Origin of the sequence: Psychrobacter phenylpyruvicus DSM 7000 = NBRC 102152 (assembly GCF_000685805.1) — a bacterium.
GTDB lineage: Bacteria > Pseudomonadota > Gammaproteobacteria > Pseudomonadales > Moraxellaceae > Psychrobacter > Psychrobacter phenylpyruvicus.
In genome coordinates, this window is record NZ_JMKP01000025.1 from 1 (window position 1) to 40,437 (window position 40,437).

The window sequence follows — 40,437 nt, forward strand, 5'->3', positions numbered from 1 at the left end:
TATTTTAAGTTTTTTTAAAATAAAGCTTGCTTAAAGGTAATAAGGTCCCTATACTACATTCCTGCTTAAGAGAAACCCGCAGCAAATCATTACCTCGTAGTATTAGCATTAATCCTCCGTTTTAAGATTTACCGTAGTTGCTCAAGCGTTACCCGACCAAATAGGTCATTATGTTTTAAAATTAGGAAGATGAATATGTCAGATACTATCAAAGGTACAGTAAAGTGGTTTAACGAAGCTAAAGGTTTTGGCTTTATTGCTCCAGAAACTGGTCCAGACGTTTTTGCTCATTACAGCGAAATCGCAAGCTCAGGTTTCAAGACCTTAGCTGAAGGCCAAGAAGTTGAGTTCACAGTAACTCAAGGTGCTAAAGGCCCACAAGCCCACGGTATCACAGCTATCTAAATAGCGATGATGATTTAAAGTGATGATAATTTAAAAACATTACTTTAAATGAATCAAAAAAACGAGCCATTGGCTCGTTTTTTTTCGTCTGTACTTTCTCAAAGGTATTTACAGCTATTAAACTAGAAGTTATTCGCATTTCAATCGAGTAATGTAGGGGTTGTTTGTATTATAAATACACAAACTAATAGTCCAGGCTGTTATTATAGACACTATGGTTATATTATATAAAATTCGATGAATTCCCCAGTGTTTTAATCTAAGTGGCAGTATGTCTATAAACCTATTAAAAAAATTCCTCAATCCCAAAGTAGTTTTGGTACGTGGCACACTGTTTTTGTTGGCGCTATTTATATTTCTTCTCGCTATAAAAACGCTTTATACCATCACCCACACCATCAAGTTATCCGATGTTTTGGCAGCCATAGATCAGATTCCTAATGTAGATATCTTTTTAGCCTTACTCGTAGTAGCCTTTGGATATTTGGTTCTGACCCTATACGACAAGATTGCATTGAAGCACATGCATATTGATTTGCCCTTTAAAAAGGTAGCTTTTACTTCTTTCACCGCTTACGCCATTGGGCATACTATTGGGTTGGCTATTTTATCTGCCTCTGGAGTGCGCTTTAGAATGTATGGGGTAAATAAGGTAAAGGCGGAGAACATTGCCAATGTGGTTTGGTTGGTATCTATGGCTTTTACTTTTGGTATTACCACCTTGGTAGCCCTGTCGTTGACTTTACACCCTGAAGCGACAGTAACTATGATGGGACAGCTGGATATGCAGTTGTCTGAGCTGTCGATAGATATCCCAAATCTATTGCACAGTGCCTCAGTGATACGTGGCCTTGGTATTAGTCTACTGGCTATAGTAGTAGGTTTACTGGTTTGGTCGGGTAGGCAAGGTCGGCATATTCAAATACGCGGTTGGCGCTTTGATTTGCCTCCTGCAGCGATGATTATTAAACAAATTATCATCTCAATTATTGACTTGGCAAGTGTGGCATTTGTGCTATATCTATTGTTACCCCATGATGCTGGAATAGGTTATTTTACTGTCTTCTCAGCTTTTGTTCAGTCAATGATACTGGCAATTTTGAGTCATGTTCCAGGCGGATTAGGCGTCTTTGAGTTGACGATGATGGCATCATTGCCCACAGTAGATAAGACTTATTTGTTGGCAGTATTATTGGTGTTTAGACTGTTATATTATTTATTGCCATTCTTCTTAGCCCTGGTGTTTTTCTTTGGCCATGAGATTTGGCTGCGTTGGTTAAGAAAACCGTAATGCCCGTTTAATCTAATAGCTAGTGACTTATATCTAGTAAAAAACAAAAACAGGCAGCTTAATTTAAGCTGCCTGTTTTATTATGTCTGTTTTTATAGCGTTATTATTGCTTAGTCCCAAGCGGTCATCACTTACTCAGCTAAAGTGTTGGTACTATGATTGCCTTGGTCAGATGCATTTTTTACTGGGATGGCGGGACTAAACTGCTCTGAGGTTGGAGTAACTCCCTTTGCAGCATGCTCTTCTTTTAACGAGGCCGCCACTTCAGGTGGCATGTAGTTTTCATCATGCTTAGCAAGAACTTCACTGGCCACAAATACATCACCTTGCATTTTTCCGGTAGCAACAACCCCAGAGTTCTCAGCGAATAAGTCAGGCAAGATGCCTTGATAGCTGACGGGTACAGAGGCGTTGAAGTCAGTAATGGCAAACTGAACTTTTAAGTCATCGTTAGGATCACGACGCACACTGTCTTTTACCACCATGCCTCCAGCACGGATGCGTTTATTTTGCGGCGCTTCACCAGCGGCAATAGCGGATGGATCAAAGTAATAGTCGGTTTGTTGGCCAATGGCATAGATAACCAACAAAACTGCGATGATGGCACCTGCCAAAGTGGCAGCGACCCAAATTAGTTTTTTACGACGCACAGCATTCATAAAGTTGCCTTTGATTTTTAAATCCCAAAAAGTAATGAGATCATTATAAAAAGTTTAAAACGCTTGTCACTTAAATCCAGTAAATTAATTTAAGCCAGCAAATAACAGCGTAGCAGCTCACTAAGTTTGGTTGAGCAGCTTAGTTGCGTTTGCTTCTTTGTTTACGCTGCTGCTGACGGGCATGTTGGATTTTTAGCTCTTTAATTAGACGACGGCGTTGATTGAGGCTATAAAGGATAAAGCCGATGATAGCAAGCACAGTAATACCCCATGTACTCCACACATAAGGCCCATGTTCGCCCATGGCTATAAATTCTTGGAAGCTATAAAAATAGGGTTGCACAATGGCTCTCCTTTATTGGCTAATGACGAGGCTTGGCTTGATACTATGAGCTTGGTACTATTTAGAAGTACGCACATACTCTTTGACCCAAGCTTTGTTTTGGTCACGGCGTAGGATTAGGGTGTTAGTACGATATATGGCTAAGGCACCGACCATAAAATAAGTCCCCAAGATCATCAGTAATAAAGGCGCTAACATATCGATAGACATCTTAGGGGCCTCGGTGATGGTCAGAGTTGTACCTTGGTGTAAAGTGTTCCACCAGTTTACCGAATATTTAATAATAGGCAGGTTTACAGCACCGACAATAGATAAGATGGCTGCAGCCTTTCCTCGGTTTGGGGTGTGTTCAAAAGCGGCAAATAAAGCCATTACTCCCGCGTATAAGAATGCCAAGATAAGCATCGAGGTTAAACGAGCGTCCCATACCCAGAAGGTCCCCCAGGTGGGTTTGGCCCAAATAGATCCGGTGAATAAGCTGATAACACAAAGCAAGAAACCAATGGGTGCAATGGCTTGGGCTACCAAGTTTGCAGTCTTGATACGCCACACTAAGAAGATTACCCCCAATACTGCCAAGGCGAAATAAATCGACAAGGCGATACTAGCGGCTGGCACATGGATAAAGATAATGCGATAGCTGTTACCTTGCAGATAATCCGGAGGGGCAAAACCGAGGCCCCAGATACTGCCTATCGCAATCATAGTAATCGCTATACCAGCAAGCCACTTAACCCAAGGAGAGAAAATTCTAAAGAACTCTCGAGTCCCGACAGTGGCCAAAAATCCTTGCCACAGACGAGAAAAGAAGCCAGGGGTTTGAGGTGATGAATTAGCATTTGGCATAATAAAACGACCTTGTAAGCCACGGTGTGAGCAAAAAAGTGCTTATATAAATGTCAAAGCACGCGGAACAATAAGGCTGCGTAAAGCAATAGAGCAACCCATTAAATAACTACCAAAGGCTCAGGATTTGTAACTGAGCCTAATAAATCTTATGGCGTTTAATCTTAACAGCCGCTTAGTGAATAACAGAAAGTGGAAGCAAAAATATTTTATAACCAATAGTAGGTAATAGCCGAGACTATTATAACAAATATTGGCCTTAGTTAAGCCAAGCCATTTTCAAAGTCATGGCGATGGCCCAAGGCATAACCAGTACAGAAACAATACTGCCAGCTGCTAAAAGAGCCAATATAGGCAATCCATTAAGACCAGTAGCATATAAGTCTACTGCACCAGTGGCAAATATAAGCACAGGTAATTGCATCGGTAGAGCAATTAACGGCACCAATACCGCCCCATTTTTTAGAGATAGAGTTAAGCTACTAGCTATTGCGGAGAGCATTAATAACATAGGGCTGCCTACTAGTATTGATGCCAATAGCGCACCGGCCTCTCCCCAAGATAGACCAAATAAGGGCACCGCTAATAAGCTAAGCAAAGCCACCAAACCACTGCTAAATATCCAATGAATGGTAAGGCGAATCAGTACCCAAAGGGGTAAGGAGGTCCTTGAGACCACCAGCTGGGCTAAAGTACCATTGTCCATTGCCGGTTTAAACAGCCCATCTACGCCCATCACCAATGATAATAAAGCCGCTATCCACACCGCCGGCACGCCCAAGCGATGTAATAGCTGTGGTTCACTGCCCACAGCCAGTGGGAATAGAGTAATAATCACCAAAAATAAAACCAGCGGATACAACCATTGAACCGCACCCTGCTGCTTTACTTGCCATTCTCGCTGCCAAAGCTCTTTACCAGCTATGCCAATAGGAGCAGTTATATTGGCTGACGGCTTAGGAGTGGATGCTGTCATTACAGTACTCCCTTATTCTCAGATTGCGAGTCATCATAGTCCGTTAAAGCCCCTTTATCCAAATCATCTAAGTCATCTAAATTATCTAAGCCCTCTATATAATCCAGCTCTTCTGACGAATAGTGCGGCAAATAATCAGATAAGTTTAATGATTTAGTGGCTACCTCCACGCTTTGATGACTGGTCATCAGTACTGCTCCGCCATTGTTCGCAAAGTCTTGTAGTCGTTTTTGCAGCCGCGCTACCATACTGACATCAAGTGCAGTAAAAGGCTCGTCTAACAGCCACAGTGGGGTTTGTTGGGTGGTCATCAAGTATAATCTGGCCAAAGTGACTCGGCGAGTTTGTCCGGCAGAGAGTTGGTTACTGCCCATGTTCTCAAAGCCTGATAAATCTACCCAGTCCAAAGCTGTCTCAATTTGTGCTGCGGAAGGCCGGATGCCATAGAGATTTAGTAAAAAGGTTAGGTTTTGTTTTACCGTTAAATTGGGATGAATGCCCAGTTGGTGTGAGACATATAGCGGTGCAACTGGTAAAGTAGGCTGACCTTGATACAAAACCTGCCCTTCTAGTAAAGGCAAGAGTCCTGCTAATTGCATTAGCAGCGTAGTTTTACCGGTACCATTGGCACCCACAAGATGACAAATCTCACCACTCGATAAGGTGAGTCCCACCCTTTCACACAAGGGAAAATCCCCCCGCTGAATGGTAATGTCTTGTAAGGACAATATCGCAGGAGTAGTAGGGGAGGATTGAGAGTTAGGGTAGCTGTTGGAGTGCATAATGACCTAATTTATAAAGGGTAATATAAGGCAGCTTTTATTAATTTGTTTCTTGAACCTGCATTTGCCTTAAAGCTATTGCAATAAGCACAGTTCACCGTCATATATAATTAATGTTTTAATATAACATAGTATATCAAACCTCAGCCCACAACTAACGTATTGTCCCTATTATGAGCTCACAAAAAAAACCGTCTTTTTGGCAACGACTAAAGTACTTATTAACTGCTGAAGAATATACCATTAACAGTCCAGTTGATAACGATCAGCCTCAGCCGCTACAACAAAAGCGTGAGATTGATAATTTCAATAAAAGCCAAAGACAACAGCCTGGAAGTGGTGAAAACTTGAAACCATCGACTGACAGTGCTCAGTCAACCACTCACGGTACAGAAAAAAAGAAATCAGAGAGTGCCTCTGAGGCAGCTTCAGTAAAGCTCATTAGTTGGGCTAACTTAGATGAAGCAGACAATATGCAGCTACGCACCACCTCGGTACAAAACTCTGAAAATCCAATAACCGATAGTATTTTAGACTTTTTAGAAGCCAGTGACCTTAGTTATTATTATCACGAGCCTACAGCTGAAAGTGATTTTAACGATCCTGAGCAAGACCCCGCTGATGTGCCCTCTGGTAACCAAACTCAGAAGTACCAAGGCAGTATCAGTAAAAGAAATGTACATCATATTTCGATGGCGATGCGTTACTATCAGGAAGGGGCGGCAAACGATACTACTGATACCGATGCGGACTCATCAGTTGATACCCAATCAGCGATAGAAAAAGGTGAGGTAGAATGGGGCTGTGTTATTCGAGTTCATGAGCATACTCAATTGGTGGCCTTCTATGGGGTATTGCCCTTTCAGCTGCCTGAATCTCATTTACAGGCAGGAATGACACTGGCTACTCAGCTTAACTATGACATGATGCTGGGCTGTGTCGAGATTGATATTCGAGATGGTGAGATAAGATTTAAGAACTCTTTAGATCTCGAGCCTATCATTAATGCCAACGGTGGATCTGTGCCACCTACGGTAATTAGCTACCTACTAAAAGGGGTAATGGCGATGACGGCCTCATTCGCTCCTTTATTCAGTGATCTTCTTGCCAGTGACCCGCAAGATTTTGAACTAGATAGTTTGTTGGATCAGTTAAATCAGGCTCAGATGGATAGGACTTTCTTTTTGGCGACTAGGATGGTTCAGTGACAATAAAGGTTAATAGTCCACTCAAATAATTATTCGGAATAAGTTAAAGGTATTATGCTAAAAGTCGCATTCTCTCCCATTTTTCTTTACCAAGTCCCAGAAAAGCATCGTTTTCCCATGCAGAAGTATCGGCTAATACCGGAGCGATTGATAGAAGAAGGCACTTTGAATGAAGCTAATTTCTTCGCTCCAAAGAAGTTGAGCGAAGAAGAAATTCTAACCACGCATACCGCCGAGTATTGGGAGAAGCTAAAGACTCAGACCCTATCGCGTAAAGAAGGTCGAGCCATAGGCTTTGAGATGACTCCTGAACTGGTCGAGCGGGGGCGATATATCGCTCATGCCACCTATGAGTGCGCCTTGTATGCCAAGCAATACGGAGTGTCGTTGAATGTAGCAGGAGGTACCCATCATTCCTTCGCCAATCATGGGGAAGGGTTTTGTGTGTTCAATGATGTGTGTATAGCGAGCAATTTGCTATTAAATAGAGGCGAGGCACAGCGAATACTCATTGTTGATTTGGATGTGCATCAAGGCAATGGTAATGCCAGTATTATGGCGGATGAGCCGAGGGTCTTTGTGTTTAGTATGCATGGTGAGAAAAACTATCCATTTCGAAAGCAAGTATCTGATTTAGACATAGAGCTGCCCAATGATACTGATGATGAGAGCTATCTGTCAGAGCTGAGAGCGGCTTTACCGAAGATAATAGCTGAGCATAAACCAGACCTGATATTTTATCAGTCGGCAGTGGACGTTTTGGCTACAGATAAGCTGGGTAAGCTGTCTTTGACACCAGAGGGCTGTAAACAACGCGACGACTTTGTATTACGTCAAGCCAGAGATAATAACATCCCCATTGCAGTCGTGATGGGTGGAGGCTACTCTGAGGATGTTGAAGAGGTGGTAGAAGCCCACTGCAATACCTTTAGACTGGCCAAGCAGCTGTTTTTTGCTTAGTTGTTTTTTAATTTAACAGCAGCTTAGTTTGTTTATTAGGTCATTTATTTAGGTTATTTATGAAAAGCTAGGCTTCTCTACCGGCACCTTGTCATTGACGGGCAGTAATACAATAAAGCGGGTCCGACCATTATAGGTATCGGTACGGATACGACCATTGTGAGCCTCAACAATTTGCGATACTAAAGACAATCCTAGTCCAGACCCTTTTCTTTGCTGCTGTAAGCGGACAAAAGGACTGAAAATCTCATCGCGCTTGTCCAAAGGAATGCCCTTGCCTTGGTCAATAACGGCCAGCACTGCAAAATTAGGCTCAATAACTGGCTCGGATTTTGGTCGACGTAGGCGCTTAGTAAAGCCGATATCATTAGGCTTTGAGGAGTCGGCTTTTGCTTTGTTGTTTTTGTCCTTTTGCTTAGTAGCGTCTGGTGTTTGACTCAAGTCTGACTGCTCCGCAGCTTTTGGAGCTATAGCTTCTATACCAATAGAATCAGTGGTTTCATTCTCCGTGTCAGGGGCCTGCTCCATCTCAGCAAAAGTCTCAGTCACAGTTTCTTGCTCATTTGCCGAGCCATCCTCTAAAGTTAAAAGCTGCTCCTCGTCGGCATGCTCTTCTGACTTAGCCATTGCAATTTGATCTAATAACTGCTTAGGCGGATATAACGCTTCTTCTTGTTCAACCACGCCATATAGATGTACTTCAATTGGCGGCTCACCATGAATTAAGGCATTGTTTAATAGGTTTCGAATTAAGTGAATCAATAACTTAGGCTGACCCTCAATGATTAAGGGTTTGCCGTACAAAGTGGCTTCAGGGTAGTGCTGACACTCTTGGCTAATTAGCTCGTAAAAATCAAAACGCTCATTAGTCTGTGCAGCATGACCTGCATCGAGGCGACTGACCAATAAGATACTCTCCACCAAGTCATTTAAGCCGGTTAAGTCACGATTGACTGCTTGAGCTCTTTTGTGGAATTTAGCTCGAGTTTCCTCCGACATTTCATTGGCTAGCATCTCCATCATCTCAATTTGCAGCCGAATTCGGGTAATGGGGGTGCGAAGTTCATGTGAGGCATGGGCCAGTAATAAACTGTTGGCATCGATAAGCTGCTCAATCTTCTGCGCTGCTTGGTTGAAGCCTCGAGCTAGGCTGGCAATTTCATCGGTACCTTTGGCAGGTACACGAACACTAAAGTTACCTTCACCCAGTTGAGCCATTTGCTTGCTCATCTGGTTTATGCGCCAGGTCATCGAATGGGCAATCCATCCTAGAACGATTGACATAAGGGTAAGAAGCGCAAGGGTACCAGTGAAGATATTTAATACTGCCCATACCTCTGAGCGCTTGGGAGGGTTGCGTGGTTCATACAATAAAGTATAGCCACGATCACTCATCGCTTGGACGTTGACCTGATCTGAAGAAAAAAACGCCGGCAATAGACGCGAGATTAGTGATGGGTCATCTGGAAGTTGCTTGGGTAAATCACTGTCATCGGTTTGAATCAGTAAGTTGCCATTACGATCATAAAGCCCCATCTTCGCTTGTAGAGACTCATCAAAGACATCAAAGCTTTTTTTGATAACAGCCAACATAAATCTAGCTTGTAGAAGCTCGTTCATGGTGGTGGCATTATCTAGCTCATCCACAAAGGGATCAATTTGGCTAACAATTTGTTTAGCAAGCACTTCCCAGCGAGCGTCGGCTGAGTTGTTGTGCACTAGGTTCATTAGAGTAACCATGCCAGCAGCAAACAGCACCAGAGTCAGCACCACACTGAAAAAAAGCTTACTAAAGACGGAGGAAGAAAAGTTAAATCGAGGACGACGAGTCATAGAAGTGTCTAATATAAATTGAGCCTACTAATAATAAGATAGCGATTCAACTTGATAATTAAATTGAATCGCTAAGTGTTTAATGCAGTAAGCCCGTATCGTTATACTTGGTCGGTAGCAAACTGATATCCCACACCACGAACGGTAATAATGCGTTTTGGTTGGCGAGGGTTGTCTTCGATTAAAGCTCTTAGACGAGAAATATGTACATCTATGGCACGATCAATATTGTCTGAGCTGTCATCGTTAGGCATAGCTTGCCACAATTGCTCACGATTTAATACTTTGCCAGCGTGCGTAGCGAAGTAATGCAACAATTGGAATTGATGCGTGGTTAAACGCACTGGCTTATCATCAATGGTCACTTCATGGCTGTCTGGGAAGACACTTAGACGACCAAAGGTCAAGCTGTCTGATTGACTGTCGGCTTGATTTGGCTGCTCATGGCGGCGCAAAACGGCGCGAATACGTGCCAGTAGCTCACGGGGCTCAAAGGGCTTGGATATATAGTCATCGGCACCCATCTCTAAGCCCAACACGCGGTCTGTAGTATCGCCTTTAGCGGTTAGCATCACAATAGGCACTTTATTAGTTTGACTGTTTTTGCTACCGCGAATCTTCTGACAGACTTGCATACCATCCATGTCAGGTAGCATTAAGTCTAAGATAATCAAGTCAATGGCGCGCTCTTTGGCATCCAGGATATCCAGACCTTCTTGGCCAGTGGAAGCATGATGAACTTCATAATAGTTCATCGTTAAATAATCACTAATCAGTTCAGCTAAATCTGGATCATCTTCAATTATTAGTATTTGTTTGCTCATAATAATCCTTAAAATATTCAATAATTTATTTAATAAATGGTTTTATCTGCTTAACTTAGCCATGAGTGGGGTAGTCATTAATAATTGTTACCAGTAATTTAATTGTTATTTTACTGGTCCGTTACTGTATTGAGTCCTACTAGTGAGCAATAGCTTTATTAAAGTAGAGAGGCCTACCATACTCAAGCTTACTTTAAGCAATATTATAACTATATTCACCAACCCCTGCCTATCTTAACGATACACAGTTTGTTACTTTTAATCTCTATTGTTACACAGCCCCTTGCTCTGACTATAAATCTACTGAGAAATGGGTCGACTACAACTAACAGTAGTCAGTCTTAATAAATTATGCTAAAAAAGCAACAGGCCCTAATTTATAATACAAATATGCAGGCTCTTGTTATAGCAATAAACAGTTTATCATTAAAACTTAATGGCTATAGCTATGTATATGTTGATAATAGTTAGGTGTTTTGCTAGTTATGTTTGCATACTGTGCACAAATGCATAGGGCTGAATCGATTGATAGCCGCGCTCCGCCTGAGGTAGCCAAGCACTCGTGAACAGTTAATACTTAATACAGGCTGTCTATGTATCACCCTTATTCCCACAGCTGATGCCTTAATAAAAAGGCAGTATTTACACAAAGTAATGACTCGTTGCTATGATAATGGGCTATTATTTATTTCTAATAATTTAAAGTGGATAGGTAAGTTATGTCTATGGCACCAAATAACCATCGCTCTAATACTGTGACAGCCGTGAAACCTAATAAATGGTCTTCTGCGGTAAAGATTTTCCATTGGGGCAGCGTACTGCTACTTATTGTGGTCTGGGGGATGATAACTCTACATAAGGGCTCATCAGCAGGGGATACCTATTTAGATTTACACCGGGCCTTTGGGGTCAGCCTATTGTTCTGGATGATTGCTAGGGTAATCAGTCGTGTTATTAGCCCAACGCCTGCTAGCGTACCTATGCCAAAGTGGCAAACTGCAGTGTCGCATCTGACCCATTTACTACTGTATGTATTGTTATTTGCTATGCCGTTATCTGGTATTTTAATGACATGGTATGGGGGAAGAGCTATTGATATGTTTGGTGTGTTTCAGTTGCCTAGCATCTTGGCTACTGACCGAGGTCAGGCAAGGTTTTTTAATAACCTGCATACCGATGTGATCTGGCCAATGCTGTTGGTATTTACTGCATTACATATTTTAGGAGCGTTACAGCATCAATTTATCAAAAAAGACAATATTATGTCGCGGATTAAATAGCCTTTTATATAGACATCTATGTTTATTAATACGTGCTACTTATTGATACTTAGTATAAGCATAAAAAAATCGCCCATTGGCGATTTTTTTATTATAAGTGGTGCGAAGGCTTACTTAGCATCAGGTAGGTTGATGTTCATCTCTAACACGTCAAGGTTGTCTTCATGACGGTGGTTGATATTCACATCATTAATCTGTACGCCGTTGACGTACTTATTCACCACTTCAAGAATTTCACGCTTCATTTTCTCGATACGGTCAGCGGTAAGACGAGAGTTTAAACGGTTTTCACTGGCGACAATAACCTTAAGTCGCTCAGTAGCTGTGTTGGCACTACCAGAGGTTTTAGTCTCTGTGCCAAACAAGCTGCTCCAAAATCCTTTTTTTCTAGACATATTTAACCCCCAAACCAGCGTTGTAAGAAACTTTTCTTCTTAACGTCAATATGACGTAACGGTCTTTCTTCGCCTAAGAAGCGTGCAACGATATCATCGTAGCACTGACCAGCTACTGAATCTTGATAGTGAATAACAGGTTCACCATGGTTAGAAGCTTCAAGGACGCTATTACTTTCTGGAACTACCCCAAGTAAAGGAACTTTCAAAATGTCGTTAGAAATGGTATCGATATCCATCATTTCTTTTGCAGCAGCGCGTTCAGGGTTATAACGGTTAATAACCAAGTGTTCGCGGACGGTGCCAGTACCTTCTTCTACTTTTTTAGTACGGCTTTGTAGCACGCCAATAATGCGGTCAGAGTCACGTACTGAAGAGATTTCAGGGTTGGTAACGATGATGGCTTCATCTGCATGATACATTGCAAGCTGCGCACCACGCTCAATACCCGCTGGCGAGTCACAAATAATGTAGTCAAATTGCTTTGATAGCTCTTCCATAACCTCAGCAACCCCTTCATCAGTTAGGGCATCTTTATCTCTGGTTTGACTGGCAGGAAGAATGTATAGATTCTCTAACTGTTTGTCTTTAACCAAAGCTTGCTGTAAGCGGGCGTTTCCTGAGATTACGTCAACGAAATCATAAACGATACGGTTTTCACAGCCCATAAGCAAGTCAAGGTTACGCAAACCCACATCAAAGTCGATGACCACTGTTTTGTAACCACGTAATGCTAAGCCTGCGGCAAAAGAAGCACTGGTCGTCGTCTTGCCGACACCGCCTTTACCTGAGGTAATTACAACGATTTTTGCCACTACGGCATACTCCTATAAATTTGAAAGTGGGCGATAATTTGCCCATAACTAAAATAAAATTGGCTATATTGTATGGTGAAATCTTCAGCTTCTTATATTGCAGAAGCCTGTACAGCACAACTCAGCCAAAAAAGTCAAATTTTGTGTCATTAGATTATCACAGATAACATTGAAGTAACAGCATTCGCTTGATTATAAAGGGGTAAGCAGGGTTATGTGTGTGAATTTAATGCAAGTTTTTATTTCTATTTCCTTACTGAATACGCCTGCTTACTTTAATCTAACTGTATGTGTCGGTTATTTATGAAGCGCTTAGTTGTCTTTTATGATTTCAAATACTAAGCCTTCACCTTCCACAAATCTAACCTGAACTGGCTTATCAATCACCTCTGTAGGAATACTGTCATGCAAACAGTAGGTGCCTGCAACAGAGACTAGTGAAGGGTTAAAGCGTTGACAGAAAATTCTAGCGTCTTTATCGCCTGTGGCACCAGCTACTAAGCGACCTTGTGCTCGTCCATAGATATGCAGGCTATTATCGGTAATGGCTTCAGCACCATTATTGACACTATCGGTTAATACCAAATCTCCTCCGACGTGGTTAATGCTTTGTCCTGAACGCAGCATTTGATCATAAAATAACGTGGTCATGGTCTCAGCATCAGCTAAGTTTGGCTCGTCAGGGGATACTGCTGTTTCATTAACAGGGCTTTGTGCCTGGGCGGGGCTAACCGTTTTACTGCCTTCTTCATTATCCGTAGTTACAGTGGCATTAACCGTAGCCTGAGGGGTGGTAGCGGCAGACGTTTGTTTTTTGGCAGGTCTGAGCAGCTCAATACGTTTCCCATCTCCAGGGAAGATAGCCAAGCGTAAAGATTTGGCTGCTTCGTCAAGGATACCGGTGACCACCCCGATAGGCTGTAGTCCCCATGACCAAAAAAGGTCCACCAAGGCGTCCAAGTCTTGCTCCACATCACTATCAATAATGATTGGAATTTGGCTATTTCTATTGCTTAAGTTAGCGGCTAAATAGGCATCAATTTCGCTAAGATCGGCTGTTTCAAGCTTGATGCGAGTGAAGGTCAGCATCTTGCCGTACATTTTCAATGACGGAGTAACCTCTGTAGGGGCTGTCATAACAAATCCTTAAAGAAAAAATAGCAAAGTTTTTAATAAGTTGTGAGTCTAATACAGGAGTGATTAGTAAGTTTTTTTATGGTGGTGTTGTTAGTATTGATTATTATAATAATACGCTATAGATGCAAGTACTCTTGGTGTTTCCACTGTTGAACTTTGACTTGGTTTTCAAAGGCGCTCAGAGCATCCTCTATTATACTGTTCACGAAGGCATCTAGCTCTGGATTTTGTAAGTCGATATTGGCCACTGCCTTTGCGACCTCATCCATGATGGCATCTGTAATGTGACTTTGAGTTAGGTGTGAAAATAAGGTTTGGGTGATATTCTCACCGATATTTTGGCTAATGCTATGTAATTGGCTTTCAATTAGGCCTCCTGCTATGGGAATCATGCGAAGATAGCGTCTTAATTCAGGCGTGTGGTTTAGGGCTTCTTGAACGGCGACTCCGACCTGTATTGATAACTCATGCGTAGCTTGGCTTTGTGCCATCTGCCTAAGCTGGGGTCCAAGCTCTTGTTTTAGTATAGACGATAACATAGCTTGAATTTGCGGGCGATTTTTATTAAAAGTTTCATCAATAAAACGCTGATTGGCCTGCTCATCGGCGAACTGTTGACGCAAGTTATCTGTGGCGGTCAAAATAACGCGGTCCGACAACTCTTCAAATATCAGGTCGTAATAAAACTTGCCACGCTCGATCCATTTTTGAGGCAGAACTTGATAGCCCAGCTGATACAGCTTACGCCCAATAAAAAATGCCCGTAATAATCTTAAGGCGCGAAACTGTGGAAAACAGCCCAGCACTTCATACCAATGGGCGAAAGGGAAGAAGAACCATCGGCTGTAGCGCTGGCCTAATATTGATAAGCACCAACGCAGTACCAGTTCTGCAATCAAGAATATAGTAAAGAAGCCGCCCATTACCCGTAGAGGGTGATGAATGTTTTCTGCATAAAATTGTACGTGCTGTGACAGGTTCAGCCATTCAGCCACTTGGCCTATGAACTTACTCATTAATAGTAAATCAAGGCTGATGAGGCTTAGGTCAATCACGATGACTAGCAGCATTATCATGTCATACCACAACGCCAATTTTGCCGCAGTTTTGCTTCTCAAAGGGTTGTCTGGTTGGCCTTGATTATTGTTAGGGTTACTATCAGAGCTGCCTGTGAGTGCGTTGCTATTGGTATTGTCCGGGTCTGTCATCTGCTGCTATGCCTGTAGATTAAAAGGGCCGTAAGCCTTTAGTAGATAATGAGTAAGGGTTGAACACAGTTTATCAAACCAAGATTGCAAAGCTATAAATCATTATAAATAATTGAGTCTATAAAGATTTAGGCGAGTTTTCGAAATCGGCTTTGATGCGTGAGATTTGCTCATCCTTATTTTTCCAAATTTCATCCAACCAAGCATACATAGTTTGCTTCATTGCCTCATCATTATTGTAGTCACCCTCTTCAATAGCGGTAAATAGCTCTTGCGGGATATCAATACGCTGCACATGTACCCCTAAGCGTTTGACATTGCCTTTCCATAAGTCAGTATAAGATGGACTGCCATCTGGATAGACGATGGTCATGTCCAAGATGCCGTCGATTTGAGGCCCTAAAGCTTGAATGGCCAATGAGATACCACCAGCTTTTGGCTTTAATAGGTTTTTATAAGGGGAGTTTTGAGCGTCACGCTTTTTGGGCGTAAAGCGCGTGCCTTCTAAGTAGTTGAGCAAAGCAAAAGGTTTGTCCTTAAGCAGTTCGCAAGCTCGCTTAGCCTCCAATATGTCTCTATCTTTTAGTCTAGGGTTTTTGGCAATTTCTGCTTTAGAATGGCGCTTCATCATAGGGAAGTCTAAGAAGTAGAAAGCTTGACCAATAAAGGGAATATAAATCAGATTGTATTTAGTGAAAAAGCGGGTCAGTGGCAGGCGATCTTGGCTGATATATTGCACGATACTAGTATCGACCCAAGACAAGTGATTGCTGATTAACAGATATTGTTTATCTTCTTCGAGATCATCAGGCAGTTCGATACGCCAGTCTCGTTCAGGCAGAATATTATCTATAAGTAAGTTATTGGTTTTAATCCAATGTTTGGTAATTCTGATGACGTTTTCATCAGCAACGCTAGACCCGGTCGCTACTTTGGTAGCGCCAAGCAACCATAAAGGGATACCATAAGTTAGGGTGTTGGTGCCAATTACCCCAGCTGCAGTAGCAAAAGATGCAGCTTTACCGACAATAGGCGCTTTGTTATGCAGGTTTTGATATATATTTTTTATTTTGTTTTTCATAAAAAAGACCGTGTAGATTGTTCAAAAGCATAATGGACGATAGCTCACTCACCCAGATTACCTGTATAGGCTTAAGTTAATAAATAAGCTAAGCATAGTGGTACTCATGGCTTTAAAGCAAATGGATATATGAAATAGCATTAAATTTCTAGCAAATACAGTTTACGATTGTAAACCACGCTTGACCCTGATAACAATGGTCTTTGCTAACATAAAGTGGATTCATTACCGAACAGGGGTAAGAAAGTCCCAATAACCCTGTATATTTCTAAGGCAAATACCGAACCAAAAATAAAACTCAATGCTAATAAGCGAGTAATAAATATTTATTAATGAATTTATTTATTGGTTCTTTTATTTATGACTGATTGAAAGTGGCCTCAATACAACATAGAAAATATCTTTATAATGCCGTTATACGGTAGTAGCGTTATGTTATATAGTGTATAGATGTCATACATCAAAACCACAAAATATTACATAGTATAAGGTAGAAAACGGCATAATATCTTATGAAACATTTGCTAACTTTATTAAGTAAATCTTTCTACTTATAATGAAAGTTATACAATTATCCAACCAATTTTATTGCTTCTCTGAAGGCTTACCCTAAATATAGATACTATCATGAGTCAGAGTTCTCAGATCTTAAGGTCTCTAAGTTAGGTTAGGATATAATTGGTAACAACGGACTTTCTATCAGTAGATAGATTTAGCAAATAGCCAATTAACAAATTAAATTTTAAGGATTGAATATGAATAATAAATTAATGATTGCTGCACTAGCTTCATCTCTAGCTTTAGCAGGTTGTGCTACTGATCCTGTAACCGGTCAACAGACTGTTCATAAAGGCGCTCTAGGTGCTTTAGGTGGTGCTGCGGCAGGTGCTGGTATCTCTAAAGTTACTGGTGGTAGCAAAACAGGCCGTGATGCTGCAATTGGTGCAGTTCTAGGTGGTGCTATCGGTACTTACATGGAAAACCAACAAAGACAGCTTGAAAGAGAAATGGCAGGTACTGGGGTAGAAGTCAAGCATGATGGTCAAGGTAACATTGACTTAATTATGCCTGGTAACATTACTTTTGCTCATGACAGCACTAGCATCAATCCATCTTTCTACAATACGCTAGACAAGCTGGCTTCTACTATGAATCAGTATGACCAAACTACAGTTACTGTAATGGGTCACACTGATAGCGTTGGTAACCCAACTTATAACCAAGGCTTGTCACAGCGCCGTGCTCAGTCAGTAGCTGGTTATCTAGTAAATCGTGGTGTTTCTAGCTACCGTATCCAAACTTTAGGTTATGGTCAGAGCCAACCTATTGCTGACAACAGCACTGAACAAGGCAGAATGCAAAACCGCCGCGTTGAAATTAAATTGAATGCGCCACAAAACTTAAGATAATTGCTGATTTAAGATAATTATTGATTAAGCACTAATTATATTGATAATTAGCTTCTAGCATTATGGCTATGGATTTAACATAGCCAACAAGATAAGCCGACCTAGTGTCGGCTTATTTTTTTGTCTGTTTTTTAATGACCGTTAGGAAAGCTAGTAGGGGAAGGGTATAAATATCTAATGTGGAAGAAATATTGTGTTAATTTTTTATTGATAATGGTTATCAATACTACTATAATTATTTTCAACAGCTAGTTATTAGCTTAATTCTAACCAGACAACTCTGAGAAAACCTTATGGCTTCAGCAAAGACTCGCCTCTCGATTAGACCCAAATTAAACACGGTTTTGATATCAGCATTTATAGCGACGCTAGCCTTATCAGGATGTTCAAAAGAAAAACAAGATACCGCTCAAAATAGCAATGAAGTGGCCACAGACGATCAGCAGCAAGCAAATGATGCAACAATAAAAGCATCGGAAGATTCTATTAACCAATTACTTACCAACTATGCAGATATAGCACAGGCAACCTACGAGGACTCTTTAGCAGAAGCCAAAAAGTTGCAACAAGCTGTAGATGTATTTTTGGCAGAGCCAACGCAGGCCAATTTAGAAGCGGCTAGAGCTGCTTATAAAGTGGCTCGTCAACCGTATTCACAAACAGAAATTTTTCGATTTGATGAAGGGTTTGTGACCGCCAATGATAAGCGGGCTTTAGGTAGTGTCGATGGCTGGGAAGGACAGGTAAACGCTTGGCCACTGGATGAGGCTTTAATTGACTATGTCTCTGAAGGCTATGCTGGAGAATATAACAGTAAAGACAATATTATTAATTCAGACAGTATTACCGTTGGCAGTCTTCAACAAGATACCAAGAATATTACCCCTGAGCTGTTAGCTGAAATGAATGAAATTGGCGGTAGTGAAGCTAACGTCACTACTGGTTACCATGCTATTGAGTTTTTATTATGGGGCCAAGATACCAATGGTACTGCAGCAGGAGCTGGTAATCGCCCTGCTACGGATTATATGACAGATAAAAACTGTACCAGTGGTGAAGGCAATGCGGTTGATGCCGCTGTTTGTGCTAAGCGCGGTCAGTATCTAAAAGCTGTAACTCAGCTATTGGTCAATGACTTGACGGATATGGTGGCTGAATGGCAACCAAATTCAGAAAACACTTTGCGCAGTGATCTAATGGCTCGTAGCTCAGACAATGCAGTACGCCAGTTATTCTATCAAATGGGCAGCCTGGCCTTAGGTGAGTTGGCATCAGAGCGGATGCAGGTGGCTTTCGTAACCGGCTCAACCGAAGATGAACACGAATGCTTTAGTGACCTGACTCATTTGAGCTATACCAACAATGCTCGTGGTATTCAGAATTTATTTGAAGGTGAATATAAAACAGTTGCAGGTAATACAGTTGGTGGCTATGGGATTAAGCACTTCTTAAATGACGCCGGACATCAAGAAGCTGCTGATAAGTTACAAGCAGAATTTGATAAGGTTGAGAATAGTTTTAATACCATCGTTGAGCAAGGTGAGAAAAACGGCATTAAAGTGGATCAAATGATTGCTACCGTAGGCCAAGCGACTAAGCATGGTATTTCGGCAGAAGAGCAGAATAAGCGCCGAGGCTGGGTAGAGTCTGCTATTAATGACTTAAAATCTTTGACAGATGCCATTGAATACTCAGCAAAAAGCTTGGGTATTGAAAACCTAGATGCCGATAGTGGTTCACAGTTTTAAGCCTCTGACTGTCATGAAAATTGATAGTAAAAATATTGATTAGTAATAGACACGGTGTCGACACAAAGTTGGCAGCGTGTTTTTGTTTTAGCAGCTTATATTTATTTTTTATTTGTAAGCTGCTTAGCTATTAGTCCAGTCTTTCGTAGTTTTAAAGATTGGGAAAACGACTTGTTTCTCTGCAAGTTTTTATTCTAAAGCCACTTAAGTTGACGCCTATGTTCTTTCCCTCCCCAAACAGATGCACCTTCGCTACGGTAGCCATGTTATCGGTATTGGCTTTGAGTGGGTGTCAAGACTCATCAGAAAATGTCGAAGACGCACAAAACTCTACTATTAGAACTCAAGTTATTGAGGATCTAGCAGGAGTTCCTTACAAGCAACTGATTACTTTTGACCCTCAAGAGATTAAGCAAGGGGGAGAGACTGGTATTGCAATTACCTCCAGTGAGAGTTACTCAAAGCCTGCCTCTAATATTTCTGCGTCTCGAAAAGGCAGTTTCTTTATTGGTAATGCCTTTTTTAAACAGCCGTGGGTCGTTGCTCCTGCTAGCACTGATAGTAGAGATGGATTAGGAGCTTTGTTTAATGTTGCGGCTTGTCAGTCTTGTCATATCAAGGATGGCCGAGGACACGCTCCTTTGCACGCTGAAGACGATGCAGATAGCCTGCTGATTCGATTGGCGATGCCAGCGGCGACCGAAGAGCAGCGTAAAGCTTTAAGTCAGTCGCAAATGGAGAAGGTCGCACATCCTGTCTATGGAGGGCAACTACAAGATAGAGGGATACAAGGGGTGCCCGCTGAAGCCAGAATTAAAGTGACTTGGACGCAAGTGCCGGTAACCTTTGAAGATGGTCATGTAATCAATTTACGTCGTCCTAATTTTCAGCTAGAAAATCCAGGCTACGGACCTTTTGATCCAGAGCTAATGATATCTCCTCGAGTGGCTCTACCCATGATCGGATTGGGCCTGCTAGAATATATTCCAGAGCAAGCCATTAAACGTCAAGCGGATATTGAGGATAAGGACCAGGATGGCATTAGCGGTAAATATAATTGGGTTATAGACCCAGAAACAGGTAAGCAAGCACTAGGAAAATTTGGTTGGAAAGCAGGACAAACCCGTCTTATTACCCAAAATATGAGTGCCTTTAATGAGGATATGGGCCTGACCTCCCGTATTCGACCTGTGGAGTCTTGTACCAAAAATCAACCTGAGTGTTTAAATACCCCTACCGGAGCTGATGATCAGGGCGATGGCAAGTCGCCAGTTGAAGTAAGTGATGAAGTGGCGAGATTCGTTGAGTTCTACACCCAAAATCTAGCGGTTCCTGATCGCCGTAACGCCGATGATAAAGTAGTGTTAGCGGGTAAAAAACGCTTTTATGATATAGGCTGTCAAAACTGCCATACTCCCCGTTATCAGCTTCCTAAGGGCAATGATAATAACCTAGAGCAGCACGGTCAGGTTATCTATCCTTATACAGATTTATTGTTGCATGATATGGGGGAGGATTTAGCAGACCGTACTATCGCTGGCAAACTGCCTAGTAAAGAGGCACAAGTTGAATTCTTAGCTACTTCTTATGAGTGGAGAACCCCTGCACTATGGGGGATTGGTTTGGCACAAACGGTAGATCCGCAGGCCACCTTCCTACATGATGGGCGGGCACGTACCTTAATGGAGGCGGTGCTTTGGCACGGAGGGGAGGCACAGTCACAAAAACAAAAAGTATTGAAACTGGATAAAAAAGGCCGTGAAGAGTTACAAGCTTTCTTAAACTCGCTGTAACTCAATCTAGTGCACTTAATTTTTTATATCTTGACAAAAAAAGATCTAAAGCTAGATCAGCTATTCACCACAAAGAGACCCTTATGAAAAAACACCAACTTGCCGCTATGATCTTGTCTGCATTGAGCGCTAGTGTTTTGATCAGCTGCACTAAACCCAATGACAGCAGTAAAGACACCGCTGAAAAGCAAGAGACTGAATCAAAAGTATCCTCAGCTCAATCGGGTGCTAACAATCAAAAAAACCAAGCTAATAAAGCCATTGATATTGCCCCAGCCACAGCAGAAAGCTACTTAACACAAGTGGCTAACAATCAAATATTAACCGCCTATCAAAATGCTGTTAAGCAAAGCACTAGCTTGCAGGCACTCGCCACTCAGAGTTGTCAGGCTGGAGGTCTTGTCAGTAATGATGAATTAGAAGCATTACGTACGCAGTGGCTTGAGCTGGCAAAAGCATGGGCGCAAGCGGAAGTGGTTGGCTTTGGCCCGGCCATGGGCAGTATGAGTAACTTATACATCAATTATTATCCTGATGAGCGTGGTTTGGTACATCAAGGTGTTATCGATTTAATCGAAGCCAATCCGAAGCTTACAGCCGAGCAGCTTTCTTCTGAAAGCGCTATTGTTCAAGGCATACCCGGCTTAGAAGAGGTGCTTTTTAGCAATGACAGCTTAACTGCTGAGCAGTGTCAATATGTCATAAGCGCCAGTCAGGCTCTAAGTGAACGGTTGACTCAGGTTGAGCAAGCTTGGGAGAACTCTCCTGAGAAGCTGTTAGGTATTGGGGGAGATGAAAATAAAACTGGGCTTAATCGCTGGATGAATTCGATACTTTCGTTAGTGGAAACGACTAAGAGTACTTCTTTAGACCAGCCATTAGGCATTACAGGGAACAAGAAAGGACACTTGCCAGCCGCTACTGCTGGACATAGCCGTGACATAATTACTGCAAAAGTTGCTGCCTTAAATAAGGCGTTGACCGATCCAGCTTTGGTAGCTATTTTATCTGAAAGTGGCAATGATACTGTAGCAGATGAGATGTCGACTTTACTGGCGGAAACCTCAACGTTACTAGCACAATTGCCGCAAGATTTGGCTCAAGCCACACCAGAGCAACAAAAGTCGCTTTATGAAAAATTGACCCAGCTGACACAAATAATTAAACACCAGTTAATGCCGACGCTTGGGGTTCAAGTGGGCTTTAATAGTACGGACGGCGACTAAATGCTTGGTTCCAATCATAAGCCAATAGCTAGCTTATCTGAGACGACATCAATGAGATCATTAAAGTCGGGGATATATGATACAGCCAAAACTTTAGGGTTAACCGCTTTAGGCACCGCTGCCTTGGTGGGAGCACATCATTTAGGACGTAAGCAGTATGATGCCAATGCCCGCCTAAGTGATTATGTGTATGGGCTTGGTCAAGCTATTACTAAGATTGGTGCCAATAATAAACAGCGATTAAGGAGTTGGCCACAGTTAGGCACGCTTGTTAAGCAGCAGACAACAGCTGCAAAGGATACCAAGACCCAAAATCTAATAACGACCGTAAATTGGGTTAGTGGGGTAGCCGACTTAAAGGCCAATGAGTTTGCTGTCGTTGGTATTGATCGTGACCGTCAAATTTGCTGGCAAACACCGATGCCGGAGCGGGTACACGATATTTTGATTCAGCCGCATAGCCTCACTCATCGTGAAGACAATGGTCTCAACACAGATACCCATGTGGCTGTCATGGGGCGACGTCCTAGTGAGCATTTTTGGATTTTAGACGCTCACAGTGGCGACTTATTACACAGTATAAAGGCAGAGCCTAACCGACATTTTTATGGTCATGCTTGTTATAGTCTTGAAGGTGACTTGTTGTATGTGACCGAAAATAATACCTTGGATTTTGGTGGGCTGATTGGCATCTATGAAGTGGTTTCAGGTTATAAAAAAATAGCAGAATTCTCTACTCAAGGTATTGGTCCTCATGAGATCGTTATGCATCCCAACGGTGAGACCCTAGTCATTGCTAACGGGGGAATTAAGACCGAAAGAGCTTCCCGTGAGGAGCTGAATATCGACACTATGCAGCCTTCTTTAGTTTACTTAGATCGCCGTAACGGCAGACTAATTCAGCAGGTATTTCCTGAGCACAATCAGATGAGTGTGCGCCATTTAGCAATGCATGAAAATGGCACAGTGGTTATTGGTATTCAGTTTCAAGGCGAGCGTCATTTGAGTGTGCCACTGGTGCTAACCCATCGTTTGGGAGAAGAAGCCTTTACAGCCTTAAAAATGGTAAACTCTCAGGGCCATAATTGGCACTTATTCCATCATTATATTGCTAGTGTGGGGCTGGATTGTACTCATAACTTAGTCTGTGTTACCAGTCCTATTGGGGGCTGTGCCGCTGTGTTTGACCTAAGTACAAAGGAGTTGGTTGAAGTAGTTGAGTTAGCAGATTGTGCAGGCGTAGCTACTTATCCTAACTCAGGTTTAAAATTAGATTTAATAGACAAGGAGTCAGTCACACAGCCCGTCTTTTTAGTCAGTGACGGGCAGGGCAATCTAACCACGCTTAAAGTTAGTGGCTCTCATCCTTCATATTCTGTTAAGGTAGATAAGGTGCAGCAGCCCTATGCTTTTGACAATCATCTGAATGTTGTAGAAGCTTAATAATACTTTATGACAGGTTTAAGCTAAGGTTTAGCTGCATAACCATGCTAAGTAATAAATGTTGAGTAATGAGTGCTAAGTAATAAATGTTGAGTAATGAGTGCTAAGTGATGAATGCTGAATAACAAATACCGCATGATGCGAGCAGGATAGTTAACAGAGCTATGTTCCATAAGAGAGTACCAACCCAGTCGACAGCGAGCTTATACTCTGCGATTGAGTCCCTACTGAATGAGGCGCAGATAGAGCTGAAGATAACGCGTAAGCGGGTTAAGAATATTAACTTCCGTCTTAAGCCTTATCAGCTTTCGGTTTCCGCTCCCTATTATGCCAGTGACAAAGATTTAATCATGGCGCTAAGTAAGCGTCTCGATTGGGCCATTAATCAGCATGCGCAGTTATTAAAGCGTCAACAGCAACAAAATATACACTCTCAAGGCTCTAAATCAGACAATGCTTTACAGCCGGTTAAACTTTGGGGTAAGCCGCAGGGATTAATCATGGGTGAGGCGCAGCGAATAGATTGGTATCGCCGTGAGCTGCAGCAAGTCATGCCTGGTTTATTTGCCAAATGGCAGCCTATAGTCGGTGCTTATGCCACTGAGACCCGTATAAAAAAGATGACCACCCGATGGGGCAGCTGCAATACTCGGGCTAAGCGAGTATGGCTGTCGGTTTATTTGCCAGCTTTTCCCATTGAGTGTACCGAGTATGTGATAGTGCATGAGCTGTGTCATTTACACCATGCCAATCACAGTGCAGCCTTTTGGCAGGAAGTAAAACGTGCAATGCCAGATTACAAACGCTGGCATGATAGGCTGGCAGGCAAGTCAGGCGAAGTAGATTAAGCCTTTCTATAATTAAAATTAAAACAGTAGTTATATAATAAAAATTGCAGTAAAAAGCCCCTCTAAGGATTATTAGAGGGGCTTTTTATATGCTTCGGCAATTTAACAGGTAGCAAATAACAAGTAGCTTTGTTTATGCTTATGCATCTGATTCATAGTTCTGCTTATCTGCTTCAAGAGCAGCTTTAAAAATATTACCTAATAAATTGACATCATCAACACGTGCATAATTTAAGCGGGTAACAAAAGCAATGCGGCGGTGTGGCCCTTTTTCAGTCAGCGGAATGGTAGCTACCTCATTATTTTGACGGTGCACTTGTTCTAAAGCCATTTCTGGAATTAAAGTGGTTCCCATGCCAGCCAAAGCCATTTGAATTAAGGTGTTGAGGCTAGCCTCTGAGAAGTTGGACTTAAATTCATCACGGTCGAAGGAGCAAACCGTTAAGGCCTGATCCGTTAAACAATGACCTTCACCTAGCAGCATAAGATTGGCTTTACCAAGCTGATCTGATGATATGGTTTCAAGCTTGGCCAAAGGATTATCTGTTGGGAAAATAGCGAAGAAGTCTTCTTGCCAAAATTCAAAAGTATGCAGCCCATCTACCGCATAAGGCAGCGCAATAATGGCGGTATCAATATGACCATAACGTACCTGCTCAAGTAGGCGTTCGGTCTGCTGTTCCACGACCGTCATCCGGAAATTTGGGTACTGGGCTTTTAACTCAGGTAATACTTTGGGTAACAAATAAGGAGCAATAGTTGGGATCATGCCCACAGTCATCGGATAAGCAAGTGGGGTCTGATGGCTTTGGGCCCGAGTGGTTAAGTCATTGATTTCTGAGAAGACACGCTGAGCACGAACTAGAATCTCTTCCCCAATAGGCGTTATCAGCACCTGCTTGTTATTACGCTCAAAAATCTGAGTATCGAGTTGTTTTTCTAGCTCAGCAATACCTAAGCTTAAAGCTGATTGTGAGATATTACATTCTTCTGCCGCTCTTTTGAAATGGCGATGTTTGGCGACGGCTAATGCAAATTCTAGTTGTCTTAAAGTAATCATGAGAAATCTCTTTTGTTTTATATAAATCTAAATCGGCGGCTTACAGTTAGTAAAAGTATTTATTTAGCTACTATCTAGCTTATATGCGATATATTTTTCTATGTTAATTTATAGCTAATCTAGCTCTATTTATAATAATAACAGGTCGTAAAGAGCTTGGTCTATGTTTTATTAAATAAAACATCAAGTTATAATCTTTAAATTAGATTAATTGTGGGTGTTTGCTATACTAACAGTTGTAGATAGCAAGGAGCCAAGCTAAAAGTGTTGTAGGTAGGGGGTTAGCCAGTATATGAATATGGTTCTTTTATTAAATATTTCAACTACAGGCTACATAAAATAACCACTACTTACCATAATTACCAACGTCATAGTAATGTAACGGCGGTATGATAGCTTAAGCTTCGTTAAGAGCTAAAGTTTATTTTTAAAAATAATTGTTTAATAATTAAACAACAAGCATTTTCTTAAACCCACCAATAAAAAAGGAGCCAAAAAATGGCGTCAATTATTAATCAAGAAATCCCTGAGTTTTCAGCTGAAGCGTTCGTAAACGGTGAATTCAAAACCATCACTTCAGAAGACGTAAAAGGCAAATGGGCCATCTTCATGTTCTACCCAGCAGACTTCACATTCGTTTGCCCAACTGAACTAGAAGACATGGCAGCTCAGTACGAAGAGCTTAAAGGTCTAGGTGTAGAAGTATACTCAGTATCAACTGACACTCACTTTACACACAAAGCATGGCACGATTCTTCAGAAGCTATTGGTAAAGTAACTTTCCCAATGATCGGTGACCCAACTGGCCGTATCACTCGTGGCTTCAACGTAATGATCGAAGAAGAAGGTCTAGCTGAGCGTGGTACTTTCGTAGTAGATCCAGACGGCAAAATCCAAGTTGCTGAAATCCATGCTGGCGGTATCGGCCGTAGCGCAAAAGATCTAGTTCGTAAAGTAAAAGCAGCTCAGTACGTTCGTGAAAACGACGGTGAAGTATGTCCAGCCGCTTGGGAACAAGGTCAAGAAACACTTAAGCCAAGCCTAGACCTAGTAGGTAAAATCTAATTAACCGCTAATCTTTTAATAAATAGCTAGTTAATCTAGATAGAAAACAAAAACCCCGCTATTAATTTAGCGGGGTTTTTTTGTAGCTTGCAGATTTTAAATAATAGTCTGTTTAACAAAGTAGTCTGATTAAATCATCAAACCCTTTACTAAACGCTGTCTATTAGATATCAATATCTACGGTGTTAGAATTATTGGCTTGATTGGTGATTTTTTTGGTATCAATCTCTTTGGTGACTTCAAGCACTGTAGTCTGGTTCGCTTTATCCAAATATTTTTGTGCTTTATCTACCTCATGAGTCAATGAATCAACCGTGGTTTTCATATTATCTAGCGCTTTCACTTTGTAGTCGCTGATCATATCCATGGTTTCGTAGATATTGTTAAACGCACTTTGTAACTTATCAAGCTCGATAGTACTGTTGCTGGCCTGCTCATGAATTTCAGTAGACTGACGCTTCATCATGGCTGAAGTTGATTCAATTAAGCTGCTAGTAGTTTTGTTCAGCGCACTGATCTGATCTAATACCAGCTTTTGATTGGTCATCGCTTGAGCCACAACCACTGCGGTGCGCAAAGCAGAAACTGTGGTAGTAGTGGCGCGATCCACCCCTTTAATTAGCTCTAAGTTGTTTTTGCGGATGGTATCTAATGCCAAATAACCTTGAACGTTAACAGCCAATTGCGTTAAGAAGTCAGTGTTTTTTTGACGCACATAAAACAGCATCTCTTCTTTAATGATACGAGCCTTTTCAGGATCAGTGGCTTCCACTTCGTAGATTTTCTTTTCTAGCTCTTCATCAATTTTTTTGCCAACATAAATATACTGGCGAATGGACTGCATTAAGTTCCACATATTGACTTTTTCTTGCTCAATCATGGCATTGTCTTTGAGCAGCTCATCTTTACCATTATAAAGACTGGTCACTACCGCATTAATATGCGACTGAGCAGACTCATATTGACGGAAGTAGTCTTGGACTTTATTGCCCATTGGAATCAAGCCAAATAGCTTACGTGAACTGGTCAGCTGCTTTTTACTCGGATCTAAATCTTCCACAATACCGCGCAGTTCAGTTAAAGATTTGGCGATAGGGGAGTTGTCGAATAAGCTTTTGTCCAAGCTTTTGGCCGGCAACTCTAGCATACGGTTTGACACTTGTGCCGATTCACGGATTTCTTGATTACCCAGATTATGGATAGATTGTACATTTTGCTTAAACTCGTTACTGTGTACTGGATTATTAAGCACATGACTAACGAAAGCATCGACCTTAGCATCTAGCTCAGGAATTTGGTTAGGATCAAGTTTTACCATTTGATCCGCTTCACTGGTCGGCACTTCCTTTACCGGCTCGGGTGGAGTTAAGCTAATAGACGGGGTGCTTGCACTTTCTGGAGGCGTTAATTCTTGCATAAGAAGTCCTTGTAGTTGTTGTAGTTTGTTTTGATTAATAGATTTATTAAAGCGTTGGCTAATAAAGTAAGTGGTGCTCAATAAATAAAATATTCACTTAAAAATAAAGTAGTCAATAAACAATGTGCCTGTTAAATAGAGCACGTATTAAATATAAATAAAGCACCTATTGAATAAATAGTACAAGAAAGCTTCAGTTGATGATATTGATTATAAGTAAATAATGTTAAGTGTTAAGTGAATTTATAAATAAAAGCAAACGCTAAGCTCAGTGAAGATGAGTAAAGCATAACAATAAATCAATACACCAGCCAAAAAAAACCACCAATCTGCTGCTGCAAATTGGTGGTATCGTTTATAACTGTAATGCTAATGCTACTTTGGGAAAGAGAAGCGGATTTTAGTCCTCAACAACGCTTTCTTAAGCAGATTACTTTTTACGTGTTGGGCCAAGTAGCATACCCATCTGACGGCCTTCCATTTTTGGAGGTTGCTCGACATTTGAGATTTCAGCAGTATCTTCGATGATACGCTCAAGTTGCTGACGGCCAAGGTCTTGGTGAGCCATCTCACGACCACGGAAACGGATGGTTACTTTAACCTTGTCTTGATCTTCCAAGAAACTGATAATTTTACGCAGTTTTACTTGGTAGTCCGCTTCGTCAGTATTTGGGCGAAGTTTCATCTCTTTAAGCTGAGTTTGCTTTTGGTTTTTCTTAGCTTCTTTCGCCTTTTGTTTTTGGTCATACAAGTAGCGCTTGTAGTCCATAATCTTACAAACAGGCGGTTTAGCATCCGGTACCAATTCAACCAAATCTAGATTGTCATCACGAGCCGCTTTACGGGCAGTTTCAATATCGACAACGCCCATCTGTTCGCCATCTTCTTTCACTAAGCGAACTTCTTTTTGCTGGATCTCTTCGTTGATGTTCAAACGGTTTGACTGTTTAATAGGTATTACTCCTCATCAGTTTTTGTTGTTAGTCGCCCCTTTTGGGCAACAGCTTTCTGTATTAATTCAATAAAGTCAGCCACAGACATTACGCCTAGGTTCTCGCCTTCACGAGTCCGCACGTTAACTTGTCCTGACTCAACTTCTTTATCCCCTAATACTAGCATATAGGGGATACGTTCTAGTGTTCTTTCTCGTATCTTAAATCCAATTTTTTCATTACGCAAGTCACTAATAACACGTAGGCCTGCATTTTGTAGTTCAGCAACTACATTTTTACAAGCTTCAGCTTGTTTGTCAGTGATGTTCATCACCACCACTTGCTGCGGTGATAGCCAGACCGGCATCCAACCGGCATAGTGCTCAATAAGCATACCGATAAAGCGCTCAAATGAACCTAAGATAGCGCGGTGTAGCATGACGGGTACATCACGTTCACCTTGCTCATTAATATAGTGAGCATCCAAACGATTTGGCAAGTTGAAGTCTAGCTGTAAAGTACCACACTGCCAGACACGGCCGATAGAGTCGCGCAAACTAAATTCAATCTTCGGACCATAAAATGCACCTTCACCTTCTTGCAGCTCCCACTTAAGACCTGCGGCATCTAGAGCATCTGCTAGTGCTTTTTCAGCAGCATCCCAAAGCTCATCTGCACCGACACGTTTTTCAGGACGCGTTGATAACTTCATTTCGATATTATCAAAGCCAAAGTCTTTATAAACATCTAGGGTAAGCTTAATAAAGTCAGAGGCCTCTTTACCAATTTGTGCATTGGTACAGAAAATATGGGCGTCATCTTGGGTAAAGCCGCGGACACGCATAATACCATGTAGTGCACCCGATGGCTCATTACGGTGGCAAGAGCCAAACTCTGCTAAGCGTAGCGGTAAATCACGATATGAGCGTAAACCTTGGTTAAATACTTGCACGTGGCAAGGGCAGTTCATAGGCTTAATGGCATAGTCACGGTTTTCACTACTGGTGGTAAACATGTTTTCAGCATAGTTTTCCCAGTGCCCGGATTTTTCCCATAAGCTTCTGTCCACAATTTGTGGGGTCTTAATTTCTTTATAGCCATTATCTTGCTGAATCTTACGCATATATTGCTCAAGCACTTGATAAATGGTCCAACCATTGGGATGCCAAAATACCATGCCAGGTGCTTGCTCTTGTAAATGGAACAAGTCTAGAGCTTTACCAATTTTACGGTGGTCACGTTTTTCAGCTTCTTCGATACGCTCAATATAAGCTTTTAAGTCTTTTTTATCAGCCCAAGCCGTGCCATAAATACGTTGTAGTTGTTCATTTTTGGCATCACCACGCCAATAAGCACCACTCATTTTGGTTAGCTTAAATACTTTTAAAAAGCGAGTGTTTGGTACGTGTGGGCCACGGCACATGTCGACGTATTCTTGATGGAAATATAAGCCAAACTCTTTTTCTTCCGGCATATCGTTGATAAGCTTCAGCTTATAATCTTCATTACGCGCTTTGAAAATTTTGATGGCTTCATCGCGAGGTGTCATTTTTTTGATAACGTCATAGTTTTGCTTAATAAGCTCTGCCATACGTTTTTCAATAGCTGACATGTCATCAGGAGTGAATGGGACTTCACTAAAGATATCGTAATAAAAGCCTTCTTCGATAACCGGACCAATAACCATTTTTACGTTAGGGTAAAGTTGCTTCACAGCATGACCCAACAAATGCGCACAAGAGTGACGAATGATATCGACGCCGTCTTCATCTTTAGGGGTTACAATTTCAACCTTAGCATCATGGGTGATAGGGTCGCTTGCATCTACAAGCTTGCCGTCTACACGTCCTGCAACCGTTGCTTTAGCAAGGCCTGGGCCAATACTTTCAGCCACTTGCATAACTGTTGTCGCACCGTCGAACTCTTTTACACTGCCATCAGGTAAAGTTATTGCAACCATAATTTAAATCCAAATAATCCATAACGCAAATAAAGAAATCATCATATGATAATTGTGATGATAATAATAAATACAACCGTTAGTATAAATTCTAACAGAAAAAACCGACTAAAAAGTCGGTGTGTAGCCTGATTATAGTATCTATTATAAAGCAATTTTAGCAACTATTTATAGTCAATCATCAAACGAGGTTAAATACAAGGAACAAACAGGCTATAAATCGATTGTTATTGCTTTTGTAAGTTTGTTTAAGGAGTTTAAAGGATACTCTGCAAAGCCAGTCTTATTATTCTAGCTTTAAAATGCCTAATTTCCTATATGACTATAACTATGATTAATAAAATAATCTTATCCCGCCTAATTTAATCCAAATAGTTGTTCTAGATGTCAGCTATCACGCGTATTTTTTAGATAAGATAGATGAAAACAAATTTAAAAATATATAAATATATATTTAGTTTTATTTAATAATATATCAAATAGTGCTAAGCTAAATGAGTTTATACTTTACTCTTATAACTATCTTTAGCCTTTGGATACTAATATGGCAGCATATATCACAGTAGGTGCAAAGACTACTCATGGCGGTACAGTAGTCAGTGGTTCACCACATACGACTCACAATGGCATTCCAGTCGCTCGTAAAGGCGATAAAGTCATCTGCAAAAAGTGTAAAAAGATAGTCACCATTGCTACTGGCGATCCCTCATTTATTATTGACGGTGCACCCATTGCTAGAGCAGGTGATGTTACCACTTGTGGTTCTAAACTGATTGCAATTCAGCAGTCTTTTGCTCAATCTGATTTTGAGGTTGGTGAGATTGAGCCTATTAAGCAACCTGAGCCTTTGCAGTTTAATAGGTCTGACTCTAATCATTTGATGGAAGAAGAGGTTTATGATGATAAGTTTCAATTATTAGATGAATTGACTCAAGAACCGTTAGTAAATGTCTCTTATCAATTAAAATATGATGGTAAAGTCGTATCAGGTAACACTGACTCTCAAGGGTTTACTCAATTGATTGAAGCTGATAATCCTGCCGAGGTCAGTATTTCGTTACTTGTAGATGAGGAAGAATAATCATGGCACAACGTGAAATAAATTGTGGTAACTATCGCTTAACTAGAGCTGATAGTAGTGGTCATAAATGTGTCTCTGTTCCAACAAAAAGGGTACTAACGCCAGGTGAGATTGCTATGGCAACTAAAGTATTTGCCAACTCAATCGATTACTCAATAGTGTATATTCATAATGAAGAATATTTACCTTTCGGCTGGCAAAAAGACAACACGATTATGACTCCAGATGGAGAATTATACTATCCAAAAGGTCATTATAAGTCTGATTATTCTACAGAATCTAATAACTATAAACATTTATTTATTCACGAAATGGTCCATGTTTGGCAATATCAGCTAGGATATAACGTTAAGTGGGAAGGTGCATGTTTGCATCTCAATAACATGTTCGGTGGTTCTGACCCCTACCCTTATGTTTTGGATACTGCTAAAAAACTGTGTGATTATAATATGGAGCAACAAGGGGATATAATCGCTGATTATTTTGTATATTACTGCTTAAGTTTACCTTTGGCACAAGCTGCAGCTATCGTATCTGATTCTGGTTATAGGAATCGTAATAACAGGAATGAATATTTAGTAGTGCTCTCTGATTTTTTAAGTGACCCTAGTAATACGACTAATCTACCTAACTCCTAAGGATAGATTAGAAATCTTACAAAAGTAGCATCAGTTCATAAATACTAAACACCTTCACAGTTCTACAGTACAATGACAAAGGATTTAAACGTTATACAGTCGTCCATAAAGCTACATTCTTTGAGATGTTTGATGCTTTGAAAGAGTATGTGCAACAAAAGACCAAATGAGGAAGGCTTGAGAATATGATTATCCATTCAGGGAAGTTTGAATTACCTAACAAACTGCTTTATGGTAACTCTAATTGTTCTGACTGGATAGCTGTCGTAAATGATGCGACTAAAACGTCTATTGAACGTCCAAAAAAACCATAAAGAGTACTACAGTGGTAAAAGGAAACAACACAACCTAAAAGCTCAAGTTATAGTGTATTAGAAAACTTGTTTAATCTTAGACGTTCAAACGACGACAGGTAGCGTTTATGACTTTAAGTTTTGTAAAGATACTTGTCCTGATTGGCTGCCCGATAATACGTATTATCTAGCAGATAGTGGCTATCAAGGCATCGCTAAGTTACATGAAACAACGTTTATACTTTTTAAAGAACCTCGCAATGGTCAAACCCTTGAGATTTGTGAGAAAGCTAATAACTACTTGGCAAAGTTCCTTGTTAGAGTAGAGCATAAAATAGGTTTACTTAAACTGTTTAAAATTTTTGCAACTAAATATCGTAATCGTAATAATCGATATGATTTTAAAATAAAGTTATTTGCTAGTATCGCTAATTTTCAATTTAATTTATTACTTTTGCAAGAGGTCTAATGTGTTTAGAATATATTTGAATAGCTTGATAATAATTAGTTTATGTTTAACTACTTCCTGTGTAAATAAGAACCCTTCACACAAGTTACCTATTAGACTTGAAGTCGATTTCTTCATAAATAAAGACGATAAACTATGCTTTAAACCAGATTTCACAACTGCAAATATTGAATCTAGTCCTCACAAACTAGATGAGATTACAAATGTTTTCTTTGGTCTTGATTTAATCAGGCAAGATGAACTCATACCTATATGGGAAGATAAGTTACCTAAAGACAAATCTTATAAGGGACTACCTATATGTTCAGAAGAAAACTATAACGACTTATTAGTTGAAGATAATGAGTATGCTTTTTGTATGAGGGGGTTTGAGCCAAAAGGAAGCTTTAATGTAATCGCTTGCCCAAATTTTGTTTATGGTAAAAGTAATATAATAAGAGTGGAGTAGTGTAGTGGTCAAGTTTTTTTGACAGTATTTAAGAGGCTATTTATGGAAATAAAGTCCCTATTTTGCTACTGATGTTAGATAGTTACTAACGCTATGAGGTCTTGCACTTTGATAATTGTGCCAAATATAAGTGCTCACTGCTTTTTTCGCTTGATTAATGTGTTTATAGCCATTTCTAGTGATCCCTATAGTTCGGAATTAATACCAAGGTAATCTAGATATGAATATTCTAGGGGCTGTCCTAGATAAGTAAAATTATTTAGGGTAGTACCATGAGAAAGAGTAAACTAAGTTGGTATAAACAAAACAGACTAATCGAACTATTTGTTGCAGGCTCTACAGCCAGAACAGCAGCAAGTTTAGTCGGCGTAAACAAAACAACAGCCAGTTATTACTTTCATAGACTTCGAATACTTATTTACGAAAACTGCCAAGAGCCTGGCCTATTCGAAGGTGAGATCGAAGTAGACGAGTCATACTTTGGCGGTACTCGCAAAGGCAAAAAAGGACGAGGTGCAGGTAGTGAAGTCCCTGTATTCGGCCTGTTAAAGCGTAATGGCAATGTTTATGCCTGTATTATACCCAATGCTAAAGCAGATACCTTGATTCCAATTATTAGAGAAAAAGTAGTCCCAGATAGCATTGTTTACACTGATTCATTTAGAAGCTACAACGCCCTAGATGTCAGTGAATTTACTCATTATCGTATTAACCACTCTAAAACCTTTGTGAATGACAAGAATCATATTAACGGTATAGAGAACTTTTGGAACCAAGCTAAATGCCATTTACGCAAGTTTAATGGTGTGCCAAAAGAGCATTTTCACCTCTATTTGAAGGAATGTGAGTGGCGGTTTAATCACAGTGACCCAAAGTTTCAATTACGTCAATTAAAACAATGGGTTAGACAGGGTTTCAACTAGTTATCTAGGACAGCCCCTAGTGTTTTAAATATGGGGGCGTTTTCGTTATGCAAGTTATGGTTATGGAGAGATGCAACTTGGTTTAGCAGCAGATTTAATGGGAGTCACAAAAAATGATAATCCTAATTACCTTGAAGAGGTGTTTAATATAATCTCTTCAAATGCTGAAATAGCGATGGATTTAATAGGCAAACATTTAAACAATGAACAGAAAAGACGTGGTAGGAGATTAACTCCTAGGGAAGCTACAGTATTCTATAATGCAGGAAACAATGCGTTAGATAGTTATATAAATGGTGAGATAACACAGGAAAGAATAATTAATAGTATTTATGGTCGCTCTTGGGAATGGCAGAATGCTATTAGAATGGCATTAGAAGGTTTAATAGTGGGACAGCCTGATAACTGCGTCTTAGATTCTTGTAATACTTATATGGAACAAGATTTATCGGAATGGACAAACAATCTTTCAATGACCGTTCAATATTAAATAGGCTTAATTATGTTAAAGTTAATGTTAGCTAATTTAATTAGCTTAGGAATGTTTCTTCTAAGCTTCGGGATACAGTCATCTGGAGGTCTCTATACTCATTCATATATCATTGATAATGATATATATAGTTTATCCGACTTACAAGGCGCAGGCGGTAACGATTTCGTATTGCTGATAATAGGAAGTGGAGCTTTATTTTTACTTCTAACGTTTATTAACGCCCTTTATATTCTCAAGCCAGTAATTAAAAGCATACTTTCTTTGATTGCTATCATTATATCATTATGGTTTTTTGGGCTTATGGAGACAGCTAGCTTCATAAATATTAGCTATGCCACTATTTTATTCGGCGATAATATTATATTTTCTATATGGCTCTCACTCTTTATTTTGCTTAATATTTTAGTATTTTCTAACATTTTAATTTCAATAAAAAATAAATTATCCAAATCTAGAGTTTTGAACTAATTCAAAAGAATTGAGGTTAACGGTTTTTTTAGCGATGCTTATTATCCACCGATTGATTTTTATGAGCGAGTAGTAGTCAATAAAACCGATGTGAAAGGTCTGTTATGGAAAAGCCGACTGGAGATTGACTAGATGAAGCTTATGAAATCATGTATTGCAATAGTAACTATTGCCTTGACCCAAATTGGCTGTCAACAGAAGGTGGAATACATGACACCTGAGATTACAGGACAAGTTATTGATAGGCAAACTGAACAGCTTATTGAAAATATAAAAATATTTTTATCTTCAAATAGTTATGATATATCAGATAAAGATGGTCACTTTTTAATCCCAGCGATAGAGTATAGATATAATATATCGGTACCGAAGAGATATGTATATGAAATCTATAATGGATCTTCTTTATTGTTTATGAGTTCCAATTATATCGAAAAGGCTTATACCTTAGGCGAAATTCCTAGTATAAATTTGACGGGGAATCTTGAAACTTATGACGAAATATTAAGACTTATGTCAATTTGGGTAAGGTTTATTTAACTCCAATTGATCCGAATCAAACAGAGTCTCAAGAAGAGTACATAGAAGGACCCATCAAATACTGCCTACCTAATCAATCTCAAAAAGAAGTAGATTGCATTCCTTTGCCAAAAAACATGACTTACCTTACTAATAGTCTTTACTCAAGACCAGCTTGTTTATTTAACTTATGAAAATCCCACAAACAAGGTCACTAAGAAGGCAGCAACCGCCAAGGTATATAATAAGTAGCGTGTACCATTGCCAACAGGGTAGTGCATATCATGCAAGATATAATACAGTCTATGTGCCCCATGCCACATAAATAAAAACACCAATACTGAGAATAATATCAAGAAGACCCAATGACTGATCCAGCCATGAGCGTTTTCATAAAAACTACTTGGGTCACCCAGTACACCAAAGGGTAATAAAATACAGATAACAACGATCATAGGGGCGAGAGCCAGCGCTGCTGCTGTACCACCGCCTGAAAATATTCCCCAAAAGATTGGTTTTAAGTGTTTGTTACTCATGATGCTCTCCTTTATATATAGATGGGTGATTTCACTCAGTTACATCAATGCCTTGATGACGAAGAACACAATAAGCGCCACTACTGCAAAGGCAACCCAACTGCCAGCGATCATCTTTTTATCTTCGACAAACTTCTCACCGACTTGAATGGGCATAGCTTTTGGCATGGCTTTAAACCATTCCACACTATTAAATATTGCCGCAATAATCGCAACTATATTGAGAACGACCACAATAGGATTGCGCTGAAAGCTAACCCAAGTCGCCCAGGCTTCAGGAGAGCTGGCAAGGGCTGCAATACACCAAAAAAAGTTAAGCGCAGCGAGCATAACGGGAATACAAGTCAACTCACGCAGCATGTATTTTTTGTAAAAAGGAGTTTGTAGATACCAGTTGTCAGACTGTTTTGCGACATACGGTTTTCTAGCCATGACTAAGACTCCTCTTGTTGTTTTTTATTACCACTGATTAAGTCCATAGCCCAATAACCTACGCCTTGTGCTTTGGCTTGCTGGATGGCACCTGCCGGGTCAACCTGTTTTGGACACACATCAGAGCAGTAACCAACGAAAGTACACGGCCAGATGCCGTTTTCTTCATTGAGCATTTTAAAGCGAATTTTTGCCCCATCATCCCGGCTATCAAGATTGTAACGGTGGGCTAATGCTGAGGCGGCAGGCCCTAAGAAATCAGCATTAAGTCCGACTTGAGGGCAGGCTTGATAGCAGAGCATACAGTTAATACACATGGTGTATTGCTTGTATTTGGCCAATTGTTTTGGTGTTTGAATGTTTTCTTTATCACTCAAAGCACGTGGGTTTTTACTGATGATATAAGGGCTAACAGACTCCAGTTTTTTGATAAATGGCTCAGTATCTACTACTAAGTCCTTTTCAATCGGGAAGTTATCCATAGCCCCTATGATAATATCTCCAAGTCCCTCAGATTGAGCCTTGTCAGCCGGTGCTTTATTAACGTAGTCACGCACGAAAGTGGAGCAGGCAAGCTTAGGTTCGCCATTGATAACCATACCACACGAGCCACACACCTCCATTCGGCATGACCACCGGTAAGCAAGCTCTGGGCGTAAATTGTCTTTAATAACCCCTAACGCATCAAGAATAGACATATCGTAAGTCCATTCAATTTCAAATGTTTCTGGCCAAGGCTTATCATCCTCATCAGGACGGTAACGCATGACTGTAATTTTGACAATATTATTTGCTAAGGAGTCAGAGTTACTTTTTTGGTTAATATGTTGGCTACTATTTAATGTAGATTGGCTATTCATATTACTTTTCTCCTCCAGCTTCTCCTGCAGCACCATAAGCCCGCGTGGCTGGTTGTGATTTAGTAATTAACACATCGCTATATTTAATTTCCGGCTCAGCGTCTGGTTGATAAAAAGCAAGAGTGTGTTTCAGATAATGCTCGTCGTCACGCTCTGGATAATCAAGGCGCTGATGTGAGCCACGTGACTCTTTACGGGCGCTGGCGCTATAAATCATGCTTTCTGCCACATCTAATAGATAACCTAGCTCAATAGTTGTCAGCCAGTCAGTATTAAAGGTCGAGCTATGGTCTGTGACTTTTACATTTTTATAGCGTTCTTTAAGTTTTTTGATACCGGCAATGGCAATTTCTGAATTTTCAGCGCTGCGATAGATCCCAACGTTTTCTTCCATCATCCTGCCGAGTTCGTTACGGATATCGGCAGGTTTTTCGGTACCATTAGTTCGATTTAATAGCTCTGCATAGGGTTTAAAAGCTTGCTTAGCCAACTGTTCAAAATCTGATGCAGAAACAGAGTTTTGATTGGTCTGGGCATGGAGCAAAGCGTTTTCACCAGCTACTTTGCCGAACACGCACAGCTCTGTTAAAGAGTTTGAACCTAGACGGTTTGCACCATGCAAGCCCACAGAGGCACATTCGCCGACAGCAAATAAGCCGGGAATGCGTGTCTGACAATGACGGTCGGTTTCAATACCGCCCATAGTGTAGTGCACCGTTGCTCGGACAGGAATTGGCTCGTATACGGGGTCTACACCAACGAACTTCTTGGCAAGTGATCTAATAAAAGGCAGGCGCTCATTAATATAGTCCTCACCTAGGTGGTGCAAGTCGAGATGGACGGCTGGCCCACGTGGTGTATCGATAGTACGACCTGCTTTCCATTCATGATAGAAAGCTTGTGATAAGCGGTCGCGTGGGCCAAGCTCCATGTACTTGTTTTTGGGTTCGCCAACAGGTGTTTCAGGCCCCAAGCCATAATCTTGTAGATAGCGATAGCCGTCTTTGTTGACTAAGATACCTCCCTCACCGCGGCAACCTTCTGTCATTAAGATTCCAGAACCCGGTAATCCGGTAGGGTGGTATTGCAAAAATTCCATATCACGCAGAGGCACACCATGACGATAGGCCAACGCCATACCGTCGCCAGTCACAATACCGCCATTGGTATTAAAGGTATAGATTCGGCCTGCACCGCCCGTAGCGATAATCACACTTTTGGCTTGTACCGCCACTGTTTTACCATTTAATAAGTCGTAGCACAGCACACCTTCTAGCTCTTTTTGTTGCACTTGTTGACTGCTAGAACTCATTATCAAATCTAAGGCAAAGTGTTCATCCAGACGCTTAATATTGGGATACTGCATAGAGGTCTGAAACAAGGTGTGTAGAATATGAAAGCCGGTCTTATCTGACGCAAACCAAGTACGCGGAATCTTCATGCCCCCAAAGCGGCGCACATTGGCTCGACCATTCGGCAAGCGGGACCAAGGGCAACCCCAATGCTCAAGTTGAATCATTTCCTCAGTGGCGTGTTCAACAAAATACTCCACCACATCTTGTTCGCACAACCAATCACCACCTGACACCGTGTCATTAAAGTGATTTTCCAAAGAATCATCATCACGAACGACTCCGGCAGCGCCTCCCTCAGCAGCAACAGTGTGGCTGCGCATTGGGTACACTTTTGAAATTAACATCACCTCAGTATCTGGCGCACTACGGGCAATCTCTATGGCGGCTCGAAGTCCTGCGCCTCCAGCACCAATGATTGCCACATCTGTTTTGATTACTTGCATCTGGACCCCTTAGATATTTTGGTCGATTATGTCAGCTATCGTCATAACTTTGAGTTAGAAGAGAAGTTTTACGAAACATAACGTACAACGCGGTATTAATAGTTATTCTAAGATTAATTTATGACAGGTTATCTTATATAGTTATTTTACCAAATCCATAGCCTTAATAGGGGATTGTTGATGGATTAATCCGCAATATTAGTTTAATCCTCAATATAAACAATAATGATAAACCAGTAATCAATTCTCTCTCATCGCTACCATTTACTAATTCTTTATATAAATTATTGATACGAGAAGTTATGTATACTAAAAATAGTCCTTGACGTTCAGTCAAAAGGGTATACAATACGTCGTTCTGTTGAGGCAGGGAGCGATTTGAAAAGTTTGAAAAACAAACAAACTTTAAACAAATCCAAAAAACTTCTTGACAAAGAGTGTAAACAGCGTATAATACGCACCTCATCGGGACAACGAGATTAGAAGCTTAGTTGGTTTTAAATCTAAGTTCTGATAATAGATTGAAATAAAAGCT

Annotated in this window: 40 protein-coding genes; 20 read left to right on the forward strand and 20 right to left on the reverse strand. The window is 40.8% G+C overall.

What is annotated here, in order from left to right:
- Positions 1–195: 195 nt before the first annotated feature.
- A complete protein-coding gene (locus G561_RS0109790; RefSeq protein ID WP_011959622.1) occupies positions 196–405 on the forward strand; it encodes a cold-shock protein in 210 nt (69 codons plus the stop codon).
- 271 nt (positions 406–676) lie between these two features.
- Positions 677–1,696, forward strand: a complete 1,020-nt coding sequence (locus tag G561_RS0109795) for a putative bifunctional lysylphosphatidylglycerol flippase/synthetase (RefSeq protein WP_028859397.1) — start codon at positions 677–679, stop codon at positions 1,694–1,696.
- Positions 1,697–1,827: 131 nt separating this feature from the next.
- Here G561_RS0109795 and ccmE read toward each other — a convergent pair whose 3' ends face one another.
- From ccmE to ccmA, 5 genes are all read right to left on the reverse strand, one after another.
- On the reverse strand, positions 1,828–2,355 hold the full coding sequence (ccmE, locus tag G561_RS0109800; protein WP_028859398.1) for a cytochrome c maturation protein CcmE: 528 nt from the start codon (positions 2,353–2,355) through the stop codon (positions 1,828–1,830).
- A 139-nt stretch (positions 2,356–2,494) separates the two neighbouring features.
- Positions 2,495–2,698: a heme exporter protein CcmD gene (ccmD, locus tag G561_RS0109805; RefSeq protein ID WP_028859399.1), complete on the reverse strand. Its 204-nt coding sequence runs from the start codon at positions 2,696–2,698 to the stop codon at positions 2,495–2,497.
- A gap of 57 nt (positions 2,699–2,755) precedes the next feature.
- On the reverse strand, positions 2,756–3,544 hold the full coding sequence (gene ccmC / locus G561_RS0109810; protein WP_028859400.1) for a heme ABC transporter permease CcmC: 789 nt from the start codon (positions 3,542–3,544) through the stop codon (positions 2,756–2,758).
- A gap of 259 nt (positions 3,545–3,803) precedes the next feature.
- Positions 3,804–4,520 (reverse strand): heme exporter protein CcmB, encoded by a 717-nt coding sequence (locus G561_RS0109815; RefSeq protein WP_227674070.1) that lies wholly within the window; start codon positions 4,518–4,520, stop codon positions 3,804–3,806.
- Entirely contained in the window at positions 4,520–5,302 is a 783-nt protein-coding gene (gene ccmA / locus G561_RS14410; protein WP_081794438.1) for a heme ABC exporter ATP-binding protein CcmA, read from the reverse strand. The genes G561_RS0109815 and ccmA overlap by 1 nt, the downstream gene beginning before the upstream one ends.
- Positions 5,303–5,475: 173 nt before the next feature.
- Between ccmA and G561_RS0109825 the strand changes: the two genes are divergently transcribed.
- Positions 5,476–6,510: a type III secretion system chaperone family protein gene (locus G561_RS0109825; protein WP_028859402.1), complete on the forward strand. Its 1,035-nt coding sequence runs from the start codon at positions 5,476–5,478 to the stop codon at positions 6,508–6,510.
- 54 nt (positions 6,511–6,564) lie between these two features.
- Positions 6,565–7,470 (forward strand): histone deacetylase family protein, encoded by a 906-nt coding sequence (locus G561_RS0109830; protein ID WP_028859403.1) that lies wholly within the window; start codon positions 6,565–6,567, stop codon positions 7,468–7,470.
- Between the two features lie 57 nt (positions 7,471–7,527).
- Here G561_RS0109830 and G561_RS0109835 read toward each other — a convergent pair whose 3' ends face one another.
- Both G561_RS0109835 and G561_RS0109840 read right to left on the reverse strand, forming a co-directional pair.
- Positions 7,528–9,303, reverse strand: coding sequence for a sensor histidine kinase (locus G561_RS0109835; RefSeq protein WP_028859404.1), 1,776 nt, complete (start codon positions 9,301–9,303; stop codon positions 7,528–7,530).
- Between the two features lie 101 nt (positions 9,304–9,404).
- On the reverse strand, positions 9,405–10,127 hold the full coding sequence (locus tag G561_RS0109840; RefSeq protein WP_028859405.1) for a response regulator transcription factor: 723 nt from the start codon (positions 10,125–10,127) through the stop codon (positions 9,405–9,407).
- Between the two features lie 725 nt (positions 10,128–10,852).
- Here G561_RS0109840 and G561_RS0109845 point away from each other — a divergent pair.
- Positions 10,853–11,407, forward strand: a complete 555-nt coding sequence (locus tag G561_RS0109845; protein ID WP_306303914.1) for a cytochrome b — start codon at positions 10,853–10,855, stop codon at positions 11,405–11,407.
- Between the two features lie 110 nt (positions 11,408–11,517).
- Here G561_RS0109845 and minE read toward each other — a convergent pair whose 3' ends face one another.
- The 5 genes from minE to G561_RS0109870 form a co-directional block, all read right to left on the reverse strand.
- On the reverse strand, positions 11,518–11,802 hold the full coding sequence (minE, locus tag G561_RS0109850; RefSeq protein ID WP_028859407.1) for a cell division topological specificity factor MinE: 285 nt from the start codon (positions 11,800–11,802) through the stop codon (positions 11,518–11,520).
- Positions 11,803–11,804: 2 nt separating this feature from the next.
- The gene (gene minD, locus G561_RS0109855; protein ID WP_028859408.1) at positions 11,805–12,617 is read right to left on the reverse strand and encodes a septum site-determining protein MinD; all 813 of its coding nucleotides are present in this window, start codon (positions 12,615–12,617) and stop codon (positions 11,805–11,807) included.
- A gap of 312 nt (positions 12,618–12,929) precedes the next feature.
- On the reverse strand, positions 12,930–13,754 hold the full coding sequence (gene minC, locus G561_RS0109860) for a septum site-determining protein MinC (RefSeq protein ID WP_028859409.1): 825 nt from the start codon (positions 13,752–13,754) through the stop codon (positions 12,930–12,932).
- A gap of 116 nt (positions 13,755–13,870) precedes the next feature.
- Entirely contained in the window at positions 13,871–14,962 is a 1,092-nt protein-coding gene (locus G561_RS0109865; RefSeq protein ID WP_028859410.1) for a hypothetical protein, read from the reverse strand.
- A 118-nt stretch (positions 14,963–15,080) separates the two neighbouring features.
- Positions 15,081–16,043 (reverse strand): acyltransferase, encoded by a 963-nt coding sequence (locus G561_RS0109870; protein ID WP_028859411.1) that lies wholly within the window; start codon positions 16,041–16,043, stop codon positions 15,081–15,083.
- A 755-nt stretch (positions 16,044–16,798) separates the two neighbouring features.
- Between G561_RS0109870 and G561_RS0109875 the strand changes: the two genes are divergently transcribed.
- The 6 genes from G561_RS0109875 (at position 16,799) to G561_RS0109900 (ending at position 24,510) form a co-directional block, all read left to right on the forward strand.
- Positions 16,799–17,452, forward strand: coding sequence for a YiaD family glycine zipper/OmpA-like lipoprotein (locus G561_RS0109875; RefSeq protein ID WP_028859412.1), 654 nt, complete (start codon positions 16,799–16,801; stop codon positions 17,450–17,452).
- 293 nt (positions 17,453–17,745) lie between these two features.
- Positions 17,746–19,200: an imelysin family protein gene (locus G561_RS0109880; protein ID WP_028859413.1), complete on the forward strand. Its 1,455-nt coding sequence runs from the start codon at positions 17,746–17,748 to the stop codon at positions 19,198–19,200.
- 218 nt (positions 19,201–19,418) lie between these two features.
- A complete protein-coding gene (locus G561_RS0109885) occupies positions 19,419–20,993 on the forward strand; it encodes a di-heme oxidoreductase family protein (RefSeq protein ID WP_051584491.1) in 1,575 nt (524 codons plus the stop codon).
- An 83-nt stretch (positions 20,994–21,076) separates the two neighbouring features.
- Complete coding sequence (locus G561_RS0109890) at positions 21,077–22,219, forward strand: imelysin family protein (RefSeq protein ID WP_028859415.1); 1,143 nt, start codon at positions 21,077–21,079, stop codon at positions 22,217–22,219.
- A gap of 51 nt (positions 22,220–22,270) precedes the next feature.
- A complete protein-coding gene (locus G561_RS0109895) occupies positions 22,271–23,662 on the forward strand; it encodes a DUF1513 domain-containing protein (RefSeq protein ID WP_244265443.1) in 1,392 nt (463 codons plus the stop codon).
- Positions 23,663–23,826: 164 nt separating this feature from the next.
- Positions 23,827–24,510, forward strand: coding sequence for a M48 family metallopeptidase (locus G561_RS0109900; protein WP_028859417.1), 684 nt, complete (start codon positions 23,827–23,829; stop codon positions 24,508–24,510).
- 139 nt (positions 24,511–24,649) lie between these two features.
- Here G561_RS0109900 and G561_RS0109905 read toward each other — a convergent pair whose 3' ends face one another.
- Entirely contained in the window at positions 24,650–25,570 is a 921-nt protein-coding gene (locus G561_RS0109905; protein ID WP_028859418.1) for a hydrogen peroxide-inducible genes activator, read from the reverse strand.
- A 498-nt stretch (positions 25,571–26,068) separates the two neighbouring features.
- Between G561_RS0109905 and ahpC the strand changes: the two genes are divergently transcribed.
- The gene (ahpC, locus tag G561_RS0109910; protein WP_028859419.1) at positions 26,069–26,635 is read left to right on the forward strand and encodes an alkyl hydroperoxide reductase subunit C; all 567 of its coding nucleotides are present in this window, start codon (positions 26,069–26,071) and stop codon (positions 26,633–26,635) included.
- A 163-nt stretch (positions 26,636–26,798) separates the two neighbouring features.
- Here ahpC and G561_RS0109915 read toward each other — a convergent pair whose 3' ends face one another.
- From G561_RS0109915 to thrS, 3 genes are all read right to left on the reverse strand, one after another.
- Entirely contained in the window at positions 26,799–28,052 is a 1,254-nt protein-coding gene (locus G561_RS0109915) for a toxic anion resistance protein (protein ID WP_028859420.1), read from the reverse strand.
- A gap of 430 nt (positions 28,053–28,482) precedes the next feature.
- Complete coding sequence (infC, locus tag G561_RS0109920) at positions 28,483–28,986, reverse strand: translation initiation factor IF-3 (RefSeq protein WP_037032135.1); 504 nt, start codon at positions 28,984–28,986, stop codon at positions 28,483–28,485.
- A gap of 23 nt (positions 28,987–29,009) precedes the next feature.
- Positions 29,010–30,944 carry a threonine--tRNA ligase gene (thrS, locus tag G561_RS0109925; protein WP_028859422.1) on the reverse strand — a complete coding sequence of 645 codons (1,935 nt, stop codon included), beginning with the start codon at positions 30,942–30,944 and terminating at the stop codon, positions 29,010–29,012.
- A gap of 544 nt (positions 30,945–31,488) precedes the next feature.
- On the opposite strand from thrS, the gene G561_RS0109930 reads away from it, so the two are divergent.
- The 8 genes from G561_RS0109930 (at position 31,489) to G561_RS0109960 (ending at position 36,297) form a co-directional block, all read left to right on the forward strand.
- Complete coding sequence (locus G561_RS0109930; RefSeq protein ID WP_028859423.1) at positions 31,489–32,025, forward strand: PAAR domain-containing protein; 537 nt, start codon at positions 31,489–31,491, stop codon at positions 32,023–32,025.
- A gap of 2 nt (positions 32,026–32,027) precedes the next feature.
- Entirely contained in the window at positions 32,028–32,663 is a 636-nt protein-coding gene (locus tag G561_RS14415) for a hypothetical protein (RefSeq protein ID WP_051584492.1), read from the forward strand.
- A 387-nt stretch (positions 32,664–33,050) separates the two neighbouring features.
- On the forward strand, positions 33,051–33,425 hold the full coding sequence (locus G561_RS15720; protein ID WP_081794439.1) for a transposase family protein: 375 nt from the start codon (positions 33,051–33,053) through the stop codon (positions 33,423–33,425).
- 1 nt (position 33,426) lies between these two features.
- Positions 33,427–33,873 carry a hypothetical protein gene (locus G561_RS0109940; RefSeq protein ID WP_028859424.1) on the forward strand — a complete coding sequence of 149 codons (447 nt, stop codon included), beginning with the start codon at positions 33,427–33,429 and terminating at the stop codon, positions 33,871–33,873.
- A gap of 272 nt (positions 33,874–34,145) precedes the next feature.
- Positions 34,146–34,796: an IS1595 family transposase gene (locus G561_RS0109945; RefSeq protein ID WP_028859425.1), complete on the forward strand. Its 651-nt coding sequence runs from the start codon at positions 34,146–34,148 to the stop codon at positions 34,794–34,796.
- 70 nt (positions 34,797–34,866) lie between these two features.
- Positions 34,867–35,286: a hypothetical protein gene (locus tag G561_RS0109950; protein WP_028859426.1), complete on the forward strand. Its 420-nt coding sequence runs from the start codon at positions 34,867–34,869 to the stop codon at positions 35,284–35,286.
- Between the two features lie 12 nt (positions 35,287–35,298).
- Positions 35,299–35,757 carry a hypothetical protein gene (locus G561_RS0109955; protein ID WP_028859427.1) on the forward strand — a complete coding sequence of 153 codons (459 nt, stop codon included), beginning with the start codon at positions 35,299–35,301 and terminating at the stop codon, positions 35,755–35,757.
- Positions 35,758–35,967: 210 nt separating this feature from the next.
- The gene (locus tag G561_RS0109960; RefSeq protein ID WP_147286690.1) at positions 35,968–36,297 is read left to right on the forward strand and encodes a hypothetical protein; all 330 of its coding nucleotides are present in this window, start codon (positions 35,968–35,970) and stop codon (positions 36,295–36,297) included.
- A 167-nt stretch (positions 36,298–36,464) separates the two neighbouring features.
- On the opposite strand, the gene frdD is transcribed toward G561_RS0109960, so the two are convergent.
- The 4 genes from frdD to frdA are packed head-to-tail and all read right to left on the reverse strand — an operon-like array spanning position 36,465 to position 39,902.
- The gene (frdD, locus tag G561_RS0109965) at positions 36,465–36,812 is read right to left on the reverse strand and encodes a fumarate reductase subunit FrdD (RefSeq protein ID WP_028859429.1); all 348 of its coding nucleotides are present in this window, start codon (positions 36,810–36,812) and stop codon (positions 36,465–36,467) included.
- 39 nt (positions 36,813–36,851) lie between these two features.
- Positions 36,852–37,244 (reverse strand): fumarate reductase subunit C, encoded by a 393-nt coding sequence (locus tag G561_RS0109970; protein WP_028859430.1) that lies wholly within the window; start codon positions 37,242–37,244, stop codon positions 36,852–36,854.
- Positions 37,245–37,246: 2 nt separating this feature from the next.
- Entirely contained in the window at positions 37,247–38,104 is an 858-nt protein-coding gene (locus G561_RS0109975; protein ID WP_081794440.1) for a succinate dehydrogenase/fumarate reductase iron-sulfur subunit, read from the reverse strand.
- 1 nt (position 38,105) lies between these two features.
- A complete protein-coding gene (frdA, locus tag G561_RS0109980) occupies positions 38,106–39,902 on the reverse strand; it encodes a fumarate reductase (quinol) flavoprotein subunit (RefSeq protein ID WP_028859432.1) in 1,797 nt (598 codons plus the stop codon).
- Positions 39,903–40,437 lie beyond the last annotated feature (535 nt).

Coding starts and splice junctions, on each gene's coding strand:
- G561_RS0109790 (WP_011959622.1), top strand. CDS start 196: ATGTCAGATACTATCAAAGGTACAGTAAAGTGGTTTAACGAAGCTAAA.
- G561_RS0109795 (WP_028859397.1), top strand. CDS start 677: ATGTCTATAAACCTATTAAAAAAATTCCTCAATCCCAAAGTAGTTTTG.
- ccmE (WP_028859398.1), bottom strand. CDS start 2,355: ATGAATGCTGTGCGTCGTAAAAAACTAATTTGGGTCGCTGCCACTTTG.
- ccmC (WP_028859400.1), bottom strand. CDS start 3,544: ATGCCAAATGCTAATTCATCACCTCAAACCCCTGGCTTCTTTTCTCGT.
- G561_RS0109815 (WP_227674070.1), bottom strand. CDS start 4,520: ATGACAGCATCCACTCCTAAGCCGTCAGCCAATATAACTGCTCCTATT.
- ccmA (WP_081794438.1), bottom strand. CDS start 5,302: ATGCACTCCAACAGCTACCCTAACTCTCAATCCTCCCCTACTACTCCT.
- G561_RS0109825 (WP_028859402.1), top strand. CDS start 5,476: ATGAGCTCACAAAAAAAACCGTCTTTTTGGCAACGACTAAAGTACTTA.
- G561_RS0109830 (WP_028859403.1), top strand. CDS start 6,565: ATGCTAAAAGTCGCATTCTCTCCCATTTTTCTTTACCAAGTCCCAGAA.
- G561_RS0109835 (WP_028859404.1), bottom strand. CDS start 9,303: ATGACTCGTCGTCCTCGATTTAACTTTTCTTCCTCCGTCTTTAGTAAG.
- G561_RS0109840 (WP_028859405.1), bottom strand. CDS start 10,127: ATGAGCAAACAAATACTAATAATTGAAGATGATCCAGATTTAGCTGAA.
- G561_RS0109845 (WP_306303914.1), top strand. CDS start 10,853: ATGGCACCAAATAACCATCGCTCTAATACTGTGACAGCCGTGAAACCT.
- minE (WP_028859407.1), bottom strand. CDS start 11,802: ATGTCTAGAAAAAAAGGATTTTGGAGCAGCTTGTTTGGCACAGAGACT.
- minC (WP_028859409.1), bottom strand. CDS start 13,754: ATGACAGCCCCTACAGAGGTTACTCCGTCATTGAAAATGTACGGCAAG.
- G561_RS0109865 (WP_028859410.1), bottom strand. CDS start 14,962: ATGACAGACCCGGACAATACCAATAGCAACGCACTCACAGGCAGCTCT.
- G561_RS0109870 (WP_028859411.1), bottom strand. CDS start 16,043: ATGAAAAACAAAATAAAAAATATATATCAAAACCTGCATAACAAAGCG.
- G561_RS0109875 (WP_028859412.1), top strand. CDS start 16,799: ATGAATAATAAATTAATGATTGCTGCACTAGCTTCATCTCTAGCTTTA.
- G561_RS0109880 (WP_028859413.1), top strand. CDS start 17,746: ATGGCTTCAGCAAAGACTCGCCTCTCGATTAGACCCAAATTAAACACG.
- G561_RS0109885 (WP_051584491.1), top strand. CDS start 19,419: ATGTTCTTTCCCTCCCCAAACAGATGCACCTTCGCTACGGTAGCCATG.
- G561_RS0109890 (WP_028859415.1), top strand. CDS start 21,077: ATGAAAAAACACCAACTTGCCGCTATGATCTTGTCTGCATTGAGCGCT.
- G561_RS0109895 (WP_244265443.1), top strand. CDS start 22,271: ATGAGATCATTAAAGTCGGGGATATATGATACAGCCAAAACTTTAGGG.
- G561_RS0109900 (WP_028859417.1), top strand. CDS start 23,827: ATGTTCCATAAGAGAGTACCAACCCAGTCGACAGCGAGCTTATACTCT.
- G561_RS0109905 (WP_028859418.1), bottom strand. CDS start 25,570: ATGATTACTTTAAGACAACTAGAATTTGCATTAGCCGTCGCCAAACAT.
- ahpC (WP_028859419.1), top strand. CDS start 26,069: ATGGCGTCAATTATTAATCAAGAAATCCCTGAGTTTTCAGCTGAAGCG.
- G561_RS0109915 (WP_028859420.1), bottom strand. CDS start 28,052: ATGCAAGAATTAACGCCTCCAGAAAGTGCAAGCACCCCGTCTATTAGC.
- thrS (WP_028859422.1), bottom strand. CDS start 30,944: ATGGTTGCAATAACTTTACCTGATGGCAGTGTAAAAGAGTTCGACGGT.
- G561_RS0109930 (WP_028859423.1), top strand. CDS start 31,489: ATGGCAGCATATATCACAGTAGGTGCAAAGACTACTCATGGCGGTACA.
- G561_RS14415 (WP_051584492.1), top strand. CDS start 32,028: ATGGCACAACGTGAAATAAATTGTGGTAACTATCGCTTAACTAGAGCT.
- G561_RS0109945 (WP_028859425.1), top strand. CDS start 34,146: ATGAGAAAGAGTAAACTAAGTTGGTATAAACAAAACAGACTAATCGAA.
- G561_RS0109950 (WP_028859426.1), top strand. CDS start 34,867: ATGCAACTTGGTTTAGCAGCAGATTTAATGGGAGTCACAAAAAATGAT.
- G561_RS0109955 (WP_028859427.1), top strand. CDS start 35,299: ATGTTAAAGTTAATGTTAGCTAATTTAATTAGCTTAGGAATGTTTCTT.
- G561_RS0109960 (WP_147286690.1), top strand. CDS start 35,968: ATGACACCTGAGATTACAGGACAAGTTATTGATAGGCAAACTGAACAG.
- frdD (WP_028859429.1), bottom strand. CDS start 36,812: ATGAGTAACAAACACTTAAAACCAATCTTTTGGGGAATATTTTCAGGC.
- G561_RS0109970 (WP_028859430.1), bottom strand. CDS start 37,244: ATGGCTAGAAAACCGTATGTCGCAAAACAGTCTGACAACTGGTATCTA.
- G561_RS0109975 (WP_081794440.1), bottom strand. CDS start 38,104: ATGAATAGCCAATCTACATTAAATAGTAGCCAACATATTAACCAAAAA.
- frdA (WP_028859432.1), bottom strand. CDS start 39,902: ATGCAAGTAATCAAAACAGATGTGGCAATCATTGGTGCTGGAGGCGCA.